48 protein-coding genes and 1 tRNA gene (1 of these 49 running past the window's edge) are annotated in these 57,671 nt (G+C 57.9%); 28 read left to right on the forward strand and 21 right to left on the reverse strand.

The features are described 5' to 3' along the window. Positions 1-298, forward strand: a 298-nt coding sequence (locus HFP54_RS25345; protein ID WP_206036345.1) for a hypothetical protein, incomplete at its 5' end; no start/stop codon positions are given. A gap of 200 nt (positions 299-498) precedes the next feature. Next, positions 499-1,350: a hypothetical protein gene (locus HFP54_RS22025; RefSeq protein WP_168566819.1), complete on the forward strand. Its 852-nt coding sequence runs from the start codon at positions 499-501 to the stop codon at positions 1,348-1,350. Between the two features lie 121 nt (positions 1,351-1,471). Here the strand turns inward: HFP54_RS22025 and HFP54_RS22030 are convergent, their stop codons facing one another. Both HFP54_RS22030 and HFP54_RS22035 read right to left on the reverse strand, forming a co-directional pair. Next, positions 1,472-2,605 (reverse strand): M24 family metallopeptidase, encoded by a 1,134-nt coding sequence (locus HFP54_RS22030; RefSeq protein ID WP_168566820.1) that lies wholly within the window; start codon positions 2,603-2,605, stop codon positions 1,472-1,474. An 88-nt stretch (positions 2,606-2,693) separates the two neighbouring features. Further along, positions 2,694-4,133: a GntP family permease gene (locus tag HFP54_RS22035; protein WP_168566821.1), complete on the reverse strand. Its 1,440-nt coding sequence runs from the start codon at positions 4,131-4,133 to the stop codon at positions 2,694-2,696. A 433-nt stretch (positions 4,134-4,566) separates the two neighbouring features. Here HFP54_RS22035 and HFP54_RS22040 point away from each other — a divergent pair, with 433 nt between their 5' ends. The 3 genes from HFP54_RS22040 (at position 4,567) to sdhB (ending at position 8,475) form a co-directional block, all read left to right on the forward strand. Then, positions 4,567-5,481 carry a succinate dehydrogenase cytochrome b558 subunit gene (locus HFP54_RS22040; RefSeq protein ID WP_197136643.1) on the forward strand — a complete coding sequence of 305 codons (915 nt, stop codon included), beginning with the start codon at positions 4,567-4,569 and terminating at the stop codon, positions 5,479-5,481. Between the two features lie 90 nt (positions 5,482-5,571). Beyond that, entirely contained in the window at positions 5,572-7,548 is a 1,977-nt protein-coding gene (gene sdhA, locus HFP54_RS22045) for a succinate dehydrogenase flavoprotein subunit (protein ID WP_168566822.1), read from the forward strand. A 72-nt stretch (positions 7,549-7,620) separates the two neighbouring features. Continuing rightward, positions 7,621-8,475 (forward strand): succinate dehydrogenase iron-sulfur subunit, encoded by an 855-nt coding sequence (gene sdhB, locus HFP54_RS22050; protein WP_168566823.1) that lies wholly within the window; start codon positions 7,621-7,623, stop codon positions 8,473-8,475. A gap of 169 nt (positions 8,476-8,644) precedes the next feature. Here sdhB and HFP54_RS22055 read toward each other — a convergent pair whose 3' ends face one another. The 4 genes from HFP54_RS22055 to HFP54_RS22070 form a co-directional block, all read right to left on the reverse strand. Beyond that, positions 8,645-9,097 (reverse strand): response regulator, encoded by a 453-nt coding sequence (locus HFP54_RS22055; protein ID WP_145299782.1) that lies wholly within the window; start codon positions 9,095-9,097, stop codon positions 8,645-8,647. Positions 9,098-9,288: 191 nt separating this feature from the next. Then, complete coding sequence (locus HFP54_RS22060) at positions 9,289-9,768, reverse strand: hypothetical protein (RefSeq protein ID WP_145299785.1); 480 nt, start codon at positions 9,766-9,768, stop codon at positions 9,289-9,291. Positions 9,769-10,053: 285 nt separating this feature from the next. Beyond that, positions 10,054-10,980, reverse strand: coding sequence for a glycosyltransferase family 2 protein (locus tag HFP54_RS22065; RefSeq protein WP_168566824.1), 927 nt, complete (start codon positions 10,978-10,980; stop codon positions 10,054-10,056). 1,009 nt (positions 10,981-11,989) lie between these two features. Next, a complete protein-coding gene (locus tag HFP54_RS22070) occupies positions 11,990-13,537 on the reverse strand; it encodes an alpha/beta hydrolase-fold protein (protein ID WP_168566825.1) in 1,548 nt (515 codons plus the stop codon). 222 nt (positions 13,538-13,759) lie between these two features. Here HFP54_RS22070 and HFP54_RS22075 point away from each other — a divergent pair, with 222 nt between their 5' ends. From HFP54_RS22075 to HFP54_RS22105, 7 genes are all read left to right on the forward strand, one after another. After that, positions 13,760-14,530, forward strand: coding sequence for a rhomboid family intramembrane serine protease (locus tag HFP54_RS22075; protein ID WP_146413003.1), 771 nt, complete (start codon positions 13,760-13,762; stop codon positions 14,528-14,530). Between the two features lie 242 nt (positions 14,531-14,772). Further along, on the forward strand, positions 14,773-15,090 hold the full coding sequence (locus tag HFP54_RS22080; protein WP_145299794.1) for a co-chaperone GroES: 318 nt from the start codon (positions 14,773-14,775) through the stop codon (positions 15,088-15,090). A 95-nt stretch (positions 15,091-15,185) separates the two neighbouring features. After that, complete coding sequence (groL, locus tag HFP54_RS22085) at positions 15,186-16,802, forward strand: chaperonin GroEL (protein WP_168566826.1); 1,617 nt, start codon at positions 15,186-15,188, stop codon at positions 16,800-16,802. A 247-nt stretch (positions 16,803-17,049) separates the two neighbouring features. Continuing rightward, positions 17,050-17,700, forward strand: a complete 651-nt coding sequence (locus HFP54_RS22090) for an RNA polymerase sigma factor (RefSeq protein WP_168566827.1) — start codon at positions 17,050-17,052, stop codon at positions 17,698-17,700. A gap of 13 nt (positions 17,701-17,713) precedes the next feature. Continuing rightward, positions 17,714-18,073: a hypothetical protein gene (locus HFP54_RS22095; protein WP_168566828.1), complete on the forward strand. Its 360-nt coding sequence runs from the start codon at positions 17,714-17,716 to the stop codon at positions 18,071-18,073. A gap of 168 nt (positions 18,074-18,241) precedes the next feature. Continuing rightward, positions 18,242-19,093 carry a spondin domain-containing protein gene (locus tag HFP54_RS22100; protein WP_168566829.1) on the forward strand — a complete coding sequence of 284 codons (852 nt, stop codon included), beginning with the start codon at positions 18,242-18,244 and terminating at the stop codon, positions 19,091-19,093. A gap of 202 nt (positions 19,094-19,295) precedes the next feature. Continuing rightward, positions 19,296-21,011, forward strand: coding sequence for a glycoside hydrolase family protein (locus HFP54_RS22105; RefSeq protein WP_168566830.1), 1,716 nt, complete (start codon positions 19,296-19,298; stop codon positions 21,009-21,011). 29 nt (positions 21,012-21,040) lie between these two features. Here the strand turns inward: HFP54_RS22105 and HFP54_RS22110 are convergent, their stop codons facing one another. The 4 genes from HFP54_RS22110 to HFP54_RS22125 all read right to left on the reverse strand — a co-directional run bounded on the left by HFP54_RS22110 (position 21,041) and on the right by HFP54_RS22125 (position 24,640). Beyond that, the gene (locus tag HFP54_RS22110) at positions 21,041-22,177 is read right to left on the reverse strand and encodes a leucine-rich repeat domain-containing protein (RefSeq protein ID WP_168566831.1); all 1,137 of its coding nucleotides are present in this window, start codon (positions 22,175-22,177) and stop codon (positions 21,041-21,043) included. A gap of 281 nt (positions 22,178-22,458) precedes the next feature. Next, a complete protein-coding gene (locus HFP54_RS22115; RefSeq protein WP_315853957.1) occupies positions 22,459-23,739 on the reverse strand; it encodes a NupC/NupG family nucleoside CNT transporter in 1,281 nt (426 codons plus the stop codon). Between the two features lie 6 nt (positions 23,740-23,745). Beyond that, entirely contained in the window at positions 23,746-24,393 is a 648-nt protein-coding gene (gene upp / locus HFP54_RS22120) for a uracil phosphoribosyltransferase (protein ID WP_231604590.1), read from the reverse strand. 160 nt (positions 24,394-24,553) lie between these two features. Beyond that, positions 24,554-24,640: transfer RNA gene (locus HFP54_RS22125), tRNA-Ser, on the reverse strand. A gap of 112 nt (positions 24,641-24,752) precedes the next feature. On the opposite strand from HFP54_RS22125, the gene HFP54_RS22130 reads away from it, so the two are divergent. The 5 genes from HFP54_RS22130 (at position 24,753) to HFP54_RS22150 (ending at position 29,841) form a co-directional block, all read left to right on the forward strand. Beyond that, on the forward strand, positions 24,753-25,148 hold the full coding sequence (locus HFP54_RS22130; protein ID WP_168566832.1) for a GntR family transcriptional regulator: 396 nt from the start codon (positions 24,753-24,755) through the stop codon (positions 25,146-25,148). After that, positions 25,145-26,071, forward strand: a complete 927-nt coding sequence (locus HFP54_RS22135; protein ID WP_168566833.1) for an ABC transporter ATP-binding protein — start codon at positions 25,145-25,147, stop codon at positions 26,069-26,071. Before HFP54_RS22130 ends, HFP54_RS22135 begins: the two co-directional genes overlap by 4 nt. Further along, positions 26,068-27,777: a hypothetical protein gene (locus HFP54_RS22140; RefSeq protein WP_168566834.1), complete on the forward strand. Its 1,710-nt coding sequence runs from the start codon at positions 26,068-26,070 to the stop codon at positions 27,775-27,777. The genes HFP54_RS22135 and HFP54_RS22140 overlap by 4 nt, the downstream gene beginning before the upstream one ends. Positions 27,778-28,168: 391 nt before the next feature. After that, positions 28,169-29,203: a DUF1559 domain-containing protein gene (locus HFP54_RS22145; RefSeq protein WP_146412992.1), complete on the forward strand. Its 1,035-nt coding sequence runs from the start codon at positions 28,169-28,171 to the stop codon at positions 29,201-29,203. 215 nt (positions 29,204-29,418) lie between these two features. Next, a complete protein-coding gene (locus tag HFP54_RS22150; RefSeq protein WP_146412991.1) occupies positions 29,419-29,841 on the forward strand; it encodes a transthyretin-like family protein in 423 nt (140 codons plus the stop codon). Here HFP54_RS22150 and HFP54_RS22155 read toward each other — a convergent pair. Together HFP54_RS22155 and HFP54_RS22160 are read right to left on the reverse strand one after the other, a co-directional pair. Next, positions 29,838-31,589 carry a DEAD/DEAH box helicase gene (locus HFP54_RS22155; RefSeq protein WP_168566940.1) on the reverse strand — a complete coding sequence of 584 codons (1,752 nt, stop codon included), beginning with the start codon at positions 31,587-31,589 and terminating at the stop codon, positions 29,838-29,840. The genes HFP54_RS22150 and HFP54_RS22155 overlap by 4 nt on opposite strands. Before the next feature lie 101 nt (positions 31,590-31,690). After that, positions 31,691-32,227: a hypothetical protein gene (locus HFP54_RS22160; RefSeq protein WP_168566835.1), complete on the reverse strand. Its 537-nt coding sequence runs from the start codon at positions 32,225-32,227 to the stop codon at positions 31,691-31,693. 305 nt (positions 32,228-32,532) lie between these two features. On the opposite strand from HFP54_RS22160, the gene HFP54_RS22165 reads away from it, so the two are divergent. After that, entirely contained in the window at positions 32,533-32,997 is a 465-nt protein-coding gene (locus tag HFP54_RS22165) for a hypothetical protein (protein ID WP_145299836.1), read from the forward strand. Positions 32,998-33,105: 108 nt separating this feature from the next. Here the strand turns inward: HFP54_RS22165 and HFP54_RS22170 are convergent, their stop codons facing one another. Continuing rightward, positions 33,106-34,119: a Gfo/Idh/MocA family protein gene (locus HFP54_RS22170; protein WP_146412989.1), complete on the reverse strand. Its 1,014-nt coding sequence runs from the start codon at positions 34,117-34,119 to the stop codon at positions 33,106-33,108. Positions 34,120-34,855: 736 nt separating this feature from the next. On the opposite strand from HFP54_RS22170, the gene HFP54_RS22175 reads away from it, so the two are divergent. From HFP54_RS22175 to HFP54_RS22190, 4 genes are all read left to right on the forward strand, one after another. Further along, positions 34,856-35,260, forward strand: a complete 405-nt coding sequence (locus tag HFP54_RS22175) for a thioredoxin family protein (protein ID WP_146412988.1) — start codon at positions 34,856-34,858, stop codon at positions 35,258-35,260. 436 nt (positions 35,261-35,696) lie between these two features. Further along, the gene (locus HFP54_RS22180; protein ID WP_235952193.1) at positions 35,697-36,596 is read left to right on the forward strand and encodes a UDP-N-acetylmuramate dehydrogenase; all 900 of its coding nucleotides are present in this window, start codon (positions 35,697-35,699) and stop codon (positions 36,594-36,596) included. Between the two features lie 67 nt (positions 36,597-36,663). Next, a complete protein-coding gene (locus HFP54_RS22185) occupies positions 36,664-37,575 on the forward strand; it encodes a cell division protein FtsQ/DivIB (RefSeq protein WP_146412987.1) in 912 nt (303 codons plus the stop codon). 126 nt (positions 37,576-37,701) lie between these two features. Beyond that, positions 37,702-38,868, forward strand: a complete 1,167-nt coding sequence (locus HFP54_RS22190) for a hypothetical protein (protein ID WP_168566836.1) — start codon at positions 37,702-37,704, stop codon at positions 38,866-38,868. Positions 38,869-39,326: 458 nt separating this feature from the next. Here the strand turns inward: HFP54_RS22190 and HFP54_RS22195 are convergent, their stop codons facing one another. The 3 genes from HFP54_RS22195 to HFP54_RS22205 form a co-directional block, all read right to left on the reverse strand. Continuing rightward, positions 39,327-40,604 carry an aminotransferase class V-fold PLP-dependent enzyme gene (locus tag HFP54_RS22195; RefSeq protein ID WP_146412985.1) on the reverse strand — a complete coding sequence of 426 codons (1,278 nt, stop codon included), beginning with the start codon at positions 40,602-40,604 and terminating at the stop codon, positions 39,327-39,329. 67 nt (positions 40,605-40,671) lie between these two features. After that, complete coding sequence (locus tag HFP54_RS22200; protein WP_168566837.1) at positions 40,672-41,157, reverse strand: iron-sulfur cluster assembly scaffold protein; 486 nt, start codon at positions 41,155-41,157, stop codon at positions 40,672-40,674. Positions 41,158-41,325: 168 nt separating this feature from the next. Beyond that, positions 41,326-43,185, reverse strand: a complete 1,860-nt coding sequence (locus tag HFP54_RS22205) for a DUF3352 domain-containing protein (protein ID WP_168566838.1) — start codon at positions 43,183-43,185, stop codon at positions 41,326-41,328. Positions 43,186-43,664: 479 nt separating this feature from the next. Between HFP54_RS22205 and HFP54_RS22210 the strand changes: the two genes are divergently transcribed. Further along, the gene (locus HFP54_RS22210) at positions 43,665-44,294 is read left to right on the forward strand and encodes a BON domain-containing protein (RefSeq protein ID WP_146412982.1); all 630 of its coding nucleotides are present in this window, start codon (positions 43,665-43,667) and stop codon (positions 44,292-44,294) included. A gap of 157 nt (positions 44,295-44,451) precedes the next feature. On the opposite strand, the gene tpx is transcribed toward HFP54_RS22210, so the two are convergent. Then, positions 44,452-44,967, reverse strand: a complete 516-nt coding sequence (gene tpx, locus HFP54_RS22215) for a thiol peroxidase (RefSeq protein WP_168566839.1) — start codon at positions 44,965-44,967, stop codon at positions 44,452-44,454. A 188-nt stretch (positions 44,968-45,155) separates the two neighbouring features. Between tpx and HFP54_RS22220 the strand changes: the two genes are divergently transcribed. Further along, a complete protein-coding gene (locus HFP54_RS22220; protein WP_390658123.1) occupies positions 45,156-47,378 on the forward strand; it encodes a hypothetical protein in 2,223 nt (740 codons plus the stop codon). A 144-nt stretch (positions 47,379-47,522) separates the two neighbouring features. Here the strand turns inward: HFP54_RS22220 and HFP54_RS22225 are convergent, their stop codons facing one another. After that, positions 47,523-47,873 carry a hypothetical protein gene (locus HFP54_RS22225; protein WP_146412979.1) on the reverse strand — a complete coding sequence of 117 codons (351 nt, stop codon included), beginning with the start codon at positions 47,871-47,873 and terminating at the stop codon, positions 47,523-47,525. Between the two features lie 176 nt (positions 47,874-48,049). Next, complete coding sequence (locus HFP54_RS22230) at positions 48,050-48,712, reverse strand: HAD family hydrolase (RefSeq protein WP_146412978.1); 663 nt, start codon at positions 48,710-48,712, stop codon at positions 48,050-48,052. A gap of 203 nt (positions 48,713-48,915) precedes the next feature. Here HFP54_RS22230 and HFP54_RS22235 point away from each other — a divergent pair, with 203 nt between their 5' ends. Further along, positions 48,916-49,728, forward strand: a complete 813-nt coding sequence (locus HFP54_RS22235; protein ID WP_197136615.1) for a TerC family protein — start codon at positions 48,916-48,918, stop codon at positions 49,726-49,728. 68 nt (positions 49,729-49,796) lie between these two features. On the opposite strand, the gene HFP54_RS22240 is transcribed toward HFP54_RS22235, so the two are convergent. Continuing rightward, on the reverse strand, positions 49,797-52,631 hold the full coding sequence (locus tag HFP54_RS22240; RefSeq protein WP_168566841.1) for a dockerin type I domain-containing protein: 2,835 nt from the start codon (positions 52,629-52,631) through the stop codon (positions 49,797-49,799). 635 nt (positions 52,632-53,266) lie between these two features. Here HFP54_RS22240 and HFP54_RS22245 point away from each other — a divergent pair. After that, complete coding sequence (locus tag HFP54_RS22245; protein WP_206036346.1) at positions 53,267-54,799, forward strand: hypothetical protein; 1,533 nt, start codon at positions 53,267-53,269, stop codon at positions 54,797-54,799. A gap of 78 nt (positions 54,800-54,877) precedes the next feature. Here HFP54_RS22245 and zwf read toward each other — a convergent pair whose 3' ends face one another. Then, on the reverse strand, positions 54,878-56,326 hold the full coding sequence (zwf, locus tag HFP54_RS22250; RefSeq protein WP_146414294.1) for a glucose-6-phosphate dehydrogenase: 1,449 nt from the start codon (positions 56,324-56,326) through the stop codon (positions 54,878-54,880). A 143-nt stretch (positions 56,327-56,469) separates the two neighbouring features. Here zwf and yidD point away from each other — a divergent pair, with 143 nt between their 5' ends. After that, the gene (gene yidD, locus HFP54_RS22255) at positions 56,470-56,679 is read left to right on the forward strand and encodes a membrane protein insertion efficiency factor YidD (RefSeq protein ID WP_145299921.1); all 210 of its coding nucleotides are present in this window, start codon (positions 56,470-56,472) and stop codon (positions 56,677-56,679) included. Positions 56,680-57,000: 321 nt separating this feature from the next. Next, positions 57,001-57,671 carry the 5' end (the start) of a Gfo/Idh/MocA family protein gene (locus tag HFP54_RS22260; protein WP_168566942.1) on the forward strand. It continues 805 nt past the right edge of the window, so the window shows 671 of its 1,476 coding nt (coding positions 1-671); the start codon lies at positions 57,001-57,003; its stop codon lies off the right edge, out of view.

Here is a 57,671-nt window from a genome sequence, read left to right on the forward strand (position 1 = left end):
CTACAGTCCCTTTTATTACTGCCCGGAAGACACTGTCGAACACGAAGTCAATGATCGCGACTTTACCACCACCGAAGAACGAGACTACGACGGTGGTCCCGAAATCAATTGGGGCGATGACTACGCCCCGGTTCCAGGTACGACAACTTGGTGCGATCGTTGGTGGGATTGCGATTACAGTTCGCGATGCACTGCGGCAACAAACTACAAATGTCAAGTCGATTTTGGATCGGGTGCCCACTTCCTTAGTCAAGTTCAAGATCATACTGTGATCGGACGCTGCCCCGACGACCAGTGACGTCCCTGAAAACCGTACCTCGCCGCACCGGTCTTCTATGCAATTCGATACGCATAGGTACTTTTCCTGAGGAACGATCAATGTTTATTATAGTTAGGGCATCTCGCGTCTTTTTATACGGATCCGCTTTTGGATTGTTGCTCTTCGCATGCCCGATGGTCCGGTCGGCAGATAATAGGGCCAACGAGTTGATTGGATACATGGATGCGTCGACAGCGTTGTTCGACGCGATTGACTCGTACGACCTGGCTTGGCGAACCGAAGAATCGGTTGAGGTGATGGGCATGCCGATCATCCCGCGAGAGAGTTTCTTGCGACTACACTATGATAAGCCGAATCGCCAACTGCTCCTTCTTTCGGTCAACTACAGCTACGATATCGAGCAACTACTTAGAGGTGTCCCTGCTGATCGTCGTGCGGAAACCTTAATGGTTTTAATTGACGGTGATCGCACTATTCGGCGTTTGGTGGGACGTCCGCCTGAAGTTCTCCCACTTTCATTCGAACAAAGATCCGAATTACGAACCATTCCCAGACTTCGTTCACTGGGGTCATTGGGGTTCTTCGCATCTGTCTTTGGCCAGGAAAACAACCGCGAAAGCTTGGTGCGGGTTACGTCGATGGCCAAAACGCTCAGTACAAAAGTGACGGATCTTGAAATCAGCTTTACCGCAAAGATCGAAAGCAAATGTGACGAAACCTATCAATGGTTTTTCTCATCTCAAGAATTGCTCCCCATCCGACACGTGGTGCGTCAAAGATGTGGCGCCAATCAAAATTGGGATGTTGTTACCCGCCAAACAATCGACTGGAGCAAACATGATGGGGCTGGCCATCTTCCTTCCAGTGTCGTGGAAGAAACGCTCGGATCGATCAGGCTACCGCGCAAAGACGGTACGAAGAAACGCTTTCCGATGGAGAAAACGTTGGTGGTCGACATGCTTTGGCGACCACTCGGTTCGATCGGCGACATTGAACAGATTGCTCAGCGTGAACAGATCACACCTAAAAGCATTGAACAACTGATTGATTGGAAACGACCAGAGGGCTGATTCGCGAAGCGTCTTTGTGATCAACGGCGTTGACACTGGAAGTGACCGAATACGCTTTTTTTCTTCGCCTGAATAGGCTCTCTGGTCCGATCAAGCCGATTTCCAGTCGAACGGCCGACCGCTAAACCGATCGCCAATCCAGGCCCTCGTTCAATTCATTTAAATTGCGAGGGCCTTCTGGCGTGACGACGACCATGTCTTCGACGCGGATGCCACCGCAACGGCGACCGTATAGACCAGGTTCGACGGTGAAGACTTCACCAGCCAACATCTCACCACCGCCGGCATCCAGCAAAATCGGTTCGTGAACGTCCAAACCGATGCCGTGTCCGGTGCCGTGCTGGATCGACGGATCATCGGTGATCGTCCCGCGGCTGGACGGATAGCCCTTTTGCAACAACACCGCTTCGCTGGCGTGATGTGCCTGGTCGGCGGTGACGCCTGGCAATAGTTTGGCGATGCAGGCCGATTTGGCTTCCAAAACCGCCGCGTGCATTTCTTTGGCCACCGGATCGATGTCGCCGTGAACGACCGTCCGCGTGCAGTCGCCCCAGTAACGGGTCGCCTCACAACGTGGAAACAAATCCACGACGATCGGCGTTCCGGTTCGCAGTGGTCCGGTGCCACTGTGGTGACAATCGGCCACCTGGGGCGCGGTCGCCACGATCGCGCCGTGGGGCATCGTGTATTGCAGTTTCAAAAACTCCACCGCGGCCAGACTGCGGACTCGTTCACTGGTCAGGACGGTGCCGTCCAGCAACAGTTGGCCTTCGGCGTCGACGGTGGCGTCGGCAATCGTTTCGCACACCATTCGCATCACCGATTCGGTGGTCGCCTGGGCCTGCGACAAGTACTCGATCTCTTGATCCGTTTTGGATCGTCGGTCGTTGACGCCAAGTTCGGGGTCGTAGTCGACCGTGACGCCGGCGGCAGTTAGGTGATGCGCAAAGATCAGCGGCAACGTTCGATCAGCGGACAAATGACCGACGCCGCGATCGCGCACCATGTTGGCCACCGCTGCGGCGGTCGCCGATTCGCGATCGGCGGGCAAGCCATCGGGGCCGGCATGATCGGCTGGGCAAGATACTTGCAAACCGGGTCGGTTCTGTCGCACGCGATCCATCTCCAGATCACGCACAATTCCGAACGCCTGGTCGCCTAGCTGCAAAAACGCGGCCGGGTCGCCCAAGGGGACTCCCAAGCGTCGGTAAAGCGTCGCGTTCTTGTCGGCAAACCCGGCGATGATGAAATCCATGGACGTCGATCCAAACGATGATGGGGAAACGAAAGCGGTCAGCGGGCAACATGCCGGCACAGACAGCGGTCACATTCGAGGTGCCGAATCAACCCGCCATGGGTAGAAAATACGCGAAGCTGACCGTCACCAGTAAGGCCGCCAAGCCCATCGCGGTGCTCATCGGCGAAATCACCTTCAGCCCCTGAGCCTCCGTCATGCCGCTCATTCGAGTGATCACCCAGAACGCGCTGTCGGTCATCCAAGAAACAGGCTTGCTGCCTGCGCCGATCGCCATCGCCAAGTAGACGGGATGAAAGGGCAACGTGCCTTCGGCGGCGAAACCCTGCATCACACCGGCTGCGGTGATCATGGCGACCGTGGCGCTACCCTGCAGGGTTCGAATCGCCACCGTGACGATGAAAGCCAACGGCAGGATCATCAGTCCCGGAACGCCTTCGGCCAATCCTGCGACGGCACCCGCGATCCCCGCCTGGCGCAGCATCGCGCCGAACGCACCACCGGCCGCGGTAATCAGGATGATCGAACCGGCGGCCGCCAAAGATGTCGCGACCAACTTGTTTTTTTCTTTGGGGTCACAGTATCGCATCAACAAAAACGACAAAGCACACCCGATCGCCAAGGCGACGTTTTTGTCACACAGGTTATCGACGAACTTGACCCAACCGCCCGTCGGCGACGACGACGACTGGGCCAGATACGCGACCGTCGAACCGGTCGCGATCAACACGACGGGCACCACGATGGGCAGCAACGCCAGCACCAGGGACGGTCGGTTGCCGGATGCATTTTCGCCCAATGCTTGTTCCGCATCCTGGCTTTCGGTCGTCGCCGTTTCCGGCAAAGGGATTTCTACGAAGCGATTGATGGTTCTTGCCGCCGCCAGTGAAAGCACGCTGGTCACACTGCCGATGCCCAGTCCGGCAAGCAGCATTGTGCCGACATCCACACCGATGATCTCCGCCACCTGAAGTGGCCCCGGGGTCGGGGGGACCAGCGAGTGGGCGATCGAACCGCCGGCCAGAATCGCCAGCAAGAACAAAACGTAGTCTTTGCCGACCTTTCGTCGCAGCGACTGGGCCAGCGGCACCATCAAGTAGAACACCGTGTCAAAAAAGACCGGCACTCCAAGCACGAACGAGCTTGCGGCCATTGCCTCCGGTGCACGCTTTGGTCCGGTCAAACGCAACATCGCATCGACGATCACCGAAGCTGCGCCCGAGGCCATCAACAGACTGCCGATCACGCCGGCCAGCGCGATCAACACGCCGACTTTACCCGCAGTTTCGCCGAACGCGTGAACCAAGCGGTCGGCGGCCGATGATTGCACAAAAGCGTCGGCCTGCTGCGACGTCATCTTGCCTTTGGCGACTTCGTTCGCCGCGTAATCCTGCAACGCGGCGGGCAACGTCAACAGCCCGACCAACCAGCCGGCCAACAGCAGCGTTAAAAAAGCATGCAGTCGAAAAAACAGAATCGCGGTCAACACCGCGACGACCGCGATCGCCACCAACCACCAAACGTGCATAAACCAATCGATCAAACGTTGAAGGACGAACCGGAAACGATGGGCCCACGCCAATCGCCTTGGTCGGCCGTTCGGCTAGCGGGCCGCGTGCGAATCCGCCCGACGTGACGAACTGCCGCGATCGGCTACGGTATCACAGCCAAGGGCAGCCCGGGGCACCGTAGCATCGACTTCGTGGGGCCGCTTCACGCCATGACGTGTCGGCAAAAGCACCACGCAGACTGTCAGATGGTTGTGGGACGCGGTGGCGCACTAGCGGCGAACATTGCGGGCTCGTACATTGGCCCTGCGTCGCCGAACGGAGCGTGTTTTCCGCGAAAAACGCGGGAAAATAAAACATCTTTCGGAGTGAAAAATCGCTTCGAAACAGGGTTCCCTCAAAGATCATCCGGCGATGCCGTTGCCGCGACCGTTGTTTTAGCGGTCGCATCGGATGAATACAGTCTTTCAACCAAACAGCAAGAACGTGTCAGACGCAGCGGTCAGCGAAGTAAGCTTTTTCGAGAAACACGAGTTTGCGATCCGCCGGATCCATTCTCTGTTGGGATTGGTACCTCTGGGCGCGTACATGTGCGTCCACTTGACGACCAACGCCAGCCTGCTGAACGGCGTGGCAACGTTCCAACGGGCCGTGTTTTTGATTCACAGCCTGGGATCCGTGTTGCCGCTGGTGGAATGGGGATTCATTTTCTTGCCCCTGCTGTTCCACGCGATCCTTGGCGTTTGGATCATCTACACCGGCAAGACCAACAGCAGCCAATACCGGTTCACCGCCAACAAGCGTTACACGTGGCAACGCTGGACCGGGATGATCGCGTTCGTGTTCCTGATGGTTCACGTTCTGCACCTCCACGGCTGGTTCCACGCCGAACCGTGGTTGGCGTTGATGCAGCCGCTGGGGTTGGCCGGATTCAAACCGTACAACGCCGCCAGCACGTTGATCATGCAGATGGACGGGTTCATCTGGCCGACTTTCTACCTGCTGGGGGTCTTGGCCACGATCTACCACTTGGCCAACGGAATCTGGACGGCCGGAATCACCTGGGGCCTGTGGATTTCGCCTCAAGCCCAAGAACGTGCCACGAAACTATGTGTGGCCTTCGGACTGGTTTTGACGGTTCTTGGTACGGGTGCCTGGTGGGCCGCCGTTTCACCGTCGGTTGAAGAAGCCAAGGAAGCCCGCGTGATCGAAGACGAGATGTACGAGGCGAACTTGAAGGGCGGTCTGGTTTACGAAAACGACGAGAAACGCATTCCCGCCGACAAGGTCTTGGGCGAACCCCACGACGCGGCCTCGGACGACGAATCGGAAGATTCCGCCGACGCCCAAGCCATGTTGCTGCCCTGATTTTGAAACGCAGCCCCCGGCGTGCCCCGCCGAGGAAAAAGCATTCACCACCCGATTTTGATTTATTGACCAAGCAAGCGAGCCGTATTCATGGCAGAGAAACGAGTTGCCGTCGTCGGTGGCGGACTGGCCGGGTTGGCCAGCGTGATGAAATTGACCGAACTGGGTGTCAAAGTCGATTTGTTCAGCCTGACGCCGGTCAAGCGTTCCCACAGCGTGTGTGCCCAGGGCGGCATCAACAGCTGTAACGATCAGACGCGTCAGTTGGGCGACAGCGAGTGGAAACACTTCGACGATACGGTGTACGGCGGTGACTTTTTGAACCACCAGCCGCCCGTCAAAGAAATGGCAATGTGGGCGCCCAAGGTCATCGATCTGATGGACCGCTTGGGGGTTCCGTTCAACCGCACCGGCGAAGGCTTCATTGATCGGCGTCGATTCGGCGGAACGCTTTACAAACGCACCGCTTTCGCCGGCGCGACCACCGGCCAGCAACTGCTGTACGCCCTGGACGAACAGGTCCGGCGTCAGGAAGCCGAGGGCATGGTGCGGAAGTACGAGTTCTGGGATTTCCTGCGTCCGATTTTGGACGAACAAGGCAATTGCCGTGGGATCGTCGCCCAAGACATGGTGTCGATGGAAATCCGCAGCTTCCCCGCCGACGCGGCGGTGATGGCAACCGGCGGTTGCGGACTGGTTTATGGCCGCAGCACGATGAGCGTTTTCTGCAACGGCAGTGCCGCCAGCCGCTGTTTCCAAGCAGGTGCGAAATACGCCAATGGCGAATTCATTCAGGTCCACCCGACGGCGATCCCCGGTGCCGACAAGCTGCGTTTGATGAGCGAATCGGCCCGCGGCGAAGGCGGCCGCGTGTGGGTGCCGCGAAAAGCCCAAGACCCGCGTGCCCCGCAAGAAATCCCTGATTCGGATCGATATTACTTCCTGGAAGAGCGTTATCCGGAATATGGCAACTTGGTGCCACGTGACATCGCGACGCGTGAAATCTTTGACATCTGCGTCAACGAAGGACTCAGCGTCGAAGACGATCGGATGTGCGTCTACTTGGATTTGACCCACATTCCGGCCGCGGAATTGGATCGCAAGCTGGGCGGTATTCTGGAAATCTACGAAAAATTCCAGGGCGTCGACCCGCGGGTCGAACCCATGAAGATTTTCCCTGCTGTTCACTACAGCATGGGCGGATTGTGGGCCGATTACGTCAAGAGCAGCGATGGCGGTCTGGAACCGGGCGCCCCGGAAAACCACATGACCAACATTCCCGGTTTGTATGCGATCGGCGAATGCGATTACCACTATCACGGTGGAAATCGTCTGGGTGCCAATTCGTTACTTTCGTGCATCTTTACCGGTTTGTTTACTGGGCCGTCGATCGTCAACTACATCGATTCGCAGCCGCACGACGCGGTCTCCCAAGAACTGTTGGATTCTGCACGTCAGGCTGAAATCGATCGTCACCAACACTTGCTGACCGGAAACGAAGGCAGCGAGGAAAACCCATACCTGATTCACCAGGAACTGGGTGACCTGATGACGCGTGTGGCGACCGTGGTTCGCAAGAATGACCAGTTGACCGAAGCTTTGGTCAAGGTCGACGAACTGCACAAACGTGCGATGAAGGTCAACCTGTCAGACACCGGCGGATGGACCAACCAAAACGTGCTGTTCGCCAAAGCCCTGCAGGACATGTTCCCGCTGGCCAAATGCATCCTGAAGGGTGCACTGCAACGTGACGAATGCCGCGGTGCCCACTACAAACCTGAATTCCAAAAACCACCGCTGACCGCCGAAGACCCGGCCGAACGTCGCCGGCAAGCCGAAGCGTGGTGTGACGAATTCGAAGCCAACAACGAACGTTACTTGAAGAGTACGATCGCGACTTGGAACGCCGACACAATGCAACCCGACTTGACTTACGAAGACGTCGACACGTCATCGATCCCGCCGCGGCCTCGGCTGTACGGCTTGGTCGGTGCGGACATCATCGAAGAAGTCTGGCAGGAACGTGCCAAGGCGAAAGCCGAAGCGGGTCAGTACGCCACGACCTGATTCGACAACCGACTTCAGTTCAACTTATTCATCTCAGTCAGTCACTCGTTTATATCGTTTCAGGATCGCCGGATGATCGCCCAGGAACCGACGCTGAAAAATCGACCGGAATTCATCAACGTCCGTATCAAACGTCAAAACGGACCCGGGCAGGAACCGTACTGGGAACTGCACAAGATCAAGTACGAACCGGAAATGAACGTGATCAGCGTTCTGCAACGGATCGCCGCCCAGGCGACGACTGTTGACGGTAAACACGTCACCCCGGTGACATGGGACTGTGGATGCTTGGAAGAAGTCTGTGGCGCCTGCACGATGGTCGTCAACGGACGTGTCCGGCAAAGCTGTAGTGCCTTGGTCGATCGGTTGCTGTCCGATAACCCGGACGAAATCGTCTTGGAACCGATGTCCAAGTTCCCCGTCATTCGCGACCTGATGGTCGATCGGGAACGACTGTTCCGCGGGCTGCAACGCGTCAAAGGTTGGGTGCCGGTCGACAGCTATTACGACATGGGGCCGGGTGAACGCCAACTGCGCGACACCCAGGAACAGAACTATCCGCTCAGCCAGTGCATGAGCTGCGGATGTTGCCTGGAAGCATGCCCGCAGTTCTTGAAGATCGAAGTGCCACGCAAGGAAGGCGAAACCGACGAGCAGTACGAAGCACGCAAGTACGCCGAGTACGACAAGGGATTCGTCGGTGCGAATGCGATTTCACAGGTGATGTTGTTCAACAACCACCCGACCGGAAAAGCACTTGCCAAGGAACGCTTGGACGCATTGACCGGGCCGGGCGGTATCGCGGCTTGTGGAAACGCACAAAACTGCGTCGCGGTTTGTCCGAAAGAAATCCCGCTGACCACGTCGATCGCGCGTGCCGGACGTGCGACCACGGTCCACGCGATCAAGAAGTGGTTCGAGCGCTAATTGCTGACCACGGGCGACGTGAATCAATAGACCGGCCGATTCCCAGGCGGCTTCATCCAGAAAACGGGTGAAGCCGGTCACGGAAATTCGCCGGTCTTTTTTTGCGCACCGGTGGTTGGGCAACGCCGTTTGGAAAACGGCGTCAACAAAGCCTCTGAACGGTATCGACCTAGACCGACGCCAGTGTCGGCGTGCTGTGGACCATCAATGTCTTTTGATTGCGGACCACTCGCAGGAACTCGGCTTCGCTGACCGGCTTGGCGATGTAATCGTTGACCTGCAATTCTTCGCAGCGTGCTTTCAGCGCCGGATCGTCGGCAGCGGTCAACACGACAGTGGTCAGCCCCAGTCGGTTCTTGGGAATCTCCGGCAACATTTCCAAAATGTCGATGCCGGTCCCATCGGGCAGCATCATGTCCAGCAGCAACAGATCGGGAGTGGGGGCCCGTGCGAAAACACCTTCACGCCGCAGGAACTTCATCGTTTCCGCCACGTTGCGGCATAAGGTCACACGATGGTGAACACCGCTGCTGCGAAGGGCGTGAATCGTGACGCGGGCATCCATCAAGCCGTCTTCGACCAGCAGGATCTCCATCGGCTTGGTTCGTGAATCACCCAACATGTTCGGCCTCTTCAATTTCGGATTCCTCTGACAGATTGCATGTTAAGGCGAATCGCAATGCGGCGAAAACAGCGGAAATTCCGGCTTCGCCCGCACCCATCGGCGTCCAGCGCCGGCGAATGATGACGGACTGGCCGGGCCGGCCATTTTCAACGGTCCTTTTTCGGTCGTCACGACGACCCGCCTTCATTTTAATTACCCGCCGACGCAATCAGATCGGCTTCCAGTTGTTCGTGTTGCCGCAGCCGAGCGTCAAAGGCTTCCACGGCGGCGATCAGCCCCCGAAACCCCTCGATGCCGACACCACGGTACTGCAGTTCCTCCGCCTGTTCGGCCAACTCGCTAAGCCGCAGGTACAGTTGGCAATGCTGGTCATGGGCCAGCGACGTCTTTTGAAAGTGTTCCGGATCGGTCAGCATCCGCACCGAACTGCCGACCGGGATTTCGACAAACCCGTACGCCTCCTCCAGCGCAAACTGCATCGACAATTGGTCACGCAGCGTGTCCAGCAGCCGCGTCAACGATCGGACCGTGGCCGCGGATCCGTCCTCCGTTTCGCACGTCTGCCGCAGTTGGTGGATGGTTTGCCACAGATCAGGATTGCTGTCCTTGATTTCCTGAAGGAACGCGGGATTCACCACCAGCGTCCGTTTTTCGGTCATCGTCGCCATGGTCGTTCGCTTCCTCCTGATGGATGGGAACACAGCGTTGGGAAATGGCTGCGGTCAGTGATCAGAATACCGCAACGGACGGCACGAGACGCATCGCGGCCTCGGCACGTTTTTGCATTCCCTGCGCTGCCGTAGAGAAGACTTTCATCAGACGTCAGTGGGCGTCCGCCGTCAAGTTTTTTCTGCCGCCAGGCTTTCCGCCCACACCACAAGTTTCGGCCGCCACTTGGAGCGATCCCGCCCCATGAGTGCTTGTTCACTAGGATCGAATCCGATCGCCCACCGTCACACCGACCGGGTGAATAATCCGTACCAAATGATGCAGCGAATCGCGCTGACACCGTCCCGCCAGCCGATCTTTTTCCCTTCGCCGTACCAACGATGGCGATAGCGGATGGGCTTTTCGGCAAACCGCAGCCGGGCACGCGAAAACCGAGCCGTCAACTCGATTTCAATTCCGAAACGATTTTCGCCGCATGCAGCCGCGGTGCGCCGGAATACGTCTCCGCGGGCCATTTTGTAGCACGTTTCGACGTCGGTCAGACGTGGCCCGATCAGCATCCCCGACAGATTGCTCAGGAAGCGATTGACCATCTGGTGCCACCACGGCGACACCAAGCGGTCGGCCGATCCGTAGCGGGTTCCGTACACCACGTCGACCTCATCCTGCACGATCGGACGCAACAGCCGACGAAAATCCTGGGGATCGTATTCCAGGTCCGCGTCTTGGATCACAACGACGTCGCCGTCGGTGGCCGCCACGCCGGTTCGGATCGCCGCGCCTTTGCCGCGATTGACCGGATGTTCAAGAACCACCACGCGGGCGGCACAGGCCGCCGACTGGTCGCCCTCGGCTGACAGCGACGCGGCGATTTGGTGAAGCTGCTGGGCCGAATCGTCGCTGCTGCCGTCGTCGACCAAGACGATCTGCAGCGGCAACCCCGTTGCGACCAGACGATCGATCACCATCCGCACCGTTGACGCTTCGTTGTAGACCGGCACGACCACCGAAAGCGTGAATCCGTTGGGCAAGGAAAAGTAGTTCAGCGTGTCACAAAAATGATCGCCGAATTGACGTCGACACCGCTGGACGAACGACTCGGTCCACGTCTCAGCCGCGGACACGCCTGACACCAAATTGCTAGCAACACTGTCATCGCCAGTGTTCGATTCAGCTTCCGGATTCAGAATGCCACCTCTTTGAAAATGCACAGTGGAAACGTGTCGACGCGAAGCAGAAACCGTCCACCCGATCACCAAGCGAACAATGTACAAAACCTGCACGCACGCATGGGCGGTGGCGTTCCAAACCGTTGTCTTGTAGCCCAAGAAATGGCAAACGTGGTGTTCGTACGGATCTCCGGTGCATTGGCAATTTCTTCGAAAATTTCTTGGCCCATGATCGCTCGTGTTTTACCGAGCCAACGAGCCGAGTCCGATCGAATTGTACGATCGGTCGCAGCGATCGTTGTTGACATTCCAAAGGGGCAAGCGCACATTCTTCCCGTCATCGACATGGATCGTTCACGCAGCGAACGGTCGCTTCTTTTCAGCGCGGAGTCATCCTCATGCTTCTTGTCTGCGACTCGACTTTGGTTTGCATCAACCGGTCGACCCAGCTTCCCGAGGTCGCGCCAGACACCCGTTGATTTTCAACGTGCTGTTGTTTGCTGATGGCATGACGCCGCCGAAATTTTTGGCACGGTAACAACGCACTCTTGGTTCGGAAATTTTGCTTCCGGCCGATCTCTGCGAAACCATGACGCGACGCAGCGGTTGAAGGCAAAAGAGTTTTGAACCAACGTTCCGATCAAGGGAGAGGGCATGATGGAACGCGCCTGCGGATAATGCTTCCGCGGTACATGGACGTCGCTCCCTTTTTTCGGATCCGCGAACTCACGTTCCACTTTGAAAAAATTGGTTTTGAAACGTTCGGTTCGCTCCGGTGCAACACATAGTCACCACAGTTTGATCGATTGGCATCACCACTGAAATTCCCGCCTGGAATGGATGCCCAGGGTCTTCGGACCCGGAACGGCGGATGCGAGCCGGCTTTGCATGATGCAAAGTCGGCTCGTTTCATTTGACGCCGTCATTCACGCGTCTTTTCGCTTTTTTACCTGCCGATTCGCAAACGCGAATGTGCGGTGATGCGCAGCTGTCACAAACGATATTGGTTGCACCATCACCACATGGTTACTGCCTTTGCGCGGGCGTTGATTTACAGTCGCGGCTTGGGTGGTTTGACCGGCTGTGACGAATCATCGTGTCCCACCAATTGCAGGTCACGTGCGAAGACGTCGTTTCCACAAACAACAAACAAGGTTTGCATGTCTTCGCCCCCGAACGCGCAATCTCGCATCCGACCTTCGGCGACCGGACGGTTCAGGATGGCGTGAACGCGCCCCGGCTGATCAAAGATTTGAACCCCCAATTCTGTGGCGACCACCAAACGCCCTTCCCGCGTCATCGCCGCGCCGGCCGCAACGGGATCGGTCGCATCGACTGCTTGATGCAAGAATGAATACGGTTGACCGTCGACAAGTTTTCCGTCTGGATCGATTCGGTACGACCACACGTAACGTCCACCCGCATCGGTGACCAACAAGAACCGTCGATCCGGCGTCACGGCCAACCCGGCAGGCCGCGACGGACACGGACGAACGCTTGCACCGGAGCCGCCGTCGACAAACTGTGTCAACGTTCCGTTCTGTGGATCGGCTTGGTATCGAAAATCACCGACACGAATTTCGTCGCCACGCCGATCCATGTTTTGACGAATGGACTCGGGGGCTTCATCGATGCTGACCGATCGCCAGCCTTCGCCCGCAATGGTGATGTCTTTTAATTCCGGATGGGATGTGGTGTCAGTGGTGATGGGCATTTGCCAGTCGGCCCATAACCACTTCATCGCGTCAGGAAAAATCGCACTTCCGTGTTTGCCGTTATGGCCGCCTTCGCCCCACACGTTCTGGACGTCATAGCCGGCCCATTGCAGTGCGGACAACATGGTGCGGTTGGCGTTCCACCAATCACCGGCATAGATGTTCAAATCGTTGCTGCCGTCTTGCAAGAAGATCTTCAGCGGTTTCGGTTCGGTCTTTCGAATCATCGTCGGATAGTTGTGACCGCCCCGAAGCCCGACATACGTGCCGACGGTGCTGAAGACGCGGCGAAACTGATCGGGCCGATGCCAGGCAACGCCGAATGCGGCGATCGCCCCGCTGCTGCTGCCGCCGATCGCTCGAAGATTCGGATCATCGGTCAGTCGATAGTCTTTGCCGACCGCGGGCAAGATCTCGTCGACGACAAACCGGGCGTATCGATCGCTGACGGAATCGTATTCGAAACTGCGATTGAAACGATCCTGTGATTCCGCATCACCGCCCGGCACGACGCCGGGATTGATACAAATGGCGATCGTGGCGGGCATTTCGCCACGATGGATCAAATTGTCAAACACGTTGGGCAGAGCCCAGGTGCTGTTTTTGCGGACGTATTTCTGGCCATCCTGAAACACCATCACTGCCGCCGGTTCGGTGCCGTCATACTGTGATGGGACGTAAACGAAGTAGTCGCGGTGGGTGCCGGGGTAAACCTGGCTGTTGTTCCAGGTGTACGCGGTGACTTCACCGCGTGGGACGCCGTCTTGGGCAACCGCATCGGGATGCACGGGATACGATTCGGCAACTTGGGCACACAGCGGGGCAGCTGAAACCGCGGCCAGCAGCACCAAAACGCTGAACCGCGACGCAAGTTGGCGGGCCATCGTTTTCGCGGCGCACCAACGCCTCGTTGTTGGACCGGCGAAAATCGCTGGTGTGCCGGCAAGATTCGACGCGGCGGAAAGGAAAGGGTGGCGAGGCATTTTCATGGGGCGTTCCAAGAAAGCTGTTGTCGGTGTGAAATCCTGTCATGGCGATCGGCGGCGGAACGGTTCCGTGGCCGACCCCGAACCGCTTCACGCAGTGTCAACGTTAACCCAAAGCCAATGATCCCGCTTCGCGACGACATCCCCAGCCGAACCACGCCGGTGGTCAATTACGTGATCATTGCGATTTGCACGATCGCTTTTTTGGCTCAGGTCGCGTCGGTGGATTCCGGCAACACGATCGTCCAGCGGTTTGGAATGGTGCCGCTGCGTTTAAGCGAACCGAACACGGAAATCGTTGTCCCCCAAGCGGAAGTCGTCTCCACGCCCTTCGGCCCCCGCCAAGTGATCACCGAAAAAGTGTTGCCGCCGCCTGCGGTGCCGGCGTGGGCGACCATTTTGACATGCATGTTTCTGCACGGCGGCTGGATGCATTTTCTGGGGAACATGTGGTTTTTGTACATCTTCGGCGACAACGTCGAAGACCGGCTGGGTCCGCTGGGGTATGCGATTGCGTATTTGGGGACGGGAGTGGCGGCGGGGCTGGCCCACTATTTCGCGGATCCATCCAGTCCGGTGCCGACGATCGGCGCCAGCGGTGCGATCGCCGGGGTGATGGGGGCCTACGCGTTTCTGTACCCGCACGCTCGAGTGCTGGCGGTGTTGCCGATTTTCATCTTCATCCAGACGTTCGTCGTTCCGGCACCCGTGTTTTTGGGCATCTGGTTTCTGCTGCAGACCTTCAGCGGGATTGGTTCGACGATGGGGGGCCAAGCGGGCGGCGTGGCTTGGTGGGCACACGTGGGCGGGTTTGTCGCTGGCGGACTGGTTGCCTTGGTGGTTGGCCGTTCACCGCTTGCGCATGACGCGGTGACCGAGCGGCGATTTTGACGCAGACTGCCAGTCCGACCGACGGCTCGGGCGCCGAAGCCGACTGAATCGACGCAAGTCATCCACCGCAAACGACTTGCGACACAAAAAAAGGTTTCGGCACGGCACTTGCAACATTGGCGTGCGCCAGCGACCGGGCTGCCAGTACGGCGGTGCGTCGCGTCAAACCATATCGGCCCAACGAATCTTACGATTCTCAATCTCACGATTCTTCGAACCGTCATTGCAAAGGTGTCACGGAAATGGCAACTGCCACGAAATCAAAGTCCAACGTCAAGCTTCAGCCCCTCGGGGAACGCATCGTGGTGCAACGTGAAGAAAGCGAAGACGTCACCGCCGGCGGCATCGTGCTGCCCGATTCGGCCAAGGAAAAGCCGGCCCGAGGCGTGGTCATCGCCGTCGGAACCGGAAAGCTTTTGGACGACGGCAGCCGCAGCGAAAGCCAGTTGAAGGACGGCGACCGCGTTCTGTTCAGCAGCTATGCGGGTGAAAGCGTCGAAGTCGGCGACGTGGAATATCTGCTGATGCGTGAAGACGACGTCTTGGCCGTCATCGAATGATCCGGACCGCCGGACGCCACTGAACTCGATCGCGGCATCCGGTCCCCGCCGTCGGAATACCAATTCATCTTTTGAAACAAGGTTTGTAATCACTCATGTCCAAAATCATCGCCTTTGATCAGGAAGCCCGCGAAGCGATCCGCCGCGGCGTGTCCAAACTGGCTCGTACCGTCAAAGTCACCCTGGGCCCGAAAGGCCGCAACGTCATCCTGCAAAAAAGCTTTGGCAGCCCGACGGTCACCAAGGACGGCGTGACGGTCGCCAAGGAAGTCGAACTGGAAGACGTCTATGAAAACATGGGCGCTCGCATGGTTCGCGAAGTCGCCAGCAAGACCAGCGACGTCGCCGGTGACGGAACCACCACCGCCACCGTGATGGCCGAAGCGATCTTTAACGAAGGCCTGAAGGCCGTGGTCGCCGGCGTCAACCCGATCCAAATGAAAACCGGGATCGAAGCCGCGGTTGCCGACATCACCGAGCAACTGCACAAGATGGCCACCAAGGTCAAAGACCAAGATGCGATGGCCAACGTCGCAACCATCGCCAGCAACAACGACCGCGAAATCGGAAACCTGTTGGCCGACGCGATGAGCAAAGTCGGCAAAGACGGCGTGATCACCGTCGACGAAGGCAAAAGCCTGCAGACCGAACAAGAGTGGGTCGAAGGCATGCAGTTCGATCGCGGCTATCTTTCGCCGTACTTCGTCACCGACAGCAGCAGCATGGAAGCCGTCTTGGAAGACGCTTACGTGCTGATCTTTGAAAAGAAAATCAGCAACATCAAGGACATGGTTCCGTTGCTGGAAAAGGTGGTCGAAAAGGGCAAGCCTCTGTTGATCATCGCCGAAGACGTCGACGGCGAAGCTTTGGCCACATTGGTCATCAACCGCCTGCGTGGCACCTTCACCGTTGCCGCCGTCAAAGCCCCGGGCTACGGCGACCGTCGCAAGGCCATGATGGAAGACATCGCCATCCTGACCGGCGGCCAAGCGATCTTCGAAGCTTTGGGTGTCAAGCTGGAAAGCGTCGACCTGACCCACTTGGGACGTGCCAAGAAGGTCATTATCGACAAGGACAACACGACGGTCATCGAAGGTGCCGGTAAGAGCGCCGATATCAAGGCACGGATCGATCAAATCCGTCGCGAAATCGAAAACACCACCAGCGACTACGATCGTGAGAAGCTGGAAGAACGCTTGGCCAAGCTGGCCGGTGGTGTCGCCAAGGTCAACGTTGGCGCGGCGACCGAAAGCGAAATGAAGGAAAAGAAGGCTCGTGTCGAAGACGCTTTGCACGCGACCCGTGCGGCCGTCGAAGAAGGCATCCTGCCCGGTGGTGGTGTCGCTCTGTTGCGTGCCAGCAGCAAGGTCAAGCCCAGCGATCTGACCGAAGACCAAATCGTCGGCTACAACATCGTTCTGCGTGCCTGCCGCGCTCCGCTGACCATGATCGCCGAAAACGCCGGTCAAGACGGCGGCATCGTTTGCGAACGCGTACTGTCGGCTAAGGCAAACGAAGGCTACAACGCCCTGACCGATACCTACGAAGACCTGGTCAAGGCCGGCGTGATCGACCCGACCAAGGTGACTCGTACCGCACTGGGCAACGCGGCCAGCGTCGCCACCCTGTTGCTGACCAGTGACGCCTTGATCGCCGAGAAGCCGAAGGCCGCTGGCAAGGCCGGCACCGGCGGCGATCACGACATGTATTGATCCCGTCGACCCGGTCGATCAAATCACGCGATCGATCGAACCACCGACCCCCAACATCAACATGACGACTCGTCCGACCCGCTCGGACGAGTCGTTTTTTTGTTGCGATGGTCAATACGGCCGGCGAACGCCACCGCAGGCGGACCGCACCAGCGCTTGGGCATTGACGACGCGGACGGCTTGTCGCCAACCGGGGCATCAATCACCTAGGGATCCGCTGGCATCGTCGCCTCAACGACCAACCTTGATGGAAAATGCGACCAATGCCGCTGACCAGGGCCTTCACTGGTTGGCCGATCACGGCGACACGCTTTACCGATTCGCATTGCGACGGGTCAGTGATTCGGCAACTGCCGAGGACTTGGTCCAAGAGACGTTTCTGGCGGCCATTCGATGCCAAAGTCCACCGGGCGATGGCAATGATGGGGGCAGCGATTCGGGTTCAGACGGTGCCGAAGTCCGCTGCGTGCAAGCTTGGCTGATCGGAATCTTGAAACACAAGATTTGCGACCATTATCGCCGAGCACGACGCCAGAATGCCGCCGGTGATTCGGACGTCGGGCCGACCTGGACATCCATCGACACGGACACCATTGCGCCGGCGACTGACCAGCCCGATCCGTCGGCTTCGCTGGATCAGGCGGAGTTTCGCGATGCCTTGGCGGCATGCATCGAGCGGTTGCCGATTGCAATCGGCCAAGCAATCCGTTTGACTTTGGTGGGCGGATTGGATGCCGCTGAAAGCAGCGAATTGCTTGGAATTTCACGAGATGCGTTGGCGGCCCGACTGTATCGGGGACGCCTGGCGCTGCGACAATGCCTGACGCGAACCTGGTCGACCGAGACCGACGACAAGAACAATGCCGGTCGACCATTCCCCCCGGGACCATCGCGGTGACAAAGAATTCCGAATGAATCGTTCCCTCGGACAAAATCTGCGGATGGTTCTGTCGCTTCGTTGCGACGAAAACCGTCATCTGCACAACCAGCGTCTGCTGCGTCGGTTGACCGTCACCGAACGGTTCGCGATGTGGGGCCATTGGTTGGCCTGCGGCCCGTGTCGCCGGTTGATCCGTCAATTGTCCCGAATCGATCATGCGGCCCGGCGTCTGGGCGACGACTTGCAACGCAACCGTGAAGGCCAATCAACGTTGCCGTCCGAATCTTATGACCGCATCGCCCAGGCCATTCACTCGGCATCCGCCCGCTCACCTCACAGCGTCGATCCACCCCGCGAATCCGGCCAAAACAGTGGCAAGGACGAGCCCTGAAACGTCATCTTCGAAACCGGAAGATAACGAACGGGAAGATTTTTCTGATTTTGACGCAGATTCTGCGTCATCGCTGGGTTGCTGCAGCGACTACGCCCAAAACGGGATGCCGTCTGAAGACCCATCGCCGTTGATTTGGTCCTCCCTTTTCACGCTGCAGCAAACACCATGCGAATTTCTTCATTGTGCCGATCGGCGCTGGCTTTGACCCTGACTTTGGCTTGCGGAAGCTTTCACCATGCCCATGCGGCAACCATCCAAGTGACGATTGAAAACTTGGGACTGGACGGCAGCACGCACGTCACCCCGGTGTTCATCGGATTCGGCGACGGAACCTTCACACCGTTCACTCCCGGACAATCGGCGACCACCGCGATCGAACGCTTGGCCGAAGACGGCAACACCGGCCCGCTAGAATCGGCGTTTCCTTTTCCGTCGGCGAATCGCACTACGTTGGTAGAAGGTAATGGCCCGCCGACGTTCGACGCCGGCGAATCGGCGACCGCGACGTTCGATATCGATCTGAATGGTGGGACCAATCGATTGTTGCTGGCGACGATGTTGTTGCCGACCAACGACTGGTTCATCGCGACCCAGGGCAACGGTGTCGACCTGTCCGGTTTGACCGTGTCATCACCGATCAGTTTTGAACTGAACCGTTTGTACGACGCGGGAACAGAAGTCAACGACTTTGCCACGTCAGCGGCCAATGGACTGTTCGGGCTGTCCGGCGGTCAAACGGGACCCAACATTGGGACCGACGAGAACGGCGTGGTGACGTTCCTGGGTGAAATCGGCATCAACGACCGACTGGCTGATTTCGAAGGAAGTGACCCGTTCGACGGCCGTCCGGTGGATTTCAACCCGACGCTGTCACCCCTGCGGGTCACCGTGTCGGCCGTGCCGGAACCGGCAACCTGCGTGGCAGCCGGCGCTTTCGCAATCGGCGGCTTGGTGGCCCAGCGTCGTCGTCGACGCAAGGACCGATCAGCGGCCCCCCAACCGAATACCGCATCCTGATCCCACAAAGCTGAGTGATCAAACACAGCGCACCAGTCACATGCGAACAACAACGACGCAAACGTTTTGTCGCAGCATGGTCCGCTCTCGGCATCGATCGCTGGAAGTGATCAGCGGCTAGAATTGGGAAAAATTCACCGTCAGCTGGTGCAACCTGACCAGCCGACGGATCTGATTTCCCGCCGCTTTCTTGCCGCCGTTCATGATCTGCAAACCTCAGTCGTTCGTTTTCCGGTTCCGTCGTTTGGTCGCTGTCGCGATCACTTCGTTACTGTGCAGCTTCTTACTGTGCGTCTCCATCGCCACCGCCCAACATGCCGACGTTCCGCGTCCGGAATCTTGGAACGACTTGGTTCCCGGTGCGCGATTCATGGACCGATTCGAACCGATCCCGTTATTGCAACCTCGGGTCAGTGCGGGCTGGGGTGTTGATGACGTACGGCAGCGAGACGTTCAAAACGGAATCGAAGACGATTCGTTTTCCTACTGGGGTGGCAACATCCTGCAGGACGACGACGGCCGGTTCCACCTGTTTGTTTGCCGCTGGGACGAAGACCATCCAAAGGGGCACATGGCTTGGCGTGAATCGATCGTCGTCCGCGCGACGTCCGACCATCGACTGGGCCCTTACCGCGTCGCCGAGATCATCGGCCAGGGTCACAACCCCGAAGCTTACCGAACGGCCGATGGGCGAGTCGTTTGCTATGTGATCGATCGCAAGTTTGAGTGCCAGAGTTATGTCGGTCGGTCTATCACAGGCCCGTGGGAAAAGGTCACCCCGGTCTATGACACACGTGACCGAAAGATCATCGCAAACCTGTCCAACAACAGCTTCAGCCGACGAGAAGACGGTTCGTTCTTGATGGTCAATCGCGGCGGCGGTATGTGGGTCAGTCGCGATGGGCTGGCACCCTGGGAACAAATCACCCAAGGCAGCAATTACCCGAAAGTCGAAGGTCGTTTCGAAGACCCCGTGCTGTGGCGCAGTAACGTCCAATACCACATGATCGTCAACGATTGGTACGGCCGTATCGCGTACCACTTGCGCAGCAAAAATGGTGTGCACTGGAAAGTGGATCCCGGCGAAGCCTACATGCCCGGGATCGCCGTTTCACAAGACGGCCAAAGCGACGACTGGTACAAGTACGAACGGATCAAAATCTTTCAAGACGAACACGGTCGCGGCATCCAAGCCAATTTTGCCGTCATCGATTTCAGCAAGCACGATGACTTGCCCAACGACCAGCACAGTTCGAAAAACATCTCCATTCCGCTGAAGCCCGGACGCCTATTGACGCTATCCAACCCGACGGCAATCACCGACGAAACCGCGGAGGTCCGCTTGCGAATCGATGCGGAAGTAGGCTTCGACCCGATCCGTGATCTGGACCTGGAAAGCCTGCGATTCGGCGCGCCGGAAGAGGTCGACTTTGGACGTGGCGCGACGCTGATCGGTACCGAACCCGATGATCGTGGGTTGGTGTTGATCTTCGCCGGCAAAGACTGCAATTTCGAAGACCATCACTTTGCCGGCAAACTGATCGGCCGCACCCGAGATGATCAAATGACGTTCGGCTATTGCAGGCTGCCTTGGGTCACCTACATCGAACCGGTCGTCACGGCAAAGCGTCCCGAAACGATGGCCAACGATGCGGGTCAGTGGGTGCTGCGGATTCCGGTGGCCAACCACGGCCAAGTCGACGCGGCGACGTCAAAGATCTCCGTTCAATTCGACCAGACCGATCCCATCATTCTCGGTTGCCCGCCGCTGAAACCCTATCAATCTGCAAACGTTGTGGCCGCGATCCCGGACGACCTTCTCGACGGAAAGCCACACCAGATGACCATCGGCTGTGGCATCGGGATCACCCAGACCAACGTCTTCGTCGCGGACAAGGTTCGATTGCCCGCGAAATGAGTCGCCTGGTCTTGCAATCAGGGCACCCGCTATTTGACAAAGACGTCGACGCCGAATGATTCCAATTCGGCCTTGGCGTTTTGCAACGTCTTTTCGTCCAGCGGATTGCCTCCCAGATAGACCTGCAAGTAAGGCGCAAACCGTCGATCCGATTCCGCATCTTTACGGCACGCGTCAACCAGCGGCGACAAGTCTTTCACTTGGTTGCGAGACATCAGCAACATCTTCAGATCCGTCAGTCCCGCGACGGGCTTGAGCGAATCGATTTGGTTGCCGGAAAACTCCAACGTGGTCAGCCACGACAGCCCCGACACCGGACGCAAATCGCGGATCTGATTCTTGGCAACGTCCAGCGACCACAACTTGGGCAACTTGGCCACCACCGCGATGTCAGTCAGCCGATTGTCGGCCGCATACAGCGTCCGCAAATTGGACATGTTCGCGACCGGCGATAGGTCGGCGATCTTGTTACCTGAAAGGTCCAGGTATTGCATGGACGTCAAGTCTTTCAGCGAACCAATGTCGCGGATCTTGTTGTCGCTGAGCGAAACCGATTGCAGCCGCTTCAAATTTGCGATCGGCGAAAGGTCGCTGATCGCATTGTCACGCAGATCGATCAGCATCAATTCTTTGCAGTGCTGAAGCCCTTCCAGACTGGTGATCTTTTGATCGATCCCGACGACTCTTGAAATCTTGGCGACGTCGGACGCGGTGATCGGTTCGTCGTTGTAGCGTTTGGCAAACACTTCGCGGCGGACCGCGTCTTCCAAAGCTTCGTCGGCAAAGATCGACTTCACCGGTGCGGCGGCCGGCTTCTTGGCGTCGGTCTTCTTTCCTGAGTCCGCTTTCTTGGCGGCATCCGGTTTGGCTGCCGGCTTGTCGGAGTCCGGTTTCTTGTCGCCGTCTTTCTTGGCGTCTTCTTTTTCTTTCTTGTTGTTATCTTTTTTCGCGTCGTCCTTCTTCGCGTCTGCTTCTTTGGCCGGCGCAGGATCGTTTTTCTTTTCAGTCGCCTTTTCCGATCCTTCCTTCGCTTGTGCCGCCGCCGGCTTCTTCTGATCCGCCGGTGGATCGTCGGCGATCGTATTGGTCGATGTCGCGGTCCACACCAGCGTGGTCAATCCGAACAGGGCAGCAATCCGAAGATGTCGATGAAGTTCTGCGATCATGTTGTCAGTCAAATCGATGGTCGAAGTAGGGGATGGAGGCGGGCACGGTCCGCTTCGAGAGATTCGCTTGGCATGTCGACGAAGCTGGTCGCGCGGGGAACGGAATGCCCCCGACCGCTGCGATGACCGCCAGGAATGATCACGGACCGCCGAAGCGCATTCTAACCCGGCTCGCGCAGGTTCGCATTGCGTCAGCCCCCGCAGTTTCCAGCCGACTTGTGATCATGCTTTGACTCGGAAGCCACTATGGAAACGACCCTTCAGAGCCACGCGCTGGACGCTTAAGCGATCAGAATTCCGGCGATCGCCCCGGTCATACAGCACGCCAGCAAACCGCCGAACATTGCTCGCAATCCCAGGGCGGCCAGGTCTTGTCGTCGACTGGGCTCCAAACCGCCGATGCCGCCGACCTGAATGCCGATCGCACCGAAATTACTGAACCCCGCCAACGCATAGGTCAGCACCACGGCGGTTCGTTCGCTCAACACACCTTCCGGACCGACTTCCGCTCGGCCGAGCGCGTCAAAGGCGATGAATTCGTTGGCAACGGTTTTCAGCCCGATCAGCCGTCCGGCCTCCATGCATTCGTCCGCCGGAATCCCCATCAGCCAGGCAAAAGGCCAGCACAGGTATCCCAAAATTTGTCCCAGGCTGAACGTAAAGTCCGTCGCGGGCTGAAATAATCCCAGCCGCATACCAGCCCAAATCAACGCATCGGCCAGGTGCCCCAACAAGACATCGATCAACGCAATCAACGCTAAAAATGCGATCAACATCGCGCCGACATTCAACGCCAACTTCAAACCGTCACTCGCGCCTTGGACGGCGGCCCCGATCATGTTGTCGTGCTCGCTGGCGGCAAACACCGAAACCGCGTCGGCCACTCGGTCGGATTCGGTTTCCGGCACCATGACTTTTGCGATCAACAACGCGGCTGGCGCACTGATGACCGATGCCGTCAGCAGGTGAGAAATGTCGATGCCCATGCCGGCGTACACGCCCAACAATCCACCGGTCACAGTCGCAAAACCGCCGGTCATCATCGCGCACAATTCGCTGCGGGTCATCGTTGCCAAGTAAGGCTTGACCACCAGCGGGGCTTCGGTGTGACCGACGAAGACGTTTGCCGCGGCGGCCAAGGTTTCGGCGCCGGTGGTCCCCAACGAAAACCGCATCACCCACGCCATCGCAGCGACCAGCCGCTGCATGATGCCCAAGTGATAAAGAACGCTCATCAGCGAACTGAAGAAAATCACCGTCGGCAACACGCCAAACGCGAACGTGCCCAACAGCGAATCGCCCAGCGGGTTTTCACCGCCGGCGCGAAACAGAAAGCCGCTGCCGGCATCGACACACGCCATGACTTCTTGAAAGACGTCGCCGATGAAGACAAAGAATGCTTTGCCCGGCTTCGTCGCCAACACCAAGAACGCAAGGGTCAACTGCAACAACAGCCCACCGACGACCACTCGCCAAGGAAACTTTCTGCGGTCACTGCTGATCGCCCAAGCCGCTGCGATGAAACAGGCCAACCCCAGAACACAAATCAGCCTTGCTTGCACCGCTACTTAGTCCTGGTTGGGCGTGTCAAAAATGCGGTCGCCGGCATCGCCCAAGCCGGGCACGATGAACGCACGCTCGTTCAATTCGGGATCGACGGCGGCTACAAAAATCTTCACATCGGGAAAGTCTTCGGCGATTCGCTGAATCCCAGGCCTTGCCGCGATAATGCTCAACACGCGAATGTCGCCGACGCCCCAACGTTGCAATCGACGCACGACCAAGTCGATCGAACCACCGGTGGCCAACATCGGATCCAAAATCATTGCGACGTCCGGCGGGCTGCCGTTGGGCAGCTTGTCGTAATAGCCGACCGGTTGTGCGGTTTCTTCGTTGCGATACATCCCCAAGTGCCAAACACTGGCGTCGGGCAAGATCTGCAACACCGGGTCGACCATTCCCAAACCGGCACGCAGCACGGGCACCAATCCGACATCGGCACTGATGCGTCGACAATCCGCGATGGCCACCGGCGTTTGAATCTGGACTTGATTGGTCGGCAAGTGATCCGTGGCCGGCACGCTGATCAACATCGTCAATCGATGGACCGCGGCGCGAAATTCGGCGGGGCAGGTGGTTTCGCAACGGACGACCGACAGATGGTGGTCGACCAAAGGGTGCGAAACCCGAACGACATTACTTGGTTCGCTGGTCAAACGATCGGTTCTCCCGCATCGGCCCCGGTGAAACATTGGTCGATCAGTGGCCGCCGCCGCGATTGGCCCGAAACGGACGGGCCCGCGGGATTGCCCCCGATCAATGGGCCACGCCGCCGGATCCGACGCGTCGACGTTATCGAAGTCCGGCGCGGCCGAGCGGATGGGGTGGGATTCGAACCCACGGTAGAGTCTCCCCTACGACGGTTTTCAAGACCGTTGCCTTCGACCACTCGGCCACCCATCCGGACGCAGGACGCAAATCTACCAAGTCCGTTCCCGAGACGAAACCGACCCAAAATTCGGTTTGACTCGGCCGCTCCCTCTTGTATCATTGGATTAATACAAGAGGTCAATCAATGCAAATCCACGTCCGATCCGATTCGACACCGATCTATCAGCAGATCGTCGATCAGGTCCGGCACCGGATCGTCGCCGGGCTGCTGAAACCCGGCGAAGAAATGCCGACGATCCGAGGGCTGGCTCAATCGCTGCGGGTCAATCCGAACACCATCCAGCGGGCTTATCGCGAACTGGAAAACGAAGGGCTGGTGGAAAAACGACGAACTCGCGGGACGTTCGTTTCCGAATCGCCCACCCGCCAAGGCGTTCGCGAACGGCGACGCCTGCTGATCCCCCACGTCGACCACTTGCTGGTACGTGCCGAAGGCCTGGGCATCGACTTCGATGAACTGGTCGATCTTCTTGACAAACGTCGCCAGAAAATCCTTTCCGATCAGGAGCTCTCGTCATGAATCACGCGATCAAATCATCCGGCGCGGAATCGGCGGTGAAGGTCAGCGGACTGACACGGCGTTTTCGAGGCATGGCGGCTTTGGACGACGTCGACCTGCAGATCCCGTCGGGACAAGTGTTCGGATTGGTGGGCGTCAACGGCAGCGGAAAAACCACGCTGATCCGGCACCTGATCGGCGGATTGATGCCGCAAAGCGGTTCGGTCCGGGTCCTGGGGTTGGATCCGATCGCCGACCGCGTGGACGTCTTGCGACGCACCGGATACCTGACCGAAGAAGACACCCTGCCGCGTTGGATGCGTGTCGGTGAACTGTTGGATTTCTATCGTGGCGTCCAACCCCAATGGGACCAACGATTCGCCGGCGAACTGTGCGACATGTTCCGGCTACAGCGGTCCCAGAAACTGTCCAGTCTTTCCAAAGGCGGTCGTGCACGGGTGGGATTGCTTGCCGCCATCGCTCATCGGCCGGAACTGTTGATCCTGGATGAACCAAGCAGCGGATTGGACCCGATCGCACGGGGCGAGATCCTGGAAACCGTCATTCGGACCGTTAACGACGATGGCCGAACGGTCTTGTTTTCCAGCCATTTGCTGGACGAAGTCGACCGAGTTTGTGATCGCGTCGCGCTGATCCACGGCGGTCGCATCATCGAAGAAGTCGAATTGTTGTCGCTGGGGCAACAGTACGAGGAAGTCGTTGGGCGTTCCGACGGTCCGGAAGCCCCCCTGGACGACTCCGATGCATCCTTTGGTTACAAGTCGGACGGTCAAGAATGGTCAGTGCTGCGGCAAACAGATGATTCGATCAACCCGCCCGAAACGGATCCGTCTTGGGTGACACGCCCCGCCACGCTGTCCCGCTGGTTCGACGCCCGTGTCAGCCAGCAAGAGAGCCGGATCCCGCAGGAGTCAGCATCATGAATTCGACCACGTTTTTGGGGCGTTTGCTGTTTGCACGACACCGATGGTTCTTGCTGACCATGGTCCCGATGTTGATCGTCACGGCCTTGCTCGGACACGCATCACTGTCGTTGGCCCCCCAGACGACTTTGTCGGATGTGTGCGTTCAACTGTTCTGCCTCACCATGATCGTCGCGTTCTGCGGCGGTGCGATCTTGCTGGATTTCTGCCCTCAAGGCGATGTGGGCGGCTTGTCGGGAATGTTCGAACCTTGGCTGCTTCGCACACCATTATCCACTTGGCGTTTGGCGTTGGTTCCGATCATCGCCAAAACCGTTTGGATCCTGACGCTCTGGTTACTGCTGCTGGCCTTGTTCGTACATAGCGCCGTCAACGTCCGGTTGGATTTGGTTTCGATCCTTGCGCCGCCGATCACGCTGTCAGCAATCAGCATCGGCCTGAGTGCGATTTTGTGGCGTCCCTACGCCAGCAGTCTGCGACGTATGGCGCTGCTGATGCTGTACGCCGTGGTCTGCTACGGCCTGTTGTTTGCAGTGCTCACGGCCTGTTTTGAACAACAGCGATTCCACTGGTTTGTGCGAACCGGCACATTGGTCGGCTGCGTTTTGGTGTGGATGTTGTTGGTCCGTGTTGCCGTCGCACAATTGGAACAATCGCGTAGCCACAGCTTGGGGCGTATCGCGGCATCGCCCCGTCCTGATCTTCAATCGTGGTGGTGGACGTTGGACCGACAACCGTGGCCCTGGGCGACGGGTGATTACAGGGGCGCGTTGCGATGGCACGACGCGGCACGGGCGCGCCGTGACGTCACCCGATCGTTGTGCTGGATCGCCGCTCCGGTGCTTTTCTTGGTTTGTTGGCAATGGCCCATGATCGGCATGCTGGCGTTTCTGGTGCCTTGCATGGTCCTTTGGACTTTGTTCAACGCCTGTGCCGCGATCTATGAACCACGTGGTTTCAGCGACCGATCGCCGTTGCCGGAATATCTGATCTCATTGCCGCTTTCGGAATACGATCTTTTCCGCTCTCGTCTGTCGGTGACGGTGCGAACAGCCGTGACATGGTCAGCCGCCTTGACGACCGGGATCGCGATCGCGACGTGGTTGGGCGGTCATCATGAAACGATCTTTCGGCTGTGGCGACTGGGCGACGCCGGTTGGATCAAGCCGACATGGATGGGAGTGGGGGCGACGCCGAAACTGATCAGCTTGTGGGTGGTTCTTTGGGCGTCGTTGTTGACACTGGGACTGGGGCGGGTCATCGCGTTTCAGTGGATAGTTTCCTCCGAACACGCACGCTGGCTGGTCTACGGTTGCCTGACGGTGATTTTGTCAGTGATCGTCGGAACCATCGCTTGGATCCTGTGGCAAATCAGCAATCGTCCTTGGGATCAGATCCGCGAAGACGTGGTGGCGGCGGCGCAGTACCTGCCCTGGATCGTTGGCACACTGTTGACAGCCAAAGGGATTCTGGCGGCTGCCGAAAGCCATCGCTTGACTCGCCACGGCTGGATCAAGCCTCGAGAACTATGTTCCATCTGGGCAATCTGGGCAGCCTTTGTCGCCACCACCGCAATCATTTTGTGGTTGTTGAAACCTTACGCCCCGTTGGGAATCGCCTCCGTTTTGGCGGTCAGCGCGCTGACGATGCCCCTGTGGCGGTTGCTGCGAATCATCGGCGGGATTCGGTCCAGCCTTCACCAGTGACAATCATGGTTGCAGACGCAAACTTTCGCGGGAACGCTGCCATTCGCCGCGGGTTCGTGGCGTCAGCCAATCATGTCGCGTCCGTGTGCGACAAATGAAGATTTCATAAATCTTCGAATCCTCGAAACTGGATGGTTAAGCTTTCGCTCACAGAAAGCTTGCATCAAGCCTAACGTTTTGCTCACTGAACACGTTTCATTGGTGGACAATCGTCCGTTAGCACCGGCGGGACTTTCGTCGCTGCTGCCTGGCGGTTTCAATGCAATGAACACGCGTCTTGGTGCGCCCCAGAAACCGCCCCAATGGATCGACGGAACGGGCGGATATCCCGACGGATCGACCTTTTTTCACACAGCACTTTTTTCATCTCCATCCGACGGACAAACGAGTGATGAAGCGAAACGGTTTCACTCTGGTTGAATTGCTGGTGGTCATCGCGATCATCGGAATCTTGGTCGCCCTGTTGTTGCCAGCCGTGCAATCGGCCCGCGGCGCGGCACGGCGAATGAGCTGCCAGAACAACATGAAGCAGTTGGGACTTGCCGCCCATAACTTCGAAAGCACCTACAAGAAGTTCCCGCCGGGGCTGACGACGTTCGTCAACAATAGCCCTCGGGACTGGTACGGCAACACCGTCTTCACCTACATCCTGCCCTACCTGGAACAACAGTCGATCTACGACAAGTGGGACTGGTCGGACACGTACGAAGCGGCCCAAAACAACACCAGTGACCCATTGGACCCGACGATCAAGTCGGTCGATGCGGCATCGGCTCAAGTGGTACCGACCTATTTGTGCCCGAGCGACGTGGCACCGGAAACGGTGTTCGAGCTGGATTATGACCGCACGGGTTATGCCACGGGTTACTTCAGCCTGTGTAGCTACTTGGCCAACGGCGGAACCCACAGCACCTACTTCCGCGACACCGACATGCAGGACGACGGCATGTTCTTCATGACCGGTGATGACAGCCAACCGGAAAGCTACCAGCGATTCTTGGAAGACGGCAAAGCGCCGGCCCGCTTCGCCGATTGCATCGACGGCACCAGCCAAACGTTCTTGTTCGGCGAACGTTTCCATTACGACCAATTCTTCGACGCCAAGCTGCACAACGTTTCCCGCAAATACAGCCGTTACCCGATCAACCGCTGGGGTGCCTGGGCCTGGACCGGTGGCGGCAACGGCACGACGCACGTGTTTGGATCGACTCGCGTTCCGCCGAACTATCAAACCCCCGAAGACGCACCGTCGTCTTATGCTTCGGTCAACTTGCGGATGTCGGCTTTCGGCAGCGGTCATGTCGGCGGAACCAACTTTGCCTTCACCGACGGCAGCGTCGCTTTCATCAGCGATTCGATCAACATGGTGACTTACCAAGCCCTAAGCACCAAATCGGGTCGCGAGATCCTGGACGAAGAATATTGATCCGTTGGTCGTGACCCGACGAGTGTTTGGTCACGGCAATCCGACGCTGATCGAATCCCCCCGCGTCTGTCACGGGCCCTGCCGCGTGCAGACGCGTTTTTTTTGAATCGCCCCGTTTATCTGTGTCGGGGACGTCGACCAACTCACCACTTGCGAAAACGACCGTGCGGTGCCAGACGATTTTGCGTCGCACCGGCCCGGCGTGTGAATGAATCATGCAACGCCACGTTATCTTTGCTTTGTTGATCCCCGCCGTGCTGTTGATGGTGGGATGTGATTCCGGAATCGAACTGGGACAGGTCACCGGCACAGTGACCAAGGACGGCGAGCCTGCGCCGGAAATCTGGATCAACTTCATGCCCGATCCGGATGAGGGCACCGAGGGTGCGATCTCCAGTGCGATCACCGACGAAGACGGCCGATATGAATTACAGTACCAGGGCGAAACCAAGGAACCTGGTGCAGCGGTCGGCAGCCATCGTGTGGTGGTCAACGACCTGGTCCCCGAAAACTTTCGTGGACAAGGTCGTCCGCCGAAATCGCGTGTTCGACCGGAGATGATGCACGCAGGCGACACTCCGTTTCGATTTGAAGTCAAACCTGGCCAGCAACAGATCGATATCGATTTGGATATCTAGGCGACTTTTTTGCCGCCGGGTGCACGCAGATCAAACAGCCCGAAGATCTCTTCTTTGGTCAGCCCGCTGCTTCGCGTCGGCGCATCGGTTTCGCCTTGGGCAAACAGTTCATCGAACATTTGCCGCTTTTGATCCAGCACGTCGGCGATTCGTTGTTCGATCGTGTTTGCTGCCAACATTCGTGTCACGGTGACCGAACCGGCGGCGCCGATGCGGTGGGCGCGATTGATCGCTTGGTCTTCCACCGCAGGATTCCACCAGCGATCGAATAGAAACACGTAGCGACAGAACTGCAGGTTCAGACCGACACTGCCGGCGCCGTAACTCATCAGGATCACGTGAGAATCCGGATCGTTTTTGAAGCGATCGATCACTTGTTCGCGTTGCTTGTGGGGCACTTTGCCGTGGTATTCCAGCGGCCCGAACGCTTCCAGCGGTCCCTTTAGCTTTTCGATCGTCTTGGTCCATTGGCTAAACACGATCGCCTTTTGGCCACTGGCGGCGACCTCTTCCATGTCCGCGACCAACTGATTCTTCTTCGCACTGCTGCCGGTCACCGGGTCAAAGTTGCAGATCTGCTTCAATCGCAACACCAATTCGAATACATGCTGGACGGTCAGTGCCTGTTCCAGTTCTTCCAGGTGAATCACGCCTTCCGATTCGGCTGCTTCGTACCGCTCCCATTGCTCCGGTGTCAGGTCTAGTTCGGAATCGCGATACAGCTTTGGCGGCATGTCGTCCAAGACCATGTCTTTGGTACGCCGCAAGATGTGCTCGCGTGACGCTTTGGCCATCGCGGTCATCGGCATGCCGGGCGACAGATACCCCGGCGACAAAAAATCGAAGATGCCGACCAAATCATCGGGACTGTTTTCCACCGGCGTACCGGTCAGCGCCCAAGATCGCGTACGCGAGATGCTTTTGACGACTTCGCTGGTGGTGCTGGTCCGGTTCTTGATGCGTTGGGCTTCGTCCAACACGCACAGGTCGAAATGATTGCCTTCATCCAAGACGTCATCTCGGTCCCGCATCAACAGTTCGTAATTGGCAATTTTGACGGGCACTTCACGACTGGCCCACTGGAACCGTCGCTTGGCCTGGTTGCCTTCGATCGCCGCGACGGGGACTTCCGGTGCCCAAGTCTTGAATTCCCTCAGCCAGTTCGACACCAAGGGTTTGGGGCAGATCAACAAGACATTGCGGACTTCGCCGCTGCACAACAACAGACGAATCGTGCTGATTGCCTGCATCGTCTTTCCCAATCCCATTTCGTCGGCCAGCACACAACTGTACCGCGGAAACATGAACGCAATGCCGTCCAGTTGGTATGGGAACGGCTCAAATGGAAAATTCAATTGACCGCTGCCGACCAGCGAATCCAACGGCGGTTGCAGCAGGTAGTACAGCCGGTCTTGAAGTTTGACCACGTCGCTGGGTGGTCGAATGCGAGTGGATGTGCGGGCCGGTCGATCCTTTTTGGGACGTTTCCGTTTCTGTGCCGACGCGTCAGCATTGCCGGAGTTCGACGTGGTGTCGTTGGGCAATTGCCAATGACTGCCTTCGGGGAAAACGAACCCGGTCGCGCGGCACTTCAGCGATGTCGCACGAATCGTCACAGATCGAGGACGGATCGGTTCGATGTCCAGAGTGTGCGTACCGGAGGGAACCAGATCCTTGACCGACCAACTGTTGGCGTCATCCAACGTGGCGACGAGGTCTTCGCCATTTCGTGAATGTCCCGAACGCATCGCGACCGGATCAGGTCGAACGATCTCTCTGGCGGCAAGATCGGCCGGCCGAAAAGCACGCAACAACGGTGGGCTCGATTCGAAGGAGTGATCGTCCGCGGTCATGCTGCCCGTGCCAACTGAGAATGCGCCTCGCGGATCGCTTCGTGAATTCGGTCGAAGGGTTCTTCGACATCCGGAAAGCTGGGCAAAGCTTCGTTCAAAGACTCGACGCGTGGCAAATGTTCCATCGCGACCAGCAAATCGCTGCCGGCGAAACGGGCTTCGGCGGCCCCGGCGATCATGTCCGGCGCGATCGGTCCCTCGTCGTCCTGGGCAGCTTGACGCACCAGTGCAACCGGACAGTCCGCCAAAGTGTCCAGCGCCATCGCTTCGGCCTGGCGACACAATATCATCGACAGCGGACAGCGACAGCTTTTTAGCAGCACCGACGCAATCACTTCCCCGATCAAGTGATCACGGATCGTGGGTCCGAACAAAATTTCGTGTGTTTTGGTCGGACGAACGGGCAGCGTGCAACGAAACTCCAGCGGTCGCCCCGTCTCATTCAACACCAACAGCCCGCCCGTCCAGCCGGTCGCTTCGCTGTGGACGACACCGTAAAAACCGAGAGCTGGAGGCGAACTAGTGTGCGTCATGCGGCTGGAAATGGGGGTGCAATGGCGGACGCGGAATCGGTCGAATAAAAAATCTGCGACGCCGACTTCAGGTGATACTTCCGAATGTTGGTTTCGGTCACCAAGCGATTCGGACTTTAACGGTCGATCCGAATCAATCGGTCAGGGATTCGGGCGGAAAATTCCAGCCTTTTACGGGGTTTCGCTCACGACACCGCGCAAATTTGCCGGGTCATCCGCATTTCCTGGTCACCCCTGGAAACGCCGGGTTATAATCGGCCAAGTTGTCACACCTTGTCCGATTCCCGCTGCCCCAAAGTGACGCGATGTCATACGAACAAGAGCCGCTTTCGCCCATGTTTCGCATCGATGTTTCGCCCGAAGCGGAAACACGCCCCGAGGCGACTTTTGAACAAGTGACGATCCAGTTGCTGCAACAACTCGTTTCCACCCAACAGCAACAGAACAAGTTGCTGGAGTCGTTGGTGCAGCAAAACGCCGCCGCTCAGCAACAGCGTTCAAACGAACTGCAACAGTGGCGTCAAGCGAATCCGGGATTGTCCAAAGACTGTCGCGAAGCCGCCGAGCTGTTAAGCGAGGTGCAAACCCGTTTTCTGGCGAATCTGACCGAAGAAATTCGTGATTCCGGCGAGCATTTGGTCGAAGGCGAATTCATGATGAACGAGTTCGTCGATCGCTTCGGTCCACGGATGGCCCATCTGAATGGCATCCTGCAAGTGTTGGCTCAATTGGGCACCGGCGAATCCGCCGCCCAGCAACAAGAACAGTAAGCCTTCGCTGGCTTTTGGCCGACGGACGACGTGATTCGCTGGCGGTACACGATTTCGCCAGCCGACTCTTTTTGCCGAATCAATCCGACGACAACCGCTTGCGCCGGATCAGCCGGCGGCGATGTCGATTCGTTGCCCGGTACGACTGCTCTGTCGCGCGGCGACCAAGATTTCGTTGGCTCGAAATGCGTCCTGCAGATCGCTGATGCTGCGGACCAGACTGGTCACCCCACGGTGAAACTGGACCAGCAACTGTTCGCCCACGGGGCATTCGGCGTCCAAAGATTCGACGTGACGTCCGGCATCATCGAACCAGACCAAAGAGCTGGGCAGATCCAAAAACGCGATGCCTCTTTCGCAACAAACGTGCATGTCGGCGGGCCGGCGAAACGTCAACGCTTCCTGCCACTGCGAAGGGATGTAGTTCCCGCTGCTCATTTGTGCGATCACGGGGGGGTGATCACCGGTGGGACCGAAATTCAACGTCAAACTGCGATAGCCGGATTCCGGTCTTCCGCCGCCGCCTTCTTGGGTCGGTGGATCGGCCGACAACACCGTCGATGGTTCGCGTCCGACCACATAGCGGCACCAATCGATCGTCTCGACCAGTTCACGCTCGTTATCGCAGTGCCCGTTGTCGCCACGCGGTGACGGTTGGTCCAAACGACGGTGGCAGAACAGCATTTTCGGCTGGCCCAATCGCGTCGCGATCAGCTCCTTCAACCGCAGCGTCGCGGGGGCAAATCGACGCGGAAATTCCGTCATGAATGCGACACCGGAATGCTCGATCCGCTCGCGGATTTCGCGGTCAGCCGCCGGATCGAATCTCAGATCGCTGGCCCAATAAACCGCTTTGCCGGCTTCGCATGCGGCCAGAGCGGGCAGCCAGCCCAACCAGGATCGTTCCAAAACCAAAATCGCATCGATATCGGATCGAGCGCAAATCGCACGATAGCCGTCGACCGGATCGGCCTGAAATTCCGCCGCACAGCTTTCGGCAAGCTTGGGCACCGTCCCGTAAACGGCACGGACGTCGAAACGGTCCTGCAGCACGCGTAACGCCGGACGATGGCGTGCTTGCCAAGCGTTCCCCAGCCCGATCAATCCCAGGTTCAATTTCATTCACGCCCCCGTAGCGCGACGCACCGCCGACGTTCAAACGCATCGGATAGGGTCGACGCGATCCATCGGCGTAACAAGTTGTCACCAAGGCGGCTCTGGGGAGGAAACCAAGATCCCCTCCGCATGACGGAAGCTCGGATAAAAAAACGGATGCCTCGTAACCGCTTGGCTTTCAACAGTTTAGCGTTTGCACGCCGGCGAGACAGCCCGCCAAAACGGAACCTTAACAAGGCACTACTGGTCGGCAAACCGCCATGAAGCCACAGCCCCTTGCGGCCCCCTTGGCGACTCCTATACTCCGCCCAGCTTGCCCGGCAGCGATAGTCGCCAAAGCTTCGCCAGACTCACTATCTGGGGGGGGATTGGCGTAGGAGGCCGGGTATTTGGGATGCTCGATGCGACGGACGGTCCCCGAAAGAATTCGGGCCAATTTCGTCACGGACGGCTCTCTTTTCGTTTTCCGACACGACACGGGGTTTTCGCGTGATCGATCGTCCACCTTGGAAACAGGGGTTCGTTCGGAGCAGCGTCAAACACCGGGTCAATTCGAAAAGAATTCGGATCGTCGGCTGATCTTCGAGAAGTTTGGCTGGGTTCAAGGATTCTGTTTTTCTCCCTTTTCACCTCGGGAAACCGCATCCAACGTTTGACGTCATGCGGTGGTGCCCGTCTGATTCGCCGGCAAGGTGCCGGCACCTTGGTCCCAAAGCCAGTCCCTGGAACGAGGAAGCTTTGCATGTTTTTGCTGCTATTTGCCGCAGCCGTCACGACAGCCAGCCACGTTGAAACGCTGCCCAGCGATTACAACCTGGCGTACAAGCAATCTGTCGCTGAACACAAACCCCTGATGGTCATGGTCGGCGCCCCATGGTGCCCGGCATGCAACGTCATGAAGGACACCACGCTGAAGAGTATCGAACAGTCCGGCGAACTGTCTCAAGTCAGCTTTGCCGTTGTCGATCGCGACGCTCAGCCTGAATTGGCCGAACAGTTGCTGAAGGGTGAAAAGATGATCCCGAGATTGATCGTCTTCACCAAAATCGATGGTGCGTGGAAGCGTGAAGAGCTGAAGGGTTACCAGCCCACGCAGCCCGTCCGATCGTTGATCCGCCGCGCCGTTTCGCGCGTGCACAACAACTGATTTTCGGGATTGCCGAATCCGTTTTTGGCAATCCGAAGTCAATCGACATGGCCTCGTTCCCGAAGATCCCCGTGTTTACGGGCCTGGGAATCGGGGCCAGTGAAAATCTGCGACGAATCGCCCCGGCCCGCTTTCCACCGGTCGGGGCTTCTGGGTCGCGTGTTTGGTGAAAAACCATCGTGATCGGTGACGCCATGTGGGGCCCGCCGATCCGTCGGGATGCGCATCCACGGCGTTCGAAAGAGGTGATTCTTCTGCGATCGTCACGAAACAGGCCGAAACTTCGGGCTGAACGCGGACGTCATTTCTCGCTAGGATTGTCGCTGCACCGATGACCGCCGGTTCCCACTCATTGGTTTCAATGGCGTGGAACGACGAATATCTGAATGATCGCGTCGGCGCAACTGCAACCTCTGAATCCCCACCCACTGACGCCATGGAAGCCGAAGCGAAGGGCATGAACTTTCCAGACGAATTGTCCCATTTGGTCCGTACTGATGAACCGCTCGGCCCTTTGGTCTGGCTGGGAATCGGCGGGCCCGCTCGTTTCTTTGCCGAGCCCTTGGACTGGGACCAGTTTGCCCAGCTCTACTCGTTTGCCGTCGCCGAGGGGATGGCCGTGCGAGTTTTGGGAAGCGGCAGCAATGTTTTGGTGCGTGAAGCCGGTTTTGACGGGCTGGTCTTGTCGATGGCCGCGGCCCCGACAAGCGAATTGAAGATTGATGGCAACCGTTTGGTTGCTGGAGCAGGGGCAAAATTGTCCAACGCCGTGATCAAATCCGTCGGCGCCGGCTTGGCAGGGCTGGAACACCTGATCGGGATCCCGGGAACGGTTGGCGGAGGCGTGATCGGTAATGCTTCGGCCGGCGGACGCGATCTTGGATCGGCCGTGGCGGAGATTTCCGTGCTCGACAGCACCGGTACACGGCGATCGATCAGCCAGGAAGATGCCGGATTTGGTCACCGAAAAACGTCGCTGGTCGGCCAAATCGTGTGCGAAGTCACCTTTCAGTTGGAACCCAGCGATATCACCGCGCTGAACAAGCGGATGCAGAAGCTGTGGATCAGCCGCAATTCACAGCGGCCCAGTCAGCACAGTCGAATCGCCATGCCATTTGTCGATCCCGATGGCATTTCAGCCGACGAATTGATCCAGAATGTTGGGCTGGCGGGCATCCGCGAAGGCGACGTGTCGCTGGACAGCCGCCAACCGAATTATTTGATCGCCCACGAAGGGGCGACCAGCGAACAGTGCGTGCGGCTGATCGATCGCATCCGCGAACAAGTCCACCTGCAAACCGGGGTCGACTTGCAGCTGAATCTACAGATTTGGTAGCACAGATCGAACTGAAACGCGTTGGGCCTCGGAAAACCAGGCCGTTGACTTTGGAAGGATCAGAACGTTGGCGAAGGATTCGCCCCAACAGGATTCGCCACGGCCTATACGCCGTCTGCTGACCCGGCTGATCAAAGCTCCCGCGGTCCTGGCCATCCTTTGGCCTGCACTGTTGCTTTGCGTGGGCTACTGGGCCTGGCACCAATGGGGCGCCGAACACTTGGCACGCCGGTATTTTGGTGTCCGCGAAGAACAGATCACCGTTTCCGAACCGCCGGAATCGATCCGCAGCAAAGTCGCTGATTTGGTCACCGATGTCTACGAAGACACCGCGATGGACCAATTGTCTTTGCTGGATGCCGGTGCGTCATCAAAAATTGCCTCGGCGTTCGCGATCCACCCGTGGGTTCGCCAAGTCATCAGCGTGCGAAAATTGCCCGGTGGCGCGGTCGACGTCCGCCTGGCGTATCGCCGCCCCGCTGCAATGATTTACTCGGCCGGCGAAAACGGGTTCTTTGCCGTCGACGGTGACGCGGTGCTGTTGCCCGACAAGCATTTCAGCCCCAGCGATACCGAGCGGTACTGTCACATCTTCGTGCCACAATTCAAACCGTCGCGGAATCAACTAATTCCCGGCCAAGCTTTTGGTGACCCCCGGATTCGAGCCGCCGCGAAACTGGCCGATTACTTAAACATTGCCAAGTCCGTCTCGGATGCCGGCGATGTTCAAGTCCGGGCGATCCAAGTGGTCGGTGATCCCAGGCAAAACCCTGAACCGCAGTTGGAGGTGCTACAGGGCACTCGTCAGCAACTGGCCGCCCATTACCGCGGCGACAGCAACGCATTGCAGCGAGTGTTCTGGGGCAGCGCACCTGGATCGGAAATGCCCGGCGAAGTCGCCGCCTCGATCAAACTGCAACGCCTCATTGCTGGCGTCGCCCCCGGCGCCAACCTCAGCATGGCCACTCAGCCCCACTAGGCACCCATCTGCGATCCTGTTGATCTCCAACCGAAGACATCCAGATCTTCTTGGATGGTGCCACCCACCATCTACTTGACTTGGGTGAGCGGATTTGGCAGATTTTGGTCTAGGAGGAGATGTCCGATGCCGCGACCGCAGCGTTCTGAACAATTCGACCCGGGTGAAGTCTGTATAGTGCACGTGGTGCAGCGGTGCGTCCGGCGGGCGTTCTTGGCGGGCGTGGATCGAGATTCAGGCAAAGATTATTCGTTTCGCAAAGAATGGATTCGCCGACGCATGGAAGCACTTGCCTCGGTCTTTGCCGTCGATGTGCTTTCCTACGCGGTAATGAGCAACCACATGCACCAGATCCTTCGTAATCGCCCGGATGTCTGCTGCCAGTGGACCGACCAGGAAGTCGCAATTCGATGGTTGCGAGTGTTCCCCGGTCGCAGACTCGAGGAACATCTTGCTGAACCCACAGAAAACGACGTCCAAGCGCTAGTGCGCGACAAGGAAAGGCTGGCCGAAATCCGCAGGCGTCTGGCGGATATCTCGTGGTTCATGCGGGCGTTGGCCGAACCGATCGCTCGCATGGCGAACAAACAAGACGATTGCACGGGGCGTTTTTGGGAAGGACGCTTCAAGTGCCAGCGGATCGTCGACGAGGCGGGCCTGCTGGCGTGCAGCATGTACGTGGATCTGAATCCGGTTCGTGCAGCGATGGCCGAGTTCCCCGAACAAACGCCACACACCAGCGTTTACGATCGGGCCAAAGCACGCCAGGGTGCCAAACTGGCTTCGGCTGCATTCGACTTGCAGCCAACTCCAACGGATGAAGCCGGCCGAAAAATCCGTGACACTCCGGTTGACGAAATTCGCCAAGAACGAAAACAGAAACAACGAAACCCAACGGGTCGAATGATTCGGCGTGATGGGTGGCTCAGCCCGCTGACCCTGTCAACAGACAAACTATCCGATGAACCGGAGGTCCACACCGGTGGCCTGCGTAGCAGCGACAAAGGTTTCCTGAACATGTCATGGAAGGATTACTGGGAACTGCTTTGTTGGACGGCCAGACAGTCAGCCGAAAAGCTGAACCCCAGAGTGCCTGCGTCTTTGCGGAAGACACTGCAAACGCTAGGCATCGACCTGTCGATGTGGCGTGATCTGGTATGGAACTGGCAAAGGTATTTTGGAAATAGCGTGTGCGTGGGTCGGCCCGAATCCATCAAACAGCATGCCGCCAAGACCGGTCATCACCACCATCGGGGTCAAGCCGCGGTGAGAAGCTGCTTCGCACCGGGTTAATGCCCCAGGCCGCTCCGACTCGGGTCCATTCGACGTTGCCTGCGTTTGTTTCGCAGGCAACGATACGACCTCGCGCTGCAGCGCCCCCAACTTGGTAACCACCCAATGCTAAGGCTGCTTCGAATGGAAAGCTATCGCCTGTGTTCCAAGCGAATCCGCCGAATCTGAAAAACGGTGGTCCTAAGTGCGCAGGGCCAAAAACGACGGGCCAGAAACGACAGGCCGACCGCGTGTGCCTCAAGACGTGTCATTGCTTGCGATCAAAACGAATCAACCACTCATAAAGGTTAGATTCAACCTGCAACCGCACGAAATCCGCTGAAGCACCGGCCGAAACAAACGTCTCCGATGCAACAGCGAAGATTGACCGACAACCTTCGTCAACCCTGAAAGCCAAAATCGCTGAACGCAACAATCGAACTGCCCTGCACTGGCCCGCGTTATTGACCCCCGTCCCCTTAAACGCGGCGGCGGCGAGAGGTGCGGTTCAAGAAGCGGTTGCGGGTGGTTTTGACGGCGTCGATCAAACGAGTGGCTTCGTCAGCGGAATTGTATAGATAGAAACTGGCACGACAGGTCTGCGCCAATCCCAGCGATTCATGCAACGGCATCGTGCAATGGTGACCGGCACGAACCGCGATGCCGTCCAAATCCAACGACTGCGACAAGTCGTGGGCGTGGATGCCGTCAACGACAAAGCTGACAATCCCACTTTTGTGTTGCGGTGCGGGACCGATCACTGTCAAACCATCGATCTGCCGTAACCCTTCATCGGCAATCTGACACAATTGTTGCTCGTGACGATGAATGCGTTCGAGTCCAATCGATTGCAGATAACGAATCGCGGCGGCCAAACCGACGGCTTGCGCGATCGGCGGCGTTCCGGCTTCAAATTTCTCTGGAAGCCGGGCGGGCTGGAAACCATCGCAGGTCACCAAGTGAATCATTCCGCCGCCACCGAGAAACGGCGGCATCGCATCCAACAGTTTTTCTTTTCCGTAAAGCACGCCAATGCCCGTGGGGCCACACGCCTTGTGACCGCTGAAGACCACAAAGTCGGCATCCCAGTCACGAACGTTGACGGTGTGGTGGGGCACAGCTTGGGCGGCATCAACCAAGACCGTCGCACCATACTGATGCCCGAGTTCGGTCCAGCGTTTGACCGGATACTCGGTTCCCAGTGTGTTGCTAGCCGCGGCGAACGCGAACAACTTGGGCTGATACGTTTCCAACGCATCGGCGACGACTTGTGAGTCAATCAGGTAGTCATCACCGACGGGCAACCATTGCAGTCGACATCCGGTCCGTGCCGCCACTTGTTGCCAAGGGACGATGTTCGCATGGTGCTCGCTGATCGGCAGCAACACCACGTCGCCGGCGCCAAGGTTATCCACACCCCAGCTATGGGCAACCGTATTGATCGCCGCGGTACAACCAGCAGTGAAAACGATTTCGCGGCTGCTGCCGGCCCCGAGGAAATCGGCCACCGTTTGGCGAGCCGCTTCGTATTCGGCGGTCGCTTCTTCGCTGAGCGTATGAATGCCACGATGCACATTCGCATAGCCTTCGCGATAAAACGAATTGACGGCTTCGATCACCTGATCGGGACGCTGGGTGCTGGCTGCGTTATCCAAGTAAATCAAGTCTGCGCCGCTAGCGGCTTTGCGCGCCAGGATCGGAAAGTCCGCGCGAATCGCGTCGACATTCAGCGGAGATGTCATGACGTCTGTATTCATGAAATTAGTTCGCTTCGTTGGCACTTGGAATGATGTGAACTGCCCATCGCATCCGCTCGCGTCGACATCAGCTTTCTTCACCCAAACTTGGGCCACCGAACTGAACCACGGAGTCGTCGGATTCATCGTCGAGTGGGCGATCAATGGCACGGTCCAGACACCGCCATGGCAGCAAAGCGCACTTCTGCTGTCCGGGCTTCAAACTTTCGCCATACAGATCCACCATGTCCGATGCCGTCATTTGTCGAACCGCGTCGATCGCTAGTCCGTCAACATGTTGGCACAGCATCGATGCGGCGGCCTGACAAACGACACTTCCATCGGCATGAAATCCGACTTCGTCGATCTCGCCGTCTTCCAGACGCAATTCGATTCGAACACGATCGCCAGTAAACGGGTTGGAAATTTCGGCAGCGTGTGTGGGCTGGTCGACGCCGCCAAGGCCGAACGGATCCTCGTAATGATCACGCACTCGGTCATCGCCACCGACCAGGGCCACTGGGTCGTCTTGCGGATCAAGGCTATCGGACGAGTCGGCAGCGGGCGGGCACATAACTTGACTGACTTTTCGCTACAGCAGGTGTTTTTAACATCAGTGTAGGAGTCAATGACCGTTTCGACGAGCGGGACGTTCACGAAAAAGGCGAGGATTCCGAATTCGAAACCCTCGCCGATGATCCGCCAAGCCAGAAGAACACTAATCAGGTGGGCTGGAGCACCGCTATTCCAGCGGTTTCAGCGTAAAGGTGCCGATGTGAATCCCGCCAGGTTCGTCGTAAGCGAACATTCCGCCGGCGCCGAAGTATTTTTCGAACTGAGAGAACTCGGGCAGCTCATCACGTTCCAACAGTTCGACAAACTTCCGTGCCAAGACATTGTCTTCGCCCACGCGGCGAAGAAACTGTCGCGTACTGGGATTCTTGGTCAGTTCAAACATCTGACGAAAATAGTCCGACCCACGGACATAGCTGATCATGAACGGTTGTTCGCCGTCCAACTTGCCGCCCAATTCACCGGACACCAACCCATATTCCGGTTCACCGTCCAAACCGGGCAGCACACCGGCATTGGTTTGCACCATCCGCTGGATGAACGCTTGGCTGTCGCAGAAAACGATCCAGTTGCCCAATTGAAACAGCGTCGGTTCGGGACGCCGAAGTCCCTCGGGCATTTTCTGGTTACGATTTCGATTCAAGTCATAGGTCATTGTGCCGGCGATCACGACCGGCTTCATGGCGTTGGGAAAACGCTTCACCAAACGATCAAAGACTTCGGTCACCTGATCACGATCGTTGACTTCGAATCCGAAGCAATTGATTTGGCTGTTGATTCGCATCGGCGGTTCCAACCAACGAACACTGACCATCCGCCCGGTCGACAGCGGCAAGATTTCGTTCTGCAAACTGATGCCGGTACGTTTCTGCAGCGGTTCTTCCATGAAACGGTCGACGCTTCCTTCACCGTTGAACTTGTCCAGGATCTTGCCCAAGTTTTCCAGAGTCTGAGGAAAGTCCCAGTGAACCGTCATGTAGCTGGTCGCATCGGCCGGCACCCAAGCCGGGGGAACGGTGTCACCGGTGGACGGACGCAAAACACCAAAGAATCCATCGCGAGGCGTGTCGATGACAATGTGCAGGTGCGAAATATCGTCAAAGAACTCGCCGCCCTGAAACGTGCTGCCGCCGATACCGCGAATCTTCGAGATGCCCAATTGTTCGATCAGCGGCCAAGCCAGCGCGGCCGCACCGCCGTTGGCTTTGATGATGCGTTCGACAATGTGGTAGGGATCGACGAAGAACGTCAGCTGTGGCATCGTGTCTTCGGCGCCGACGCTACGGCTGAGCACGGAAGTGAAGTCGTTGTTGTTGGCAAACGAAGGACTGGTGTCTTCTTTGACCCAACGCTTCAGCACGCTTCCAGCGGTATCCTGCCCGACACCGATGGCTATCGCACCATCGCGTACAAAGTATTCCACCGGAGGACGCCCGACGCGTGGCGGCAACCAACGCACCAACTTCGTCCCGTCGATGGTGGCATCGCGTCGGATCAGCCGATCCTTAGCCAACTGTGTTTCGAACTTTTCCAGCAGCCGATTGATGGTTTCGATATTGTCCTTGGCGTCGACGATCAAGACGAAGGCGAAGCCGTTTTGCTGGCGGCGTTTTTGGGCAAGACGACGTTTGATGGCTTCTTCCGATTCATCGTCTTCGTCATCGCGAACCTCTTGATCGGGATCCGGTTCCGGCATCAGTTGCGGCACCAGAGCCAATGCGACTTGGCCCTGCGGGATATTCAACAACTCTCCCAATTCGACGCCGATCACCGCGGAGATCTCTTGGAACGATTCGTCAAGCACGCCATACACGTCTGACACGAAGGGTTTCATCTGTGGGTCCTGCATCATGCGGCCCATTGAGGTGCGTCCGAATCCTTCACGGATGTCTTGCACGTCGGCGATGCGGATGTACGCCAACGTGTCCTGCGGCAGCAGCATTGGCGCGCCCGGCAGCGATGATTCGGCATCAGCCGCAACGGCAGATCGCTGCCAGGGCAGCACCGCGGAGACGACCAGAAGCGGCATCAATAATCGACAGAACCGATCAAGACGGGAGCGGCGAGATCGCGGAAACATCGTGGGGAATCCGGAAGATAGAGGGGAATGGCTGTTGGGCAGACGAAAACCTTCGCACGGTGGCCGGTGACACCGCGAGTCGCGGGTGATGGGTCGGCGTTCTCCGTGCGTTGGCCAGCTTATTCGATTCGACCGTTACGATCTTGGCATCTGTTCAACCTGAACAGGCAAATCGATCTCCCGTCGACCCGATCCAGAACCTTTGACGGGGCCAACGGTTAAAATCATGTGAACTGTCAAGCAGGCCGGTCGGAAGATCCGATGCAAGCGAGGCGACGATTTCACGTCGTCACAGACGCGGGCATCGGTTCCCTGCGGTGGGCTTCAAAAAGTCCATCGAGCCACGCCGAACATTGGCCGTTGAATTCTGGCGAAACTCGCCAGACAACACCCCGTCACGTAAACGCACAGTCCGCGGGAACGCTTTTATGCTTCACCGAATTCGCTTCATTGTCACTTTACTTGCCGCCAGTGCCGCTGTGTCCTGCGGCGTCGCGTCGGCACAAACCGCACCGACCGGCGGCGCGGCGACCGACAGCGCGGCATCGCAGGTGTCCGGTGGTTTGACCAATTCGTCGCTGAACCAAGCAATCGACGCGACGATCGAACGCTCCGGCGGCATCGGCGAATCGACCAGCGAAGGCATCGGATCGACACGCAATTCATCGACGACGACCACCACGGGCCGAACCGGCGGTGGTGGGGCGACCGGCGGATTCGGCGGCCTGGGAGGCGGTGGGTTGGGATCGCTGTTCGGCAACGCCTTTGGATTCGGCGGCAACGCGGGGGGAAACAATCAACCCAGCATCCGCACCCGCGTCCGCAGTGCCGTACAAGTGCCTCCGCGTCCGGCCACGCAAGTTCGCAGTTCCGCCGTGAAGACCTTCAGCCGTTTGAACCGCCGCGGCTACGGCGGTGTGAACGTTCAAGTCACCGGGCAAACCGCAACGCTGCAGGGGACGGTTGCCAGTGAAAAAGATCGACGAATGAGCGAGCTGTTGATGCGACTGGAACCCGGCATTTATGACGTCCAAAACAATTTGCAGGTCGCCCCGTAAGCCCGCGGTTGAATTGCGTGGGCACAACCTCGCCCCGCTTCGCGAACTGATTCACGACCGGCCCAAAACAACGACAGGCTCGAACAGATTTCATCTCTGTTCGAGCCTGTTTTCTGTTCGAGCCTGTTTACCGTCGGGCTAGGTCCGATGACCGGCTTCAGACCAGCTTTTTCAGTTCGGCAAGTGCCGCGTCGTAGTCCGGTTCTTCGGCAACTTCCGGAACGATTTGGGTGTAAACAACCTTGCCATCGGCATCCAACAAGACGACCGCACGCGCCAACAGTTTCAGTTCGGCGATGGTCAAACCGTAATCGCGACCGAAATCGTGGGTCTGGTAATCGCTGGCCGTTTTCATGTTGATGTCTTCGGCACCGCAAAATCGCTTCTGTGCGAACGGCAAGTCGCGGCTTACTGTCACAGCGTTGATCGAATCGCCCATCGCGGCCAATTCTTGATTAAACCGTTTGGTCTGGATGGCACAGGTGGGCGTATCCAGGCTGGGCACAACGCTGATGATCGTCGGTTTGCCCTTCAAATCGGCCAAGGTCAGCGTTTCCAACCCGTTGCCTGCGAAATGCAAGGTGAAATCCGGCGCCGGGCCGCCGACGGTCAACTCGTCACCTTCCAAGGTCATCGGATTGCCTTTGAAAGTGATCACTCCACTGCGGCTCATTGGAAAACTCCTTAAAATCTGGATTTCGCGTAATCGGTCGTCGCGTTGCGAGAAAGAACTATCGGCGTCACACCGATAGGGGCGGAAAGTATGTCGGCTTCCTCTGGTCCAGTGAATGGGGCAAACTTGAACCGCGTCGCGATCTTGGATGTGTTGCCGGAAGGTTGATTGAAGTGATTCGTTTTGCCATTGGAACCCTGACGCTTTTCGGACTGCTGTTGGGCGGTATTTGCCGGGAAACCATCGCGGCGGATGGCTCGCGGTACGCACACCACGACGGCAACGCCAGGTTTCTGCACCACATCGATTTGTATGATGTCAACAATCGCAAGATCACGCCGGAATCCGACCAGCCGTATTCTCCACTGAACACCTGTGGCCGATGCCACGACTACCAGACGATCGCACACGGCTGGCACTTCAACGCACTTTTGGAATCGGGTTTGCGCCCGGATGACGGTCGAGCCTCGGAACCATGGATCTGGACCGACCCCCGGACCGGAACCCAGTTGCCGCTATCGACACGCGATCACGGGGACCGCTTCGATCCACGCGAGATCGGAATCAGCGATTTCGAATTGATTCGTCACTTTGGTGCGCGGCTTCCCGGCACCATCGCGGTTCCCGCCGAATCTGATTCGGAGAAACCATCCGCGGACGCCGCCGAAGATGATTCGTCCGAGCCCGGTGTCGAAACCCGCTGGGAATTGACCGGGACGTTGGAAATCGACTGCATGGTTTGTCACGCGGTGTCGGGTCGATACGACATGGAACTTCGCCGCGAACAAGTCGAAAAAGAAAACTTTGCGTGGGTCCCCACCGCCGCGATTCGCTTGGGCATCGTCAACGGGGAAGCGTCGCGCATCAAAACTGGTTCGGACCTCAGCGACGAATCGGTCCAGTCGAAACTGCCCACCGTCGAATATGACGCCAACCGATTCGGCCAAGACGGAACCGTGTTTTTTGACCTGGTCCGCATGCCCGAGGACAACGCTTGTTACCAATGCCACAGCAATCGCAGCGTTGGTGATCACGGGATTGAACCTCGTTGGATTCACGACGAAGACATCCACTTGCGTGCCGGCATGGTGTGTGTCGATTGCCATCGCAACGGCATCGATCACGACATCGTGCGGGGGTTCGAAGGCCAAATTCACGTGACCGGCCAATCGATCCAAACACTCAGCTGTCGCGGCTGCCATTACGGTGTGACTGACGAAAGCACCGCAGAAACGATTGCGTTGGCTGGTCGGCTTGCGTCCCCGATGCCCGAGCACGCCGGATTGCCTGCGTTGCACTTTGAAAAGTTGGCATGCACGACCTGCCACAGCGGACCGGCCCCGAGTGAATCGGCGAAGCGGACGATGACATCCCTGGCCCATTCGCTGGGATCCAAGGACCACCGCACCGGCGATGAATGGCCGGCCATCATTGGCCCGATTTACGATCAATTGACGCAACGATGGGATCAGGCAATGTCGGATGAAGACGCGGGTCAGGAATCACCAAATTCATCAGATGACGAGGCCGACACCGGGCACCATGCCGAAACGGGCCACCAACATCAGCCGCCCGAATCGATGATCTATCCCCAGCGTGGCATGTGGCCGTCATTTTTCGCATCGGTGGATGGCGATGCTTTGACGCCGTTGCCACCGGAGACCGTCTTTGAAGTCACCCGTCGTTCGCTGCGAGTTCGCAAAGACTTTGTCGCCGAATTGACGCTTCCAAAGCTCGGCCGCAGCGACCGTCAAGAAGTCTTGGGCGAAGAACGCGGCGGGCTGAAAGATGAAGAATTGACGACCGACGAGCTGGCCAAGTTGGAACAGAAACAAGCCGAACTTGGCAGAGCCGAATTTGATGAGAAGCTGGCTGCGGCGTTGGAAGCAATCCAAAAGGAGATGCAAGTCGAACGTGCCGCCTATGTTTCGGCGGGCCAAGTGTATGTCACGCGAACATCGGCGGATCTGAACGATGACGTCTGGGACGGGTCGGGCACTGCGGACTCATTGACCGAGCTCGCACTGTTGGATCCGGGCAAGTTCGCGGAATCGACCCAGCAATCGATCGACCTTCTGACGTGGCCGTTGGCCCACAATGTTCGCGGCGCCGGTCAAGCCTTGGGTGCCAAGGGTTGTTTGGAATGCCACAGTGATCAGGGCAAGGTCTTTACGTCCACGGTCCAAGCGGTCGGTCCGGCACCCTTTGACGGTGACGTACGTACGATGGCTTCTCTGCAAGGCATCGACGAAGATCAGCGTCTGCGATGGAACCAGATGTTTACCGGACGGTATCTGTTCAAGTACGTCATCGGCGGATCGCTGTTGGTCGTGTTCATCGCGATCCTTGGCGGTCTGGCCGCCAAAGCCGGTGCATTGTCCGTCTTCGGCGAAAACTATCGCGCATCGTGACGATGCCGCCGCGGCGGGCAAGTGGCTTTCCACCGCCAGTCATTGCATCGGCGCATGAAAAAACGCCTGACCGTATTCGGGTCAGGCGCGATACGCATTTCTGCGGTTGTTTCGTTTGTCGATTACCAATCACGTGTCACGTGATCAGTCGCGGACGATCACTTTGCCAAAGTGGGTGATGACCACATCGACGCAGTGACCACAGCATTGGAACTTGTAGGTCAAAACCTTGCGTCCCAAGAATCCACGCTTGCAAGAAACCAGGCAAGGAACTTCACCCGCACAGCAAGCCGGCACGCATGCGGTGACTTGGTGCTTGCAGCAGGTGGTCGGGTCGGTCACGCACCAGGTGACCGGAACCGGCGGCGGCGGGCAGCAGCAAACCGGAGCCGGTTCGCAACAGGAGCTCAGACAACCCGCATCGGCGGGGGCGGCCGTGATGGCCACGAGTGCAGCGGCGGTCAGCGCCAGCGTCACGTTTCGCAGTGATTTCATCGTTGTACCTCTCGTTTAGTCGTCGACGAACTGGAAAGATGTTCCAAATTCAATATTGGTGATCTTTCTGACGACATCAACCAGACACAACGACGCGGGGCAAAACAGGCAAACCGCCGTCGGCATATCCGCGACGACCGGTACGACACGGTCGCCAAACGGCCGCCGCCCCCGTCCTAGCCGCGAAATTCTGGATCCACCAAGGCCAACAGCCGGGGATCCACCAGGGAATCGGCGACCAAATGGGCCCCTGAGAAGTCTTGGTTTTTTGTATGACGACTGGGGATGGAAACCGTGACGGCGCCACTGGCCACCGCCGCGGCGGTCCCATTTCCGCTGTCTTCCAGCACCAACATGGTCTTGGGATCGATCCCCATCCGATCGGCCGCCATTTGATAAATCTGCGGGTCGGGTTTGCCGCGGGTGACATCGTCACCGGACAAGATGAAGTGCAAATCCCCCGCCCATGAAACCGTCGGCAAAATCCGATCGACGAATTTGCGGCGGCTGCTGGTAGCCAGGCCAAACGGCAGCCCGCTTTGTTTCAGGGTGTCGATCCATTGCTGAAGCCCCGGCATCGGATCCGGCCCGTTACCAAGTTGAACCGCATACAACTGTTCGCTTTCGGCCAACAGATCCACGGGATCATCGTCCAGCGAATGAAAATCGATCATTTGCTGCATCGCCGCAACGCCGACACGGCCCATCATGCGATCTTGCAATGGTTGGCTGAACCGATGCCCGCGTCGAATCAAGATTTCATCACCGACGGCCCAGTAAAGCTTTTCGGTATCGAACAACAGGCCGTCCATGTCCAAAGCTACGCCACAAATTTTCATCGTCTGGCTCTATCATCCCCATCGTCGGGTGGAATCGTGATCGCGGTTCCGATAATGTTCCGCCATCTTCATTTCAGTCGTTTGCTGATTTTGATGCCGCGGAACCACATCGACAATCACAGTGCATCGACATCGTGGCGAAGGTGTCGCATCATCCGCGACTGTCTTTTCATTCCTAAATCTGCGATTCACCGAGACATCCGATGCCCGAATTCCTTCAGGAACTGCTTTCACTGCACGGGATTTTCACACTAGGAATGCTGGTGCTGCTGCAAGTCGTGTTGGGATTCGACAACCTGCTGTACATCTCAATCGAAAGCAAACGAGTCGAACCGTCGGAGCAATCCAAGGTTCGCAAATTGGGTATCGGACTGGCGATCGTGTTCCGCATCGTCTTGCTGTTCGTGGTCGTGAATTTGATCGAGATGTTGAAGGATCCCTTTCTATCGATCGCGGACAACAACATTTTGACCATGGCATTGTCCGGCCATGCGTTGATTGTTCTGTTCGGCGGCGGCTTCATCCTTTGGACCGCAATCAAAGAGATTTATCACTTGTTGGCGGTCGAAGAAATCGATCACGACACGAAGCGAAGTGCACAAACAAGCGTCGCCAAAGCCATCACGATGATCGTGTTGATGAACCTGGTGTTTTCATTTGATTCCATTCTCAGTGCGCTCGCACTGACCGACGACATGCTGATCATGGCACTGGCAATCATCACCAGCGGATGCCTGATGATTTTGCTGGCCGATCGCGTGGCCGAGTTTTTGAAGAAGAATCGGATGTACGAAGTCTTGGGACTGTTCATCCTATTCATTGTCGGTGTGATGCTGGTTAGCGAAGGCGGTGAACTTGCCGCGTTGCATCTGTTCGGTCACGAAGTCCATGCGATGGCCAAGAGCACGTTCTACTTTGTCTTGGCCGTCCTGATCATCGTGGACGTCGTTCAGAGCCGTTATCAACGACGTTTGCTGGCACAAAAGAAGGCGGAAACGGCCAAGGCGGCGGCCTAGCCATTGGTGCCGGCATCGGCGATCAGATCCACGCCGGTTTTCGGCAGCAAAAAATTGATGCCGTGTGCCTAGACGGTTTCGTTGGACAACGGATCCAACCAAGGATCCAGTTCGTCGTCGTCATCGTCGTTGTGATTGCGGATGGCAATGTCCACGGCCTGTGGATGATCGATCGCCATGGATGATGACGCGGGTTTCGGCTGGGCCATTTGGAACGCCTTGGGTTCGGCTGGTGGATCGGTTTCCGTCCCCTCACCCTCGGCTTGGCCGCCACCATTGTTTCCACCGGTGCTGACCAGTTCACCGCGATTCAACCGGTTCACGATCAACAACACGTCCAACGCCGTCACCATGCCGTCGCCGTTGACGTCATAGGACATTGCCGGGTTCCCTTCGCCCACCGGTCCGGGACCATAGGTGTTCAAGTAATTGATCACCAGCAACGCGTCTTGGGCTGTAATGTCGTCGTTGCCGTTGACGTCTAGCGGCTGGTCTTCGTTATGGAACGGACGGTCATTGGCCAACACTGTGACGACGAACGATCGCACCAGCGGTGCAATGGCGGCGTTGTCGTTTTGCGCCGTGATTTCGACTTGGATTTCTGGGGTGTCGCTTCGAACGACCCAGCTTCCCGGCAACAGCTTCAAGGTGCCCGCGACGACTTCAAAACTGGGGTCATCGACGCCGAACGAATAGCCGTTGGGCCGGGTCACGCCATCGATCGCCAGAACGCCGACAACATCGCCCGGCACGTACTCGATCACCGTGTCGCCGTCCAAAGTCATGTCGGACGGCGCTTCGACTTCGTCGCGGACCACCACCGTCACCGCTTGGGTGAATCGGTCATCGTTGAACGCATCAAACGCGGTCACATTGACCGTGACCTCTTTTTCGGCCTCGTAGTCCAAGGCAACGCCTGGTGCCAGACGCAAATGCGTTTCTTCGATCGTGAACCGTTCGTCATCGACCGACAACTCGTAAAACTGTTCGACGTCCTGGTCTTCGACAATCAGTTCGGCAACGATGTCGCCAAATGCGTTTTCCGAAACAAACGCTCGGTCCGGCGTGATGCCGGTGATCGGATCGTTCGCGTCGATCAGCGACACGGTGACTTGTTCGGTCAAGACCGTCTGGGTGTCGGGGTCTTGGATGGACAATTCCATCTGAATGATGGGTTCTTCTTCGAAGTCCAGTTGCCCACCGGCGAAAATGATGTCGCCGTCGATTTCACCGAACCGCGGATCACTGATTTGGATCGTATGATCTTGCCCATCGGGATCGTGGACATCGATGGAACCTAAGACCGAACCGATTAGCACGCTTTCGGCGACCGACGGCAAATGAATCGTGACGCCGGTGGGATCGTCGGGAACCGACGTGACCACAACCGGAATTTGAATGGGGGTCACCGAACGCCCGTCGGCCAAAATCAACTGCAACACATCGTTGCCGTTGAAGTCCATCACCGGGCGATAGATCAGGCTGCCGTCGGGGTTAACAGTCACGTCGGAATGGTCGCTGGGCGGTCCCGGCAGCACGACAACCCGATCACCGTCACCGTCTTCGATCGCCGATCCGATCGTTGCGGCGGGCACCATCAAGTTCTGGTCTTCGGGTGTTTGCAGCCCAGGCACATTAGCCAAAGCCGGCGATTGATTGGAACCAACCAAACGAACGCCGAAACCGACTCGCGTTTCGGCTTCATCGGACGTCAGCGTGACGCGATGAGCGGTGGGCGATTGAAGTTTGACTTCAGCGATTCCTGCCGCGCCAACCAAAGCCAACGATTCGATACCCGATGAAGGGTCGATTCGGCCCGGAAGGAACGAGCTGATTGCACCAACACTGGTCGCTTCGACGGGCAACTGCGCGATCTGATTGCCGCCCCCGAGTTCCAAAACTTTCAGGGTGCTGTCGATCGGCGAAAACGCCCACAAAAGTTCTCGCGCCGGATCCAGGCGAACCGGACCCGCCAGATCGTTAAATTGGAACAGCGGTGCGAATTGATTATTGACGTCGACCACGGTGACACCACCACTGGTGTCCCGCAGCAACAACAAACCGGCCGCGTCGTCGAAATCCAAGACGTCACCGGCACCGGATATCTCGGTCGCTGTCGTCGGAATCGGAGACGCCGTCAGGTTGCTCCACAATTCCACCGCGACGCCGTCTTCGCCGGGGGTGACCAAGACGCTGCGCGGGCCACTGCGGCTGGACACAAACTGGCTATCGGCCGCAACGACTTGCTGTGTCGATGAAAGTGAAATGTTGCCCGGATCGGTCGCATCGATGGAGTGAACGACGGTGGACGATTCGCCGGATTCTTCGACCGTGGCGATCGCCAAACCTCGCCCGTCGCCGTCGACGGCAACCTTGTGCCAGGTCCGCGTCTGGCCTTCGGCCGCGTTACCAACATCCAGCGTGTCGATCGATTGGTCCTGGTGATTGGCGATGAACAGTTCGCCGGCATCGGCACCGGCCCCGACGACCAAGGTTCGTTCGCTGGAAAGCGTGGCCGCGTCGCCCAAAGCCGCACCGACGCCTAATCGGCTGACGCCCGCACCATTCAGGTCGGCGATGACCAATTCCGTACCATCGACGCCGATGATCCGCTGGCCGTCACCGTGAAGCGAATCCAATCCGGACAGAGCAAACTGGTTCGCAGTGGCGGTCAACTGCGCCGGAAAGTGTTGCGACTGTGAAGCCGCGCCGTCGAAAAGCCGAACCGCGTAGCTGCCGGGATCCAGATCCGAGAATTCGAATCGTCCTTGTGCATCGGTCAACGCAAAGGATTCACCCGCGTCGTAGTCGCCGTTTTCGTTGGCGTCCAGAAACACCAATCGCTGGGGCAGGGGATTTTCGCCGTCGCCACGTTGAAAACTGTGATCGATGTCGTCGAACACGACACCCGTAATCGCAGCCAAAACGCGCCGGTTGCTTAACCGTTCCAGCCGCAGTCGTCGTCGTGTGGTTTGCCGCCTGGACATATGTAACCGTCAGCTCAATCGTGCCGTTGTTTTGATCCCGATGCTCATTTGATTTGCCCCACCGCGACGTGAAATCACCTGGCCGCGGCGTTGAATTCGCTGGTCGGCACCACCACGAAATCCCCCCATCATCCTAGACCGCAACACTGCGTCACGAACTTGGAAGCGGTCACCGACGCAAAAGTTCCCTCGTTCGTCTGGTCGAATCGCCGACAATCGGGGGCACTGTCGTCGATGATCGCACGCCACGCCCCGCAAGAGGGGCCCGAGGTCCGTTCGCCGGTGGTTTTCAAACGATTCTAGGCCAAAGCCTTTGACGTTGAATGCCCTAGCACGCGTGTTTTCGGGATTTTCGCCGCCCAAGATCCGGTCGCAATGGTCTATCATGACACGAGCCCAAGCGGATCGAACGCGCGCGCCCTCTGGTGTCTATAAAACCCGCCGGCGGCCGGCCGAACCCATCGACTCCGCGGTTTTCGTCAAGAAAAAGGACGTTTTCCCCGATGCGACTTTCCCATCTTCTGCGGGCTGCCTGGTTGGCCCTTTTCGCGATGTTGTTGGTATCCGCCGGCCCCGTTTCGGCCCAAGGGTACGGTGAAGACGACGGCGAAGAGGACTACGGATACGGTGAAGAAGAAGAATACGGCTATGGCGATGAGTACATGGACGGATATGGGTCTTCGTCCAGCCGAGGTGGTTCGACGTCGGAAATTCTGACGGCGATGCAAACCCAATTCAAATCCGAAATCGACATGACCGACTTGGCTGGCCTGTTTGGTCCGTCCGCCGGTGGCTCGGTCAACGCAGGGCCGGAATTGCTGAATCAGGCTCGGTCGGCCTACATGTCCGGTAATTTGCCGGTCGCTATGAAGCTGTACCACGCTCATTTGGCCGCAGAATACGACCAAGCTCAAGACGAAATCGCCAAGCTTCGCCTCAGCAAACTCCTCAGCCGACCGGTTTGGAACATCCGGTTCGGCGTGTCCATGATGGTCCGTGGCGATATCGAAGAAGGATACAACCCGATTTCCGCCAACATGCGGACCGCATCAAGCGGCGGATACGGCGGGGATGATTACGGTTACGGCGACGAAGGAGGCTATGGTGGCGATGGCTATGGTGGCGAAGAAGACTACGGGTACGGCGACGAGGAACCCGATTACGGCTACGGCGACGAATACGGCGGGGGATCGGGAATGGACGCCTATGGATCGGGCGGCCCGGGCCGGAATCAGCCGCCACCTCGTGTCGTGGAAATGCTAAGCGGTACCGTCGACGCCCAATTCAAAGAAGTCATCGGTTCGGTCAGCGAAATGTTCGCACAACGTTTCGCCGAACACTACAAAGCCGGACATTTCGGCGCCGCGTTGGCTGACGTCACGCCTCCGCCCAAGAAAGAAAACAACCGTGGCGGATACGGCGGCCGCCGTGGCGAGGAGCCCGAACCAGAAGCCCAGTACGCGATCACCGACGAATTTTCGCCCAACACGGACTATCCGCTTTGGCAACCAGGGCTGTTGTTTATCGGCGAAGGCGAACACGAATCCATGCTGGACAAGGCCACGGAGGCCGGATGTGATTTCCTGTTCCATTTCGACGTCGCGATTCGGCTGGAAGGTAAAAAGCCGCCGCGAAATATCTGTCGCTGCCGTCTGTACCACGTCGGTTCGGGCAAAGCTTTTGCCGCCAGCGGTGCGTTTGACAATTACGAGGTCATGGCCAGCAAGCAGCGTCGCGGCCGCGGTCGACAACAGAGCGAAGATTACGATCCGGGCACCGCACACATCAATGATTCGCTGGACCAGTTGTTCGCAACGATCAAATTGAAATTGGTGACCGCGGACATGCCCGAGCTAAGCGAGAAAGCCGCGGAGTATCGCGTCAGCAAGTTGCTAAGCGGTGATCCCGGCCAAGTCCTGGAACGGTTGGCCGAGATCCGGGCGTACCAATCGCGCGGATTGTTGAACGAAGACGACGTCGCCAAGGCGTATCAAATCATCGCGGGCAACGACGGCCTGACGTTACTGTACGGCAGCGATGAAGCCAAAATGGAAGTCGTCCAAAAGATGATCGACGTCGACTGATGTTGGTCCTTAGTCCGACGCAGCGGGCGCCAACCAGCAAGCCGGTCATCGAACCGGCTGGGCCGATGCTGACCGGAATCATCCGATCACCGGGCACACGTCGAACCATTCCCGTTTCTGCTTGGCCATCCAGTCGGTGCTTTCGGTGGGTCCCCAGAATCCGGCGGGATACCGGAACAGCGGCGGCGCCGCGGGACTGCGCCATGCTTCGATGATCGGGTCGATGATGCCCCAGGCCAATTCGACTTCGTCGCTGCGTGCAAACAGGCTGGCGTCACCGCTGATGGCATCCATCAACAGCCGTTGGTACGCGTCGGGCATTGACCCGCCGTTGCGACAGAAATTGAAGTCCAGCGTGCTGGTCCGCGTTTTCATCCCGGCGTCGGGCACTTTGGTTTGAAAGTGGATCTGGATGCCTTCGGCCGGCTGGACCTGAATCACCAAACGGTTGCGATCCGGCGACTTTCCGACTTCCCCGAATAACATGTGGGGAACCTGCCGGAATTGGATGACAATCTGCGTCGTGCGACAGGACAAACCTTTGCCACTGCGCAGATAAAACGGCACGTTTTTCCATCGCCAAGTATCGCAGTACAGTTTCAGTGCGGCAAAGGTTTCCGTTTGGCTGTTGGCCGGAACACCTTCTTCGTCCAGGTATCCGTCGTACTGGCCGCGAACGGTGTGGTTGGCAAAATCGCCGCCGGTCATCGGGCGGATGCTGTGCAGCACTTTGACCTTTTCGTCACGATTCATCGTCGAATCGTATTTCGCCGGCGGTTCCATCGCCGTGATCATCATCAGTTGCAACAGGTGATTCTGGAACATGTCGCGCAAGATGCCCGACGTGTCGTAGTACCCGGCACGACGACCGATAACGACCTCTTCGGCCACCGTGATTTGGACGTGATCGACGTAGTTTCGATTCCACAGCGGTTCGAAAATCGTGTTTCCGAAACGCATCGCAAAGATGTTTTGGACCGTTTCTTTGCCCAAGTAGTGGTCGATACGATAGATCTGGTCTTCGCGAAAGACTTGATGAATCGACTCGTTCAGTTTGCGGGCCGATTCCAAATCCGTTCCGAAGGGTTTTTCAATGATCACCCGGCGATAGCCGTCGCTATCATCGGCCAACCCGGCGGCCCCCAGTTGGCGAATGGCTTCTTCGTACAACTGAGGCATCGTCGACAGATAGTACAGCCGTCCGTCGGCCGGTGTGTCTTCGATCTCGCTCAGAAAGCCCGCCAATGACGTGAAGTCTTCGGCGCTCTTGATGTCACCGGGGTGATAAAAGACGTGTTGGCTGAATTGATCCCACGTTTCGGCGTCGAACAACTTGGGCGAAAACTTCGCCGTCGTCTCGCGTAGCGAATCCCGCCACTGCTGGTGTTCAAACTTGCTGCGCGACACGCCGACAATTCGCGTCGTCTTGGCCAAGCGTTTCTTGGCAAACATGCTATACAAGGCGGGGATCAGTTTCCGACTGGTCAGGTCGCCCGAAGCGCCAAAGATCACGATCGTGTCGGTCATGGTTCGCGATAGCTCCATCGGTTCCAAAAACGTCATCGATGCGAAACGGAACGATCCGCCGCTGCGCCCGCAGGATAGGCGACCGATCGTCGCAGCGGAACGGCACCAATTTTTTGAAACGGCCGCCGGAAAGGTTCGCCCCCATGCTTCAGCGTTTGGCCATCGCCGCGGTGCGTATGTATCAGACCACGATCAGCCCGCTGATCGGTGCCAGTTGCCGGTACACGCCCACATGCAGCGAGTACACCGTTCAAGCGATTCAGAAATACGGTCTGTGCCGGGGAATTTGGAAAGGCGTCTGCCGCATCGCGCGGTGCCATCCGTTTTCCCGCGGCGGATATGACCCGCCCTAACGCGGACAGAATGCGTTCTGAAACGGCACAGACCGCGCCGCCCACTTTCCCGACACTCTCGGCCCGATTCCCTGGGCACCCGGCAAGCCTGTGCCGCTATCGATCGACTGCCCAGCAGATGAAAGCGGACCGCCGGTGGTGCATAATGGGCGTTCCCGGCCGCGATGCGTGCCGCCCTACCTGAAACTTTGGTTTTCGATTCCCCAACATCCCTCCTGCCAGGATTACACCGCCGTGACCCGGAAAGCTCTCGCCAAAACCAAGCCTCAACGTCTATCTCGTCGCCAGTTCCATGGCATTGCCGGATCGGCGGCCGCATTGATGGTCCATTCGTCGGTATCGGCCGACAGCCCCAGCGGTGACATCGGTGTCGCGGTTTGCGGTGTCAACGGACGTGGCGGCAGCCACCTGGCCGCATTCATGAAAGAACCTCGCACGGTCGTCAACGTGATCGTCGACATCGACGAAGCGGTGGGACAAAAACGTGCCAGCGAGGTCGAACGAGAACAGGGTAAACGTCCCGTTGTCATCTCCGATGTCCGTGAAGCAGTCCAGCGGGATGACGTCAAAGTCGTCAGCTGTGCGACGCCGAACCACTGGCACGCATTGATCGGCGTTCTGGCGATGCAAAACGGCAAAGACGTTTATCTGGAAAAACCCATCAGCCACAACGTTCAAGAAGGCAGCGCCCTGGTGGCCGCCGCCAAGAAGTACGGCCGCATGTTGCAAACCGGCACCCAATGCCGCAGCAGCACCGCGTGCCAGGACGCGGTCGAGTTCATCAAGTCGGGCGGCATCGGCGAAGTCAAGTTCGCACGCGGCCTGTGTTACAAACGCCGCAAGTCGATCGGTGCATTGGGCGACTATGAAATCCCCGAACAAGTCGACTTTAATCTGTGGAGCGGTCCGGCCACGTTGACGGATCCCAAACTGACTCGGCAACGCTTCCATTACGATTGGCACTGGCAACGTCACTACGGCAACGGCGACTT

Origin of the sequence: Crateriforma spongiae (genome assembly GCF_012290005.1) — a bacterium.
GTDB classification, from domain to species: Bacteria; Planctomycetota; Planctomycetia; order Pirellulales; family Pirellulaceae; genus Crateriforma; species Crateriforma spongiae.

Coding starts and splice junctions, on each gene's coding strand:
- HFP54_RS22025 (WP_168566819.1), top strand. CDS start 499: ATGGATGCGTCGACAGCGTTGTTCGACGCGATTGACTCGTACGACCTG.
- HFP54_RS22040 (WP_197136643.1), top strand. CDS start 4,567: ATGAATACAGTCTTTCAACCAAACAGCAAGAACGTGTCAGACGCAGCG.
- HFP54_RS22105 (WP_168566830.1), top strand. CDS start 19,296: ATGATCTGCAAACCTCAGTCGTTCGTTTTCCGGTTCCGTCGTTTGGTC.
- HFP54_RS22070 (WP_168566825.1), bottom strand. CDS start 13,537: ATGGCCCGCCAACTTGCGTCGCGGTTCAGCGTTTTGGTGCTGCTGGCC.
- HFP54_RS22055 (WP_145299782.1), bottom strand. CDS start 9,097: ATGTTGGGTGATTCACGAACCAAGCCGATGGAGATCCTGCTGGTCGAA.
- HFP54_RS22135 (WP_168566833.1), top strand. CDS start 25,145: ATGAATCACGCGATCAAATCATCCGGCGCGGAATCGGCGGTGAAGGTC.
- HFP54_RS22130 (WP_168566832.1), top strand. CDS start 24,753: ATGCAAATCCACGTCCGATCCGATTCGACACCGATCTATCAGCAGATC.
- HFP54_RS22165 (WP_145299836.1), top strand. CDS start 32,533: ATGTCATACGAACAAGAGCCGCTTTCGCCCATGTTTCGCATCGATGTT.
- groL (WP_168566826.1), top strand. CDS start 15,186: ATGTCCAAAATCATCGCCTTTGATCAGGAAGCCCGCGAAGCGATCCGC.
- HFP54_RS22235 (WP_197136615.1), top strand. CDS start 48,916: ATGCCCGAATTCCTTCAGGAACTGCTTTCACTGCACGGGATTTTCACA.
- HFP54_RS22090 (WP_168566827.1), top strand. CDS start 17,050: ATGGAAAATGCGACCAATGCCGCTGACCAGGGCCTTCACTGGTTGGCC.
- HFP54_RS22080 (WP_145299794.1), top strand. CDS start 14,773: ATGGCAACTGCCACGAAATCAAAGTCCAACGTCAAGCTTCAGCCCCTC.
- HFP54_RS22195 (WP_146412985.1), bottom strand. CDS start 40,604: ATGAATACAGACGTCATGACATCTCCGCTGAATGTCGACGCGATTCGC.
- yidD (WP_145299921.1), top strand. CDS start 56,470: ATGCTTCAGCGTTTGGCCATCGCCGCGGTGCGTATGTATCAGACCACG.
- HFP54_RS22150 (WP_146412991.1), top strand. CDS start 29,419: ATGCAACGCCACGTTATCTTTGCTTTGTTGATCCCCGCCGTGCTGTTG.
- HFP54_RS22160 (WP_168566835.1), bottom strand. CDS start 32,227: ATGACGCACACTAGTTCGCCTCCAGCTCTCGGTTTTTACGGTGTCGTC.
- HFP54_RS22170 (WP_146412989.1), bottom strand. CDS start 34,119: ATGAAATTGAACCTGGGATTGATCGGGCTGGGGAACGCTTGGCAAGCA.
- HFP54_RS22210 (WP_146412982.1), top strand. CDS start 43,665: ATGCTTCACCGAATTCGCTTCATTGTCACTTTACTTGCCGCCAGTGCC.
- HFP54_RS22100 (WP_168566829.1), top strand. CDS start 18,242: ATGCGAATTTCTTCATTGTGCCGATCGGCGCTGGCTTTGACCCTGACT.
- HFP54_RS22110 (WP_168566831.1), bottom strand. CDS start 22,177: ATGATCGCAGAACTTCATCGACATCTTCGGATTGCTGCCCTGTTCGGA.
- HFP54_RS22145 (WP_146412992.1), top strand. CDS start 28,169: ATGAAGCGAAACGGTTTCACTCTGGTTGAATTGCTGGTGGTCATCGCG.
- HFP54_RS22225 (WP_146412979.1), bottom strand. CDS start 47,873: ATGAAATCACTGCGAAACGTGACGCTGGCGCTGACCGCCGCTGCACTC.
- HFP54_RS22205 (WP_168566838.1), bottom strand. CDS start 43,185: ATGCCGCTTCTGGTCGTCTCCGCGGTGCTGCCCTGGCAGCGATCTGCC.
- HFP54_RS22140 (WP_168566834.1), top strand. CDS start 26,068: ATGAATTCGACCACGTTTTTGGGGCGTTTGCTGTTTGCACGACACCGA.
- HFP54_RS22245 (WP_206036346.1), top strand. CDS start 53,267: ATGTTGTTGGTATCCGCCGGCCCCGTTTCGGCCCAAGGGTACGGTGAA.
- HFP54_RS22200 (WP_168566837.1), bottom strand. CDS start 41,157: ATGTGCCCGCCCGCTGCCGACTCGTCCGATAGCCTTGATCCGCAAGAC.
- HFP54_RS22175 (WP_146412988.1), top strand. CDS start 34,856: ATGTTTTTGCTGCTATTTGCCGCAGCCGTCACGACAGCCAGCCACGTT.
- HFP54_RS22035 (WP_168566821.1), bottom strand. CDS start 4,133: ATGCACGTTTGGTGGTTGGTGGCGATCGCGGTCGTCGCGGTGTTGACC.
- sdhA (WP_168566822.1), top strand. CDS start 5,572: ATGGCAGAGAAACGAGTTGCCGTCGTCGGTGGCGGACTGGCCGGGTTG.
- HFP54_RS22060 (WP_145299785.1), bottom strand. CDS start 9,768: ATGGCGACGATGACCGAAAAACGGACGCTGGTGGTGAATCCCGCGTTC.
- sdhB (WP_168566823.1), top strand. CDS start 7,621: ATGATCGCCCAGGAACCGACGCTGAAAAATCGACCGGAATTCATCAAC.
- HFP54_RS22030 (WP_168566820.1), bottom strand. CDS start 2,605: ATGGATTTCATCATCGCCGGGTTTGCCGACAAGAACGCGACGCTTTAC.
- zwf (WP_146414294.1), bottom strand. CDS start 56,326: ATGACCGACACGATCGTGATCTTTGGCGCTTCGGGCGACCTGACCAGT.
- HFP54_RS22190 (WP_168566836.1), top strand. CDS start 37,702: ATGCCGCGACCGCAGCGTTCTGAACAATTCGACCCGGGTGAAGTCTGT.
- HFP54_RS22180 (WP_235952193.1), top strand. CDS start 35,697: ATGGAAGCCGAAGCGAAGGGCATGAACTTTCCAGACGAATTGTCCCAT.
- HFP54_RS22075 (WP_146413003.1), top strand. CDS start 13,760: ATGATCCCGCTTCGCGACGACATCCCCAGCCGAACCACGCCGGTGGTC.
- HFP54_RS22155 (WP_168566940.1), bottom strand. CDS start 31,589: ATGCGTTCGGGACATTCACGAAATGGCGAAGACCTCGTCGCCACGTTG.
- HFP54_RS22230 (WP_146412978.1), bottom strand. CDS start 48,712: ATGAAAATTTGTGGCGTAGCTTTGGACATGGACGGCCTGTTGTTCGAT.
- tpx (WP_168566839.1), bottom strand. CDS start 44,967: ATGAGCCGCAGTGGAGTGATCACTTTCAAAGGCAATCCGATGACCTTG.
- HFP54_RS22095 (WP_168566828.1), top strand. CDS start 17,714: ATGAATCGTTCCCTCGGACAAAATCTGCGGATGGTTCTGTCGCTTCGT.